This is a genomic window from Streptomyces sedi (genome assembly GCF_006335015.1).
Classification (GTDB): Bacteria; Actinomycetota; Actinomycetes; order Streptomycetales; family Streptomycetaceae; genus Streptomyces; species Streptomyces sedi.
Genome location: NZ_VDGT01000008.1, coordinates 115344 through 172381 on the forward strand (window position 1 = coordinate 115344; position 57038 = coordinate 172381).

Sequence of the window (57038 nt, forward strand, 5' to 3'; positions counted from 1 at the left end):
TGGAGCGGCGCCACCCCTGGCTCGCGGTCAGGCCCGTGGTCGCGGAGCGCTCCACCCTCGGCATGGCGGGGCAGCTCCCCGAGGCCGTGCGAGAGTTGGGCCCCTGGCGGGAGTTCGACGGCTATCTCTCGGGACCGCCGCAGATGATCCGCAAGGGGGTGGACGCCCTGGTCTCCAGCGGCATCCCCGCCGACCGCATCAGACACGACTTCGTCGGCTCGCTGGTGCGGGTCACCGAGGGGCCGGCCTCGCCCACGCGGTGAGGCCGCCCACGGCGCCACCGGCGCCGGCCTCCCACCACCGACAACTTCGGCAACCGTAGAAAGTAAGCGCCATGGCAGGGACAGCGGGAAACGGATGGCCGGCACAGCTGGCCCAGCGCGCCGATCGCCCGGGCAGCGACGGCGAACACGCGCTTCAGGAACGGCTGGGCACACAGGGACGCGCCGACCGCTTCTACCGTGACCAGGTCCTCGACCATCTCAACGAGCGGATGCTGGAGTTCGTCGCGGCGGCCGAGATGTTCTTTCTGGCCACCTCCGACCGGCACGGCGAGTGCGACAACACCTTCCGCGCCGGCCCGGCCGGGTTTCTCGTGGCCCTCGACTCGCGCACGCTCGCCTGGCCCGAGTACCGGGGCAACGGGGTGCACGCCTCGCTCGGCAACCTCGCCGAGAACCCGCACGCCGGGCTGCTGCTGCTCGACTTCGACCGCGCGCGGATAGGGCTGCACGTCAACGGGCGGGCGCGGATGGCCGACGACGGTGAACTCCGTGCGGCACACCCCTGGTTGCCCGAGGAGTCGGTACCGGGGCGGCGCACCAGGATCTGGGTGCGGCTGGAGGTGGAGGAGGCGTACATCCACTGCGCCAAGCACATACCCCACCTGGTCAAGGCGCCCAAGCGGTCGGCGCGTGACTGGGGAACGGACGACCAACGCCGCAAGGGCGGCGACTTCTTCGGGGCGGCGAAGGAGGCGAAGGACGCGAGGGAGGAACGGGAGGCGCCGGAGCGCGGTTCCGCGCCCCTGGAGCCGGTGCCGCCGCCGTCCGTGGCTCCGCCGGTGCCGGCCTCGCACGTCCCGCCGGCGCCTCAGGTTCCGCCGGTGCCTCAGGTTCCGCCGGCGGACGCCGTTCCGCGGATGCCGGCGTCGGCGCCGGTGCTGCCGGCCGTTTCGCACGCCGCGCAGGTGCCCGTGCCGGCGCACGCCCACGGCTACCAGCACGGGGACGGATACGGGTACGCCCACGAGTACGAGTACGGGTATGGGTACCCGCGGCAGCCCGCGCACGAGAGCGGCTACGGCGGTCCGGCGCCGCACCACTACCATCCCGCCCCGGCGCAGCAGGTGCCGCCGGTGCCGCCGGTGCCGCCGGCGCCGCAGTCCGTGCCGGAGTCCGTGCCGCAGTCCGCGTCGCAGGCGGCCGAGTGGCGCGCGGAGGCGCTGCGCGCGCTGGAGCGTGCGCGCCGGGCGGAACGGCCGGAGCCGCCGTCGTCGCCCCCGCCGTCGGGCGGCTGGTTCGGCTGACGGGCCGAGGAGCGGCCCTTCCGGCGGGGGCACCGCGCCCGCGTCCACGGATCAGCGGTGGGCGAAGTCAGGGGCGAGGAGGGCGTGGATGCCGGGGATGTTGCGGGCGAGGTAGGCGTTGAGGCTCGGCGGCACCACGTTGACCGAGTCCAACCCCTCACGGCTGAACGGCAGTCGGACGGTCTCGTAGGTGCCGCGCGGCTCCGTGACCTCGGGGCCGTGGCGCAGGGACGGGTCCATCGAGACCAGCCGGCAGACGAAGAAGTGCTGCACCTTCAGCCCCGCCGGCCCGTCCTCCCCCTGCTCCGGCACGTGCGGCACGGTGTCGACGAACGCCGGTACCACGTCGGTGACGCGGGCGCCCAGCTCCTCGAAGACCTCCCGGTGCAGCGCCGCGACCACGCTCGGGTCGCTCGGCTCGACGCCGCCGCCGGGGGTGATCCAGTAGGGCGGGCTGCCGGGCCGCACGCGTTTGATCACGATCAGCTCGGGGCCGTCCAGCAGGATGGCCCGTGCGGTGCGTTTGACCACGGGTTGTGCCTGGTCCATGGGGTTCATGTGGCCCGCACGCCGCGCCACGAAACCTCGCGCTGGTCGCCGCCGGGTTCAGCCGGCGGCGTCGGCGAGCGCCCGGCGCACGTCGGCCACCAGGTCCTCGGGGTCCTCGATGCCGAGTGAGAACCGCACGAACCCCTCCGGCACGGCGTCCCCGCCCCAGCGCCCGCGCCGTTCGGCCGTCGACCTGACCCCGCCGAAGCTGGTGGCGTCGTCGACCAGCCGCAGCGCCGCCAGAAAGCGTTCGGCGTGGGCGCGGTCGGGCAGCGTGAACGAGACCACGCAGCCGAAGGAGCGCATCTGCCGCGCGGCCAGCGCGTGGTCGCGGTCCTCCGGCAGCCCCGGGTGGCGCAGCCCGCTGACCTCGGGGCGCTCGGCCAGCGCGCGCGCCACGGCCAGCGCGTTCTCCGCCTGGCGCGCCACGCGCAGCTGGAGCGTGGCCAGGCCGCGGTGCGCCAGCCAGGCCTCCATGGGGCCGGGGATGGCGCCCAGCACGGTGCGCCACTGGCGGATCTCCTCGACCAACTCCGGGTCGCGGGAGGCGACATAGCCGAGCAGCACGTCGCCGTGGCCGTTGAGCGCCTTGGTGCCGCTGGCCACCGACAGGTCGGCGCCCAGCTCCAGCGGGCGCTGGCCGAGCGGGGTGGCGAGGGTGTTGTCGACGGCGACCCACGTGCCCCGCTCGTGCGCCTCGCGCGCCAGGGCGGCGATGTCGCAGACGTCGAGGCCGGGGTTGGAGGGGGTCTCCAGCCAGAGCAGCCGCACCCGTTCGCCCCGGTCCCACGCGGCGCGCAGCGCCGTCAGCTGGCCGTCGCCGCCCGTCGGCGCGGTGTGGCAGACGATGCCCCGCTCCTCGGCGCGCCGGCGCAGCTTCGGCCAGATCTGGTAGCCGTCGGACGGCAGCACCACGGACTCGCCCGCCTTGACCAGGCTGAGGAGGGTGGCGGAGATCGCCGCCATCCCCGAGGGGAAGACGAGGGCCTCGGCGCGTTCGCCCGGTGACTCCAGCTCGGCGACGGCTTCCTGGAGCGCGACCCAGGTCGGGTTGGACTCGCGGCCGTAGCCGTAGGGGGCGACGGAGGGATCGCCCGGCAGATGGAAGTGTGCGGCGAACACCGGCGGGGGAACGGGCGGTTGGTACGCCTCAGCCGCCGGCAGGCCCGCCCGCACGGCCCGCGTCCCGTCTCCCGTCATCGCCGCTCTCCCGTCGTGTGTCCGATGTGGCCGGTTATCGCCCCCTAGGCCGCCTCGGCCTGCCGCACGAGTGTACGGCGGGCCCGTCGACCACCGGCCGGGTCCGCCCCGGCACGGTCGTCGTCCGCGACCCGCCGCTCCGCTGCCGCGCCCCGGGGGGCGCGGGGTTCAGCCCACCGCCCCCGTCCGCTCCCGAACGGTCCTCAGCAGACCCGGCAGGGCGGCCTCGATGATGTCCAGGCACTCGGCGAAGCCCGCGTCGTCCCCGTAGTACGGGTCCGGTACGTCCAGCGCCTCGCCGGTGGCGGCGTCCGCGCCGTCGTCGCCGAAGGCGCGCAGCAGCCGCACCTTCTCGGCGGTGGCGGCGTCGGGCGCCAGTCGGCGCAACTCGCTCTCGTGGCCCCGGTCGAGCGCTATGACCAGGTCACACTCGTCGAACCAGGAGGCCTCGAACTGCCGCGCGGTGTGGTCCCCACTGCCCGCCGGGTATCCGGCGGCGTTCATGGCGGCCACGGCGCGCGGGTCAGCGGGCTCCCCGGCGTGCCAGCCGCCGGTTCCGGCGCTGTCCACCACGATGCCGGTGTCCAGTCCCTCGTCGACGAGCCGGGCGCGGAGCAGCGCCTCGGCTATCGGGGAGCGGCAGATGTTCCCCGAGCAGACAAAGCAGATGCGATACATGTCGGTCGTTCCTCGGTCCAGTACCGCCGGTTTCAGTCGCGATCCAGGATCAGGTTGACCGCCCACGAAACGATGGAGATGATCAAGCCGCCCAGCACCGCCGAGCCGAAGCCCTCGACCTCGAACTTGTCGCCCGAGATCCAGTCGGTGAGCAGCAGCATCAGAGCGTTGATCACCAGCGTGAACAGGCCGAGGGTCACGATCAGCAGGGGCAGGGCGAAGAACTTCACGATGGGCTTGACGACGATGTTCACCACACCGAAGATCAGCGCCACGATGAGCAGCGTCACGGCCTTGCCACCGGTGCTCTCACCGGGCTCACCGAGAGTGATGTCATTCACCAGCCAGACGGCGGCCGACAGGGCCACGGCGTTGGCGAGCAGCTTCACGAAGATGGTTGTCATACGGGAGATCGTTTCAGATGACTCCCGGTGCGCAAGGGGAACGCAAGGGGAATGAGCAGATGAAGGAGTTCCGGCTCGACAGGCTTGACCTCGAGCGCGCCGCGCACAACGGTGCCTACCTGCGCTTCCTGCGGGAGCCCCGGATGTCGGCCGGCCTGTACGCGCTGGCGGCCGGGGAGGTGGACAGCCAGCGCCCGCACGCCCAGGACGTGATCAACTTCGTGGTCAGCGGTCGCGCCTCGATCACGGTGGGTGAGGAGACGGTCATGGTGGCGCGCGGCAGCGTCGTCTACGTGCCGGCGGGGCAGCCGGCACGCTTCCACCACATCACCGAGGACCTGCGGGTACTGGTGGTCTTCTCGCCGCCGGAGGGCTGAACCCGGGCCCGGCCCTCGCCGCCCGCGGACGCCTTCTCTCAGGGTTCACCTCAGGGGACGGTCAGGGGAGGACGAGGGCCGACGCGACTCCCGGGAGGACGGGGTGCGCGCTTAGCATCGAGTCATCGAGTTATCACGCTGCCGGGCTCAGGCTCGGCCAACGACACGCGCGAACAGGAGCCCGGGCCATGAAGGAAGTCTTTATGACACTGCCGTGGTGGGTGCGGTGGATCGCGATCCCCGCCATCGCGCTGGTGGTCTTCGGCGGCCTGCTGCTCACCGTCCTCACCTGGGTGATCGGCCTGATCTTCCGGATACTGCTCTTCGTCGCCGTGGTGGCCGTACTGATCTTCGTGGTGCGGAAGTTCACCTCTTCCTCCTCCGGCGGGGGTTGGTAGCCCGTCGCCGTCCCGGCGGAGCGCCCCAGCGGCGGCCTGACGGCGTGGGCACCGTTGCCCCGGCCGAAGCGCCGTCGCCCCAGGGGCCGTTGCCGCCGGTCGACCCGACGACCTCGTCCCCGGCCGGCCCGGCCGGCGGCCGGTCGGCGCTCGCCACGAGCGCCGCGAGCAGCGTCGTCACCGGCACCGAGGCCACCAGGCCGATCGACCCCACCAGGGTCCGCACGATCTCCTCGGCGACCAGCTCGCTGAACGCCACCGTGGACACCCCGCTGCGGGCGATGCTGAAGAGCAGCAGCAGCGGGAGCGCCGCGCCCGCGTACGCCAGCACCAGGGTGTTGACCACCGAGGCGATGTGGTCCCTGCCGATCCGCATCGCCGCCGAGTAGAGCCGCCGCCAACCCGCCGTCGGCGCCGCCTGCTTCAGCTCCCACACCGCCGAGGTCTGGGTCACCGTCACGTCGTCCAGCACGCCGAGCGAGCCGATCAGGATGCTCGCCAGCAGCAGCCCCTCGATCTGGATGCCCGGGTAGAGGCTGTGCACCAGGCCGGTCTGGTCGTCGGTGTTCCCGGTCAGATGCGCCAGCTCGATGAAGAGCGAGCCGAGCAGCCCGATCAGCAGCAGCGAGACCAGCGTCCCCAGCACGGCGACCGACGTCCGCGCGTTGACCCCGTGGCACAGGTACAACGTCGCCAGCATGATGACGCTGCCGCCGATCACCGCGACCAGCAGCGGGTTCGAGCCGTGCAGCACCGCGGGCAGGATGAAGAGCGTCAGCACCAGGAAGCTGACCACCAGGCCGACCAGCGCCAGCAGCCCGCGCATCCGCCCCACCGCCACCACCACGATCGCGAAGATCGCGCCCAGCAGCAGCATCGGCACCTCGCGGTCCACGTCGACGACGCTGTAGCGCAGCTCCTCGGGGGCCTCGGGCGCGTAGGCGACGACCACCTCCTGGCCGTCGTGGAAGCGCTTGGTCGCGTCGGGCGGAACCACCTCGGTGAACGTGTGCCCCGCGTGCGGACCGCTGGTCACCTCGACGGTCGCCTGCTCACAGGCCCCGGTGACGCCCTGCTGCACCTGGACGCCCAGATCCTCGCAGGGGTGCTGGGTCAACTCGGTGACGCGGGCGTCCTCGTGCTGCTGGTCGAAGCCGACGCCCGACCGTTCCTCCTGCTCGGGCGCGCCGCCCGGCCACAGCAGCACCAGACCGGCGAGCATCACCACCCCGAACGGCACCAGCACGGCGGCTATCACCCGCCGCAGCCGGTCCGATACCGGCTCCACCGGGCCGTGCTGATGGGTGTGGCCGTGGGGATGGGCGCGCGGGTCCAGGGGGTCCGCGCCGGGTTCCTGAGGGGAGGTCACGTTCCGATCATCGCTCAAACACGCCGCCGAACGGTCCCGTCCGGGCGCGGGCCGTGCCGCCGCCGTGTCACCCGGCGCGGCCGGGGTGGAGGACCAGCACCCGCACCGCCGCGTCCTCGATCGCGTAGAGCGCGCGGTAAGGCCCCACCCGCAGCCTGCGGTAGTCGCCGAACGGGGCGCTGCTCCTGGGGCGCGGCTCGTCGGCCAGGCCGTCGATCGCGTCGAGAAGGGCCCGCAGTCCCGCCGGGTCGTCCTTGAGGAAGCGGGCGGCGGCGTTCAGTGCCGAGGGCTCGAACTCGACCTCGTGTCTCACGCGGCGTCGCCCGCGTCGAGCGTCGCCCGCACCTCGGTCAGGGACTTGCGTCCGCTGGTGTCGCCGCGCGCCTGACGCAGCTCGTACCGCAGCACGGCGATCGAGTCCTCGTAGTCCTCCAGAGCCTGGGGCGAGACGAGCACGGCGGCGACATGCCCGTGGTCGGTCAGGGCGATGGGCTCACGCGCGTGGGCGGCCCGCCGTACGAGGTCGCCGAGTTGGGAACGGGCGGCACTGATCGCGATCTCCGTCATCCCCGCAAATTAGCAGGAATCCGACCGTAGAGATGCCACAAGGTGCATCTTCCGTCATGTTGTGGACCGGGGCCTCTCCGTGGGGAGGCCCCCTGGCCGGGGGCGGCCCCCGGGGCTTAGCGTGGAGGGGAACGAATCGCATCGCGGGAGCTTCGGGCACGAGGCTGAGAGGGCGCTGGGGCCGCGCCGACCGCCGAACCTGTTACCGGGTAATGCCGGCGTAGGGAGCAAGGTCTGATGACCGAACTGTCAACGGGCACGTCCGTCGTGCCCGTCATCGGCGCGCACAAGGGATATCTCACCGGAAGCCGCCCGGACATCCGGGTGCCGGTGCGCCGGGTCCACCTCACCGACGGCGGTGCGGTGACCCTCTACGACACCTCGGGGCCCGCCACCGACCCCGGGATGACCTGCGACGTCCGCGAGGGGCTGCCCCCGCTGCGGCGGCGGTGGATCGAGGAACGGGCCGGGAACGGCACCGGGGCCGTCACCCAACTGGCCTATGCCAGAAGGGGCGTGGTCACCCCCGAGATGGAGTTCGTGGCGCTGCGGGAGAACCGTTCCCCCGAGTTCGTCCGCGACGAGATCGCCGCGGGCCGGGCGGTGCTGCCGGCCAGCGTGCGGCACCCGGAGACCGAGCCGATGATCATCGGCCGGAACTTCCTGGTCAAGGTCAACGCCAACATCGGCAACTCCGCCGTCACCTCCTCCGTCGACGAGGAGGTGGAGAAGATGACGTGGGCCACGCGCTGGGGCGCCGACACCGTGATGGACCTCTCCACCGGCCGGGAGATCCACACCACCCGCGAGTGGGTGCTGCGCAACTCGCCGGTGCCGATCGGCACCGTTCCGCTCTACCAGGCGCTGGAGAAGGTCGACGGCAAGGCCGAGGAACTCAGCTGGGAGGTCTACCGCGACACCGTCGTGGAACAGGCCGAGCAGGGCGTGGACTACATGACCGTGCACGCCGGGGTGCTGCTGCGCCATGTGCCGCTGGCCGCGCGGCGGAAGACCGGGATCGTCTCCCGCGGCGGCTCGATCATGGCCGCCTGGTGCCTGGCGCACCACCGGGAGAGCTTTCTGTACACGCACTTCGCCGAGCTGTGCGAGATCCTCGCCGCCTACGACATCACCTTCTCGCTCGGCGACGGGCTGCGCCCCGGCTGCGTCGCGGACGCCAACGACGCGGCGCAGTTCGCCGAGTTGCGCACGCTCGGCGAACTGACCCGGGTCGCGCGCGAGCACGACGTGCAGACCATGGTCGAGGGCCCGGGGCACGTCCCGATGGACCTGATCAAGGAGAACGTCGAGCTGCAGCAGGAACTCTGCGACGAGGCGCCGTTCTACACCCTCGGCCCGCTGACCACGGACATCGCGCCCGCCTACGACCACATCACCTCGGCCATCGGCGCGGCGATGATCGCCTGGTGGGGCACGGCGATGCTCTGCTACGTGACGCCCAAGGAGCATCTCGGGCTGCCCGACAGGGACGACGTGAAGGCCGGGGTGATCGCGTACAAGATCGCGGCGCACGCGGCGGACGTGGCCAAGGGGCATCCGGGGGCGCGGGACTGGGACGACGCGCTGTCGGAGGCGCGCTTCGAGTTCCGCTGGGAGGACCAGTTCAACCTCTCCCTCGACCCGGAGACGGCCCGCGCCTACCACGACGAGACGCTGCCGGCGGAGCCGGCCAAGACCGCGCAGTTCTGCTCGATGTGCGGACCGAAGTTCTGCTCGATGCGGATCAGCCAAACCGTCATGGACAAGTACGGCCCGGGAGGGGAGGACGAGTTGACCGAGGAGGAGGCCCAGCAGGCCATGCTCGTCAAGTCCCGGGAGTTCGCGGAGGCGCAGGGCCGCGGGATCCTGCCGTTGACCGAGGGGGAGTAGCCGGGGTCGGGGGAGCGGTCCGCACGGACGGCTCCCCCGACTCGGTATGCAAGTGGCTGCCCGGGAGTCGGGCGGGCCACCTGGGCCGGAGCGGGCGGGTTCATGTCGGAGAGGTGCCGTGCCGGTGGGGTGCTCGGCTGCCGCCGCCACCGCGAACGGGCCCGGAAGGCCGGCAGACCGGAGAAGCGTCCGCGACGCCGGACCGCGGAGGCGATCTCGCACGTGGGATCTCGCCCGCGGCTTGACGCGATCATGGACATTGCCCTGCCCCGGGAGGGGCAGTAAGTGCGGGGGCGCCGCTCCCCGTTCCTCCCGTCGAGCCGAAGGGAATGTCAACCCGCCGTGACCGCGCTTCCCCCTCAACCCCCCGTCCCCGGGCCCCGCGCCGTGGGCACCGAGCACATGATCGTCTGCGGCGACGACGCGTTAGCCGTGCGGCTCGCCGAGGAGTTGCACGACGTCTACCGGGAGCGCGTGACCCTGGTCATGCCGCCGGCGACCACCGTGGGCGAGCCCGTCGGCGGGGCCAGGCCGCGGGTCTCCGCGTTGATCGGCCGCATGTCGGCGGCCATCAACCGGCCGTCCCCCGCCCCCGCCGCCGACGACACCACCGGCGGTGGGATCCGCGTGCCGATAGGGGAGATGACGGCCGCCGAGCCGACCGACGAGGTGCTGCGGCGCGCGGGCGTCTCGCACGCCACCGCGCTCGCCCTCGTCTACGACGACGACGAGACCAACCTGCGCGGCGCCCTCGCCGCACGGCGGCTCAACCCGCACCTGCGGCTGGTCGTGCGGCACTACAACCGCCGCCTCGGCCAGCATCTCGCCCAACTCCTCGACCAGGCCGCCTCGGTGGCGTTGCCGGAGGTCGACCCGAGGGAGCTGGACGCCTCCACCACCGTGCTCTCCGACGCCGACACCGCCGCCCCCGCGCTGGCCGCCACGGCGGTCGCCGGCACCCGCAAGGTGGTGAGCGCCGACGGGCTGCTGCTGCGCGCCGTCGAACGCAACCCGCCGGCCAGCGGCGAGATCGCCGACCCCGGACTGTGCACCCTGGCGCTGCTGTCGGCGACGGTCAACGACCCGGCGGGCGAGGAGGGTTCGGACAACAGCGGCGGCGAGGGCCCCCAACTGCTCCCCGACGACCGCGAGGTGGGCCAGGCCACCGGGCGCGGCACGGTGGTGCTGGAGACGGTCACCCACGCCGGCCCCCCGCTGCCGCCGCGCCGGTTGGCACGCCGGGTGGCGCCGCTGGCGGAGATCTTCTCCCGGCGGCTGCGGCTGTCGCTGCTGGGCATCGCGCTGGCCGTCCTCGCGCTGGCGCTGACGCTGTGGCGCACCACCGGCGGCGACGCGCTCAACGCGGCCTATCTGACCCTGCTCGACATCTTCTCCATCGGCGACCCGGCCGTCGACGAGCCGGTGGCCCGGCAGTCCATCCAACTGGTCTCCGGGCTGGTCGGGCTGGCGCTGCTGCCGATCCTGATCGCGGCGGCGCTCCAGGCGCTGGGCGCGTTCCGCGGCACGGCGAACCTGCCGCGTCCCCCGCGCGGACTCTCCGGCCACGTGGTGCTGCTCGGGCTCGGCAAGGTCGGCACCCGGGTGCTGGCGCAGCTGCGGGAGATGGACATCCCGGTGGTCTGCGTGGAGGAGGACCCGGAGGCCAGGGGCATCCCGCTGGCCCGCAGGCTGGGCGTGCCGGTGGTGCTCGGCGACGTCACCCAGGAGGACGTGCTGGAGTCGGCCAAGATCCACCGGGCGCGCGCCCTGCTCGCGTTGACCAGCGTCGACGCCACCAACCTGGAGGCGGCGCTGCACGCCAGGACCGTCAAGCCGGAGCTGCGGGTGGCGCTGCGGCTGTACGACGACGACTTCGCCACCGTCGTCTACCGCACGCTGAAGGCGGCGCATCCGGAGGCGTTGACCCGTAGCCGCAGCGTCTCCACGCTCGCCGCGCCCGCGTTCGCCAGCGCGATGATGGGGCGGCAGATCCTGGGCGCGATACCGGTGGAGCGGAAGGTGCTGCTCTTCGCGGCGCTTGAGGTGGGGGACTTCCCCCATCTGCGGGGCCGGACGGTCGCCGAGGCCTCCCGGCCCGGCGCCTGGCGGGTGCTGGCGCTCGACCTGACGGCGCCCGGCGAGCGGGAGCCCGACCTGGCGGCCGTCCGCGCCTCGGGCGAGGGCGCCTCCGGCGGGCTGCTGTGGGACGTGCACCCGGGGTATGTGCTGCGGGGCCGGGACCGGGTGGTGGTGGCGGCGACCCGGCGGGGGCTGGCCGAGCTGCTGGGACGCGGAACGGGCGGGGCGGGGGGCCGCCGCTGAACGGGGCCGCGGGACCGGCGCGACGTGGCGCTTGACCCTGACGTCGCGGCAAGCCCTTCACTGGGGTCATGCGAATCGGAGAGCTGGCCGCGTTGACCGGGGTCACCCCCAGGACGGTGCGGCACTACCACCACATCGGGCTGCTGCCCGAGCCCCACCGCACCCCCGCCGGGTACCGGGTCTACGGCCTGCGCGACGCCTACCGGGTGGTGCGGGTGCGGCGGCTGACCGCGCTGGGGCTGAGCCTCGACGAGGCGCGCGACGTGCTGGACGACGACAGCGGCGTCGAGCTGCGCGAGGTGCTGGGCGAGCTCGACGCCGAGCTGGCCCGGCAGGAGGAGGCCGTCAGGCTGCGCCGCGCGCGGGTCGCCGAGCTGCTGGCCGAGGCCGAGGGGCATCCGGGGCTGCCGACGGAGGGACCGGTCTCGCCGGAGCTGACCGCGCTCTTCCGCCGGATGCGGGAGACGGCGGACACGCTGGGCGGGCCGGAGCCGGACGCGGCGGTCAAGGAACGCGAGCTGATGTCGCTGCTGGAGGGCGCGGCGCCGCAGGGGGGCGACCAGGGGGCGTGGCTGTCGTCGCTGGTCTCGGCGTTCGGGGACGACCCGGAGGCGATGGCGGCGGCCTATGGGATCTACGCGGAGATGGACGCGCTGGCGGACGCCGACGCCGACGACCCCCGGGTGGAGCCGCTGGCGGCGCGCATCGTGGCCAGCCTGCCGGAGGAGGTGGCGCGGATGGCCGCCGGGGTCGGGCCGGGGGACCTGACCGGCGGGTTCGCCGACGCGTTCTTCGACGACCACGGGCCGGCGCAGCTGGCGGTGGTGCGCCGGGTCGTGGAGCTGCTCGGGGAGGGGGCCCGATGAGCACCGTGGCGAGGGTCGTCCGGCGGCTGGTGGTCCACGAGTTCGTCCTGGTCGGCTGCCTGCCGCGGTGGCTGGCGCGGCGCGGCCCGCACGGTCTTGAGCCGGGCGACCGGGCGTTCGGCTACACCGGCGCGCAGTCGGCGATGTTCTGGATCATGCTGACCGTCTCGATCGTGGAGACGGTGGCGCTGGCGCTGATCATCCCCTGGCCGCTGGTCCATCTGGTGCTGCTGGTGCTGGGGATCTGGGGCACGCTCTTCGCGGTCGAGTTCCAGCTCTCCTGCGTGACGCGGCCCCATCTGGTCGGCGCCGACGGCTCGTTGCGGCTGCGCTACGGCGCGCTGGTCGACATCCCGCTGCCGGCGCCGCTGGTCCGCGAGGTGCGGGTCAACCGGCGCTTCCGCGAGGGCGGGCTGCTGAGGCTGGACGCCGGGAGCGGCACGGCCGACCTGGCCGTGGCCGGCCAGACCAGCCTCACCGTGGAGCTCTCCGCCCCCGTCACCTTCCGCCGCCCGCTGGGCCGCGAGGCGACGGCCCGCGTCATCCACTGCCACGCGGACGACGCGGCGGCGTTCGCCGCGCACTGGCGCGCGGCCAGGGGGGAGGCGTGAGGGTCAGCGTGCCCAGGGCAACGGGCGGGGTTCGGGGGCTGGCGGCGTGGCGACGTCGGCTGGTGGTCCTCACCGACAGCGCCGAACAACATCTGCGCGTCGCCGGCCGGATCGTCGCCGAGCTGGAGGCGGAGCTGGCCCGCCGCACCGGGCAGGACGACCTCGGCGTGCTGCGCGGCGAGTTGACCGCCCTGGTCCACGCGATGAGCGACGGCTCGCCGCCCCCGCTGCGCCCCGTCTGGTAGCGCCGCGCGCGCCCACGCGCGCCGGTGAACACCGTGGACTCCGGGCCTTCGGTGCGCCACCATGGAGGGGACCCGGCCGGCGGCGGGCGAACGAGATCGACGACGAGATCGACCGAAACCGACCGAGACACCCCGCCGCGGGGAACTTTCGCGACGACTCAGGCGTCTCCCCTGAGGGGAACGGCTGGCTCCCGGCCCGTGGAGCACCGCCGATGCGCGCCGTCGCCGGGGCGACGCGGTGCCAGCGAGGTCGGGCGTGACGTGGGGAGGGTGCACGATGACGACGCAGCACTGGGAGGCCGGGGGCCACATCCCTCCGGCCCAGATGCGCGCCTCGGACAGCGACCGGGAGCGCGCGGCCGACGTGCTCAAGGCCGGCTTCGCCGAGGGCCGGCTGTCCAAGGACGAGCTGGACGACCGGGTCAGGCGTCTCCACGAGACGACGACCTACGCGCAGATCCAGCCACTGATCGCCGATCTCCCCCAGGGCCCGGTGCCCGCCCCCGCCACCTCCCCCTACGCGCCCGGCACGCCCGGCACCTTCGGCCCGCCGCCCGTGGTGATCCAGCGCCCGCCGACGTTCGGCCCGCTCTACGGCCCGCCGCCGCGCACGCTCCACCCCCGGCCCATGCCGTTCCCGCCGCCGCCCCAGACCAACGGCGCCGCCGTCGCCGCCATGGTCTGCGGCATCGCCTGCTTCTTCACCTACGGGCTGACGGCCATCCCCGCCGTCATCCTCGGCCACCGCGCCAAGGCCGCGATCCGCCGCACCGGGGAGTCGGGCGACGGCATGGCCACCGGCGGCCTGGTCATGGGCTATCTCTCGCTCGCGCTGCTGGCCGTCGGCGCCATGCTGCTGGTCATGCTCGTCTGAGCCGACGCCCCGCCTTCCCGGGCCGGGCGCCGGCCCGTCGCGCATGATGGAGGGGTGCCCGAGGGAGACACGGTCTGGCTGACCGCCAGCCGGCTGGACGCCGCGCTGGCCGGCCACCGCCTGACCCGTTCCGACCTGCGCGTGCCCCGGCTGGCCACGGTCGACCTGCGGGAGCGGACCGTGCTCGGGGTGGTGCCCAGGGGCAAGCACCTGCTCACCCGCGTCGAGGGCGGCCTCACGCTGCACTCACACCTCGGGATGGAGGGCGCCTGGCGGCTCTTCGCGCCCGGCGAGCGCTGGCGCGGCGGCCCGGGACACCAGATCAGGGCCGTCCTCGCGACGGACGGCGTCTCCGCCGTCGGATACCGGCTCCCCAGGCTGGAACTGCTGCGCACCGACCGGGAGTCCACGGTCGTCGGCCATCTCGGCCCCGACCTGCTCGGGCCCGACTGGGACCCGGCCGAGGCCCTGGCCCGGCTGTCCGCCGCCCCCGAACGGCCCCTCGGCGACGCGCTCCTCGACCAGCGCAACCTGGCCGGAATCGGCAACGTCTACATGGCCGAGCTGTGCTTCCTGGCGGGAGTCTCCCCCTGGACGCCGGTCGGCGAGCTGGCCGAGGGCGAGACGCTGCCCCGGCTCCTGGACCTGGCCGCCCGCCTGCTGGAGCGGAACCGCGAGCGCCACGACCGGACCACCACCGCGCCCGGGGACCGGCGCGCGCGGCTCCACGTCTACGGCCGGGCCCGGCGGCCGTGCCTGACCTGCGGCACGGCGGTCCGCGTCACCGCGGACGACCACGGCGAGCCGGGCCGCGAACGCCCCACCTACTGGTGCCCACACTGCCAGCCCCGGCCCCGCTGAGAGGGCGTACAGGGACGCGGCAACCGCGCGGGCGACCGGCCGCCGGGGTGAAGGCGGTGGGTGGTCGCCGTTCCCCCGGTGGTGGGTTGCTCGCGCAGTTCCCCGCGCCCCTTTTCGGCCGGCGGGCGGCTGGGGGCGCGGGGAACTGCGCGGTGCATTCGTGGCGGGCCGCAGACGACCACGGTGAGGCACCACGACGGTGGGCGGTCGCCCGCGAAACCCCCGCGTCAGCACACCGTTGACCAGCGGAAACGCCGGGGCTCATCGAGCGTACACACATGGTTCACCACCGGGTCATCTCCCCTTACCCTGGACCGCTGATCAGGTGTTTACCGTCGCATGGACTCTGCCTACGGCTTCTGGAAACCTGGTGCCAAAACTCTCTGTCATCGTCGCCTGCCACAACGTGCAGGACTTCTTGCCCACCACCCTGCGCGGACTGGCCAGGAACGCCGGCCCGGAGACGGAGTTCATCCTGGTGGATGACCGTTCCGTCGATGCGACGGGGGAGATCCTCGGCCGGGCGGAGGGGGAGTTGGCACGTTCCCGAGTGATCAGGCACGAGACCAACAGGGGCATCTCCCAGGCCCGCAACACCGGCATCGACGCCGCCAACGGTGAGTACCTCACCTTCCTGGACGGCGACGACTGGTACGCGCCCGGCTATCTCGACGAACTGGTCGACGCCATCGAGGAGTTGGACTGCGACGTGGTGCGCACCGACCATGTGCAGTCCACCGCCCGCCGGCGCACCGTCGTGCGCGCGCCCTCGCCCACCCGCGACCGGGCGTTCGACCCGAGGGACGCGATCGGCCCGGCCGACCGCAAGACCATGGTCGACTACCCGTTCGTCTGGGCCGGGATCTACCGCCGTTCACTGCTGGAGGAGCGCGGGCTGCGCTTCGAGACGGGGCTGCGCACCGCCGAGGACCGGCTCTTCACCTGGCAGTTGCACCTGCGTGCCCGCACCATGGCCACCGTCGGCCTGCTCGGCGTCTTCTACCGGCGCGGTGTCACCACCTCGCTCACGCAGATCAAGGACGAGCGGCAGCTGGACTTCCTGCCGGCCCACGACCGGATACTCGCCGAGGTGGTGGACGACCCGGACGCCGACCGCTTCCTGCCGAAGATCGTCCGCACCTACTGCGCGATGATCGCCTTCCACGCCGCCAACGCCGACGGCTACGAGCCGGCGGCGGCCAGGCGGCTCAAGCGGGAGGCGTCCGCCGCCCTCCAGAGCTTCCCGCCCGAGCTGCTGGAACGCACCCTGACGGCCATGGGCGACGAACGCGGACGGGTGCTGCGGCGTCTGGCCGGCCGGAACCGGAAGGCGGTCGTGGCATGAGCGCCACCACGGGACGACGCACCCAGATCTTCGAGGTCTCCACCCTCTACGGCGCCGCCACCCTGGCCGCCGCCCTCGACGCCGGTCTCTTCGGCGCGCGCGGCGAGACCACCCGCGTCCTGCTGGTCTCCAACAACGCGGCCATCCCCGAGACCGCGACCGGCCTGCCGGAGATGGCCGGTTGGGACGCGGTCTCCGCCCGCTTCGACCGGGTGCTGGACTGGAACGAGGCGATCCGCCCGTTCCACCCCGGCGACTGGCGCCCGCTGGACCGCGACGCCCCGCTCTGGGACCGGCTGCTGCGCCGCTACTGGAACCTGGGCGAGGGCCCGGTCGAGCTGGTCGTGGAGTCGGTGCACGCGACGCCGGCCGCCGCCCTCGCGACGATCTTCGCCGACGCCGACATCCACGTCTACGCCGACGGGCTGATGAGCTACGGGCCCACCCGCGACCGGCTGCCGGTCAACACCGCCTGCCGCGTGCGGCGGTTGCTCCACCTCGACCTGGTGCCCGGGCTGCGCCCGCTGCTGCTCTCCGAGTACGGCGTGCCGTCCGAGAGCGTGCCCAACGACGCCTTCCGCGCGGTGCTCGACGAGGTCACGGCCGCCGCGCCGAAGCCCCCGCACGAGCTGGGCGTGGAGCGTCCGGCCGTGCTCCTCGGGCAGTACCTGGCGGCGCTCGACATCCTCACGCAGGCCGAGGAGGAGGCGCTGCACGTGCGGATGCTGCGGGGGGCGGCCGTCGCCGGCTTCCGCGCCGTCGTCTTCAAGCCACACCCGACGGCGCCCGCGCAGTACTCGAAGGCCCTGGAGAAGGCGGCGGCCGAGGCCGGTGTCCGGCTGACCGTGCTGGACGCGCCGGTGCTGGCCGAGTCGGTCTTCGCCGGCCAGAAGCCGGGCCTGGTCGTCGGCTGCTTCTCGACGGCGCTGCTCACCGCGTCCGTCTACTACGAGCTGCCGGTCGCCCGCGTCGGCACCGAGCCGCTGCTGGAGCGGATCACGCCTTACCAGAACAGCAACCGCATCCCGTTGACCCTGGTCGACGCGCTGCTGCCCGACCTTGAGGTGGCGCGGAAGGGCGAAGTGGTCACCGACCGGACGGGGTTGGCCGAGAGCGTGGAGCCGCTGATGCGGACCGTCGGCTTCTGTATGCAGGCCAAGGCCAACCCGGACTTGCGGGAGCACGCGGAGCGTTGGCTCGCGGCCGAGCTGGGGCCCGACACCCAGCGGTACTTCAAGCGCGCGCGGCTGACGGCGCTCGCGCTGCCCGGCGGCTTCGGCTCGCACCTCGCCCGCCAACTGCCCGGCAGCGCCGCCGCGATCCGGGTGGCCAGGCGCGTGCGCAAGGCCACCCGCGCGAAGCGGTGAGGCGCGGCGCGCGAAGCGTTGAGGCGTCGGCGTCGCGCGCTTGGGAGCATAAGAGAACGCGCCGGGCGCGTGCGGGCCGCTTCGAGGAGAGAGCGCGCGCCCGCGTACACGCTCCCGAGCGGGGAGGTGCACGCGGGCGCGCGCTCCGTTGTCGCGTGCGCTGGGTGGTCAGCCGAGGTAGCGGCGCAGCCCGAGGCGGCCCCAGAGGAGGCTCGCCGCGTAGGAGAGGGCAAGCGTCATCAGCAGCACGCCCGGCAGGAAGAACGCGACCTGGACGGCGGTGAAGTCCGGCTCCACGAAGCGGTCGACCAGCTCCTCGACGAAGATCACGTGTATCAGATAGGCGCCGAGCGCGGCGTTGGCCAGCCGGCCTACCAGGGCGCGGCGCCGCTCCGGGACCCGGACGCGGACCAGCAGCAGGATCACGCAGACGCTCAACACCCCCACGAATGGGTGGGCGTTGGGGATCACGTAGTGGATGTCGGTGTTGTACCAGACGATGCCGAGCACCGAGACGAGCGCGAGACCGACCAGCGGCCAGCGCCAACGCGCCGGCACCGGGCGGGTCGCGGCCAGCAGGAAGGCGCCGCCGATCGCGTAGACCACCGAGTAGGTGCCGAAGCCCCAGCCGACGCGGGGCGTCTCCCAGCCGGTGACCTCGTGGAGCGTGGACAGCGCGGGGGCGAGCCCGGCCAGGCCCAGCAGCAGCAGCCCGAGCCCCCAGGGGCGCTGCCCGGCGCGCAGCAGCACCACGAAGCCCAGCATCACGACGATGGGCAGGTAGGCGTACATGAACCACAGGTGGTACGCGGGCTGGACCGAGTCGAAGAGCGAGTCGACGGCGAGGTCGGCGATCGGGTCCTCGTTGCGGTCCCGGGTGAAGGCCCAGACCAGGTAGATCGCGGTCCAGACGAACATCGGCACGGTGTTGCGGACGATCCGCTGCCAGAGCCGGCCGCTGTCCCTGGGCGGCGCGCCGACGACGACCGCCCAGCCGGCTATCGCGAAGAACACCGGCACGGCGAACGACGTGGACGAGTCGCCCACGAAGCCCGCCCAGTAGACGGCCTCGCCGTTCGCGCGCCGCTGGTCGACGGCGTGGATCAGGGCGGCCGAGACATGGGTGATGATCACCGCGCAGGAGGCGACCAACCTCAGCAGGTCCACGTCGAAACGGTGCTCCCGCTCCTTGGGCCTGGGCGCGGCGTCGCCGCTCGTGGCGGCGCCGGCGGGCGGCTCCTGCTCGCCGGCGGGCGCGGGCGCCGGGTCGGGTGCGGGCGGTGGCCCGTCTCTCCCTTCGTCCCGCGCGGTGGTGGATGCGGTCTCGGTGGACGTGTTGGTCGGCATGTCGCTCGGGTGGTTCCCATTCGTCGGTTCTCGGGGCTTGCCTGGGGGGACGCCTGCCGGTGCCGGCGGTGGGCCACCGGTCCGGGGTCCCGGCGGATGGGCCGAGAGAGCGCGAAAGGCCGGAAACCGCCCGTGGTCGGCGGGGCTGGGGCTTGAGGGACACGCCCCAGGGCGGAGGCGAACGTAGCTCCGGCGCGCCAACTCCCCGTCGCGACAGGGGATACGCGAAGTGAACTCCGGGCCAAGGCGCGACAACCGTCCGTTCGTGCGGCGTTTACGGCGCCGTGGGGCGCGTGCCCGGGGGACGGACGGGAGAGGCCGCCCGGCGGGGGCTTTGCGAGGATGGTCCGATGGTCATGGAACTCGGCGGTGCGGAGCTGGCGGCGTTGGCGGTGGCCGCCGTGCTGGTCGGGGTGGCGAAGACGGCGATCGGCGGTGTCGCCTCGCTCACCGTGGCGCTCTTCGCCATGGCGCTGCCGGCCAGGGAGTCCAGCGGCGCGCTGCTGCCGCTGCTGATCGTCGGCGACCTGCTGGCCGTCGCCGCCTACCGGCGCCACGCGGACTGGAACGCGCTGCTGCGGCTCTTCCCCTCGGTGGCCGTCGGCATCCTGATCGGGACGTGGTTCGTCTCCCAGGTCGACGACGCGGTGATGCGCCGCACCATCGGCGGGGTGCTGCTGGCCGTCGTCGTCGTCCACCTCTGGCAGCGCCGCAGGGGCGAGGGCGCGGCGAAGCCGCCCGCGCTGCTCTTCGGCCTGCTCGCCGGCTTCGCCACGATGGTCGCGAACGCGGGCGGCGCGGTCATGGCCGTCTATCTGCTGGCCGCCGGCTTCCCGATGCTGACCTTCCTGGGGACGGCGGCCTGGTTCTTCCTGATCGTCAACCTCTTCAAGGTCCCGTTCAGCGCCGGGCTCGGCCTGATCACGGTCGACTCGCTCTCGCTCAACGCCCTGCTCGTGCCTGGCGTCCTGCTCGGCGCGCTGCTGGGACGCCTGCTGATCCGCTGGCTGCAACGCGGCGACCGGCAGCGGCTCTTCCAACGTCTGATCATCGGCTTCACGACGTTCTCCGCGGTGAATCTGCTGCGGTAGCGGGAGGTTCCCTGGGTGCGGACGACGGCGGTGTGGGTTGGTTCGGGTGGGTGGTCGTCTGGCGGGCCGGTGGCGGGTTGTCCGCGCCCCTGGTTTCGCGTGGGTTGCGTGGTGGGTCAGGTGGACCGCGGGGCGCGCGTGTGGCGGGTCCAGGCCAGGGCGGCGGCCCCCACCGCCAGGGACCAGGCCACGGCCGGCGCGGTGGAGACACCGGACAGCGACGTGGGCGCCAGCGCCGGCAGGACCAGCAGCGGAGCCCGGCCCAGCCAGAGCAGCGCCTGCAGCGGACCCGTGTCGCCCATCGGCGTCTGCGTGCCGAGCAGCACGGAAGCCGGCATCGCGCCCCGCCGCGCGGAGACCGAGGCCGCGCCCACCAACGCCGGCACCCACGCCGGAGCCAGGGGCGCGAACGCCACGAGGGGGGCGCTCGACAAGAGCAGCAGCGCCCCGGGAAGCAGCGCGTGGCGCAACGCGAGCGCCCCGCGCGACCAGGGAAGCGCCGCGCCGCGTTCGTGGTTCTCGCTCTCCCACCGCGCGGGCTCGACCAGTTGGGCCGCCGCGAGATAGCCGGTGACCAGGGCCGCCACCCCCGCCACCGGGTGCCCGACGGCGAGCAGCGCCAGCGTGGCTCCCCACAGCGCGACCCCGCTCCCGGCGCGCAGCGGCGCCCGCAGCAGCGCGAGCAGGTCCCGCCAGGGCAGCAGCAGCCAACGGGCGCGCGGCACCCTGAGCGCGCGCCCCGTCGCGCGACGCGCACGCCGTGGAGCGCTCAGCGCGGCCCGCGCCACACGCGGGTCGGCCCCGTAGAACGCCGCCGTGAACATCCCCGCGACCCGCGTCTGTTGGCGCAGCACCCTGGCCGGCAGCGCCAGCGCCGCCCGCCGCGCGACCAGGAGCGCGCCCACCACGGCGAGCGCGGCCAACGCCCCGCCGCACGCCCCCTCGACGGCCGACACCCGGCCCGTCGCCGCCGCCCACGGCAGCGCGGCCCAGCCCCAGGGGCCTGACCAGAGCGCCGCACGCCCCCACCCGGCGCCCTGCGACGCCCACGCGCCGCAGGCGTGCGCCAGCAGCGCCGCCGCGAGCAGCGCCAGCACCGGACGCAGCCGCGCCCGCCCGAACCACGGATGGTGCCGTTGCGTCCACACGGCCGCCGCGGCCCCGAGCAGTCCCACGGCGGCGCCGCCGCCGGCCCCGGCCAGCGTCGCCGCCCAGGCGGCGCCGCGCCCGCCGGCCGCGTGTGCCGCCAACGCCACCACGGCGCCGGGCAGCGCGCCGCCGACCCCGTTGACCAGCCAGGCCAGCCGCAGCCTCGGCAGCAGCAGCGCCGCGCGCGGCACCGGGTGCGGCAGCAGCCAGTGCACCGCCGCCGCCGGCAGCCGCACCGGGCCGCGCCAGACGGCGAGTTGCGCCGCGCCCGCCAGCGCGAGCGCCGCCAGGGCCGGCAGCGCCGCCGGCGCCGCTTCGAGCGCCCGCTCGGCCGTGGGTCCGCGCCACCGCCGTTCGGCCGCCGCGTCGACCAGCGCCGCCAGATAGGGAACGGCGTAGATCGCGGTCAGCAGCAGCACGCAGTACGCCACGTAGGACGCCTGGCGCCGGCGCGCCGCGCGCCCCCTGGTGCGGAACGCGGCCAGCCTGACCAGCGCTTCGGGCGTGGCGCGACGCCCCGGGACCAGCCTCACGCCGCCGCCCGCAGCCGGCCGTCCACCAGTTCCAGCCGGCGGGCGCCGGACCGTTCCGCCAGCGCCGGGTCGTGGGTGGCCAGCAGCACGGCGCCGCCCTCCGCCGCCGTCGCCGCCAGCCGCAGCGCCAGCGCGGCGCGCGCCTCGGCGTCCAGGTGGGCCTCCGGCTCGTCCAGGATCAGCAGCGTGTGCGGCCGGACCCGGGTGGCGGCCAGTGAGAGCAGCTGGCCGAGGCCGGCGGAGAGGGCGGCGGGGAACTGCTCGGCGTGGTCGGCCAGTCGGTGTTCGGCGAGCGCCTCCGCCACGCGGTCCTCCGCCTCGGGCACCCGGTGCGCGAGCGCGACCAGCAGGAGGTGTTCGCGCACGGTCAGGTCGGGGTAGTGCGCCCCGGGCGCGAGGGCGCAGGCCACGTCGGCGCGGAACGCCGCGTCGTCCTCGTCGGCCGGTCGCCCGCGCAGGGTGGCCGTTCCGGCGTCCGGCTCCTCCCGGCCCGCGGCGATCCGTAACAGGGTCGACTTGCCCGCCCCGTTGGCCCCCAGGACGGCCACCGCCTCGCCGGCGCACAGGGCCAGTGAGACGTCCCCGAGCACCGGACGTTCGCCGTAGCCGTGCCGCACTCCGGCGAGGCGGAGCAGTTCCGTTTCCATGCGGTCATCCGACCACGCGACTCGTCGGGGCCGCCGCGCGGGTGGCCCCCGGCGTGACGCCCATTCTCATACCGGTAAAGTAAGACCGGTATTGTTATTGGCTGCGTGAGAAGGGCGCCGCATGATCGAGATCCTCAACCCGCCACTCCTGGCCCGCGCGAGGGTGACGGGTGCCCTGGTCGCCGACATCCTGAGCGCGATGCGCGCCCGCAGCACCGTCGGCACCAACCTGCTGGACATCGACCGCTGGACGCGGGAGATGATCGTCGAGGCGGGCGCGCTGTCCTGCTACGTCGACTACGCGCCGTCCTTCGGGCGCGGCCCGTTCGGCCACTACATCTGCACGGCCGTCAACGACGCGGTGCTGCACGGCCGCCCCCACGACTACCGGCTCGCCGACGGCGACCTGCTCACGCTCGACCTCGCGGTCGTGAAGGACGGCGTCGCCGCCGACGCCGCGATCAGCTTCCTGGTCGGGGAGGCGCGGCCGGCGGCGGACGTGGCGATGATCGAGACCACGGAACGCGCGCTGGCCGCCGGCATCGCCGCCGCGGGGCCCGGCGCCCGCGTCGGCGACATCTCGCACGCCATCGGCACGGTGCTCGGCGAGGCCGGCTACCCGATCAACACGGAGTTCGGCGGCCACGGCATCGGCTCGACGATGCACCAGGACCCGCACGTCTCCAACAGCGGTCGCCCGGGCCGGGGTTACCCGCTGCGGCCGGGGCTGCTGCTGGCGCTGGAGCCGTGGGTGATGGCGGACACCGCCGAACTGCGCGTCGACGCGGACGGCTGGACGCTGCGCAGCGCGACCGGGTGCCGCACGGCGCACAGCGAGCACACGATCGCCATCACGGACGACGGCGCGGAGATCCTCACCCTCCCCACCACGTGAGGCCCTCGCCGCGCCGCGGCCGGCCGGCGCCCCCGTTCCCGCCGTGACCACCCGGTCGGCCCCTCACCAGGCGCCGCCGGCGCCCCGGGCCGGCAGCATGGGCACCATGCTGCTGGCAGAGGTGGCGGGCACCTGGCGGAGGGTCGCGGCCACCGCCGGGCGTTCCGCGAAGGTGGCCGCGCTGGCGGCGGCGCTGCGCGCGACCGCGCCGCCCCTGGCCCCCGTCGTCGCGACCTGGCTGTCCGGCCGGCTGCCGCAGCGCCGACTCGGCGTCGGCTGGCGCGCGTTGGCCGACGCGCCGCCGCCGGCGGCCACCGCCACCCTGACGGTCGAGGCGACCGACGCCACCCTCGGCGCCGTCGCCCGCGAGGCCGGCACGGGCGCCGGCGCACGCCGGCGCGCGCTGGTGCGGGGCCTGCTGGCCAGCGCCACCGAGGAGGAGCAGGGCTTCCTCACCGCGCTGATCAGCGGCGAACTGCGGCAGGGCGCGCTGGACGCGCTCGTCGTCGAGGGCCTGGCGTCGGCCGTCGCCACCCCGCCCGAAGCGGTCCGGCGGGCGGTCATGCTGGGCGGCTCCCTCGGCGCGGTCGCCGAGGCCGTGCTGGCGCGCGGCCCGGCCGCGCTGGGCGAGTTCCGGTTGCGCGTCGGGAGCCCGGTGCTGCCGATGCTGGCGAGCGGCGCCCGCACGCTGGCCGAGGCGCTGGAGAAGCTCGGGCCCTGCGCCGTCGAGGAGAAGCTGGACGGCATCCGGGTCCAGGTCCACCGGGACGGCGAACGGGTCCGGATCTACACCAGGACGCTGGAGGAGATCACCGAACGGCTGCCCGAGGTGCGCCGCGCCGCACGGGAGTTGGCGGTGGAGAGCGCCGTGCTGGACGGCGAGGTGATCGCGCTGGACGCGGACGGCCGGCCGCGCCCGTTCCAGGAGACGGCCGGCCGGGTCGGCTCCCGGCTGGACGTGGCCGGCGCGCACGCGGCGCTGCCGCTCTCGCCGGTCTTTTTCGACCTGCTGGCGGTGGACGGCCGGGAGCTGCTCGACCGGCCCACCGAGGAGCGCCACGCCGAGCTGGTGCGGGTCGCGCCCGACGAACGCCGGGTGCGCCGCCGGCTGGTCGAGGACCCGGGCGACCCGGAACAGCGGGCGGCCGCCGAGGCGTTCACCCGCGAGACGCTGGCGCGCGGCCACGAGGGCGTGCTGGTCAAGGCGTTGGACGCGCCCTACAGCGCGGGCCGCAGGGGCGCCGCCTGGGTGAAGGTGAAGCCCGTGTACACCCTGGACCTGCTGGTGCTGGCCGCGGAGTGGGGCCACGGCCGGCGCGCCGGGCTGCTCTCCAACCTGCATCTGGGGGCGCGCGGCGAGGACGGCGAGCCGGTGATGGTGGGCAAGACGTTCAAGGGGCTGACCGACGCGCTGCTGGCCTGGGGGACCGAACGGCTGCGCGCCCTCGCGGTGGCCGAGGAGCCGTGGGGGGTGCGGGTGCGGCCCGAGCTGGTGGTGGAGGTCGCCGTCGACGGGGTGCAGCGTTCGACGCGGTACCCGGCCGGGGTCACGCTGCGGTTCGCCAGGGTGGTGCGCTATCGGGAGGACAAGCCCGCGGCGGCGGCCGACCCGGTGGCGGCGGTGCGTGCGCTTCTGCGGTAGTTTCCTCCCTGTTGGCGCCGCCGCGTCCCCTCGGCGGTGACAGAACCGCGACACACGTGGCCGCATTGTTATGGCCTCGCACGCAACAAAGCGCCCGGTTTCGCGCATCTTTACCTGTGAGGTCCGATGAGGTCCCGTACGTTCAGGGGGAATTCTGATGCGCTCCGCGCTCGTTCGCACGTCCGCCCGCCGAGGCCCGCGTGGCGTGCTGCTCTCCGCCGCCGCCGCGTTGACGGCCGGCGGACTGCTGTTGACCGGCTGCGCCGCCCAGGCCGACGAGACCTCGGACGAGCCGTCCGCCTCGCAGGAGGAGCCCGCGCCCGAGGAGTCCGACGACGGCTCGGGCGGTGAGTCCGAGGAGCCGGCCGAGGAGATCCTCATGGCCTTCGGCGACGAGACCGAGCAGGTCCGGGAGCTCCAGGCCAGGCTGGCCCAGCTGGGCCACTTCACCGCCCAGCCCACCGGGTACTACGGCGACGTGACCGTCGGCGCGGTCTCGGAGTACCAGCGGGCGGCCGACCTTGAGGTCTCCGGCGAGGTGGGCGAGTCCACGTGGGCCGCGCTGACCGAGGCCACCACCGACCCGACCGAGGACGAGCTCTTCCCGCCCCAGCAGATCATGGGGTACGGGGACAACACGGACCAGGTGCGGGAGTTGCAGGCCAGGCTCGCGCAGCTGGGCCACTTCGAGGAGAACCCGACGGGTTACTACGGCGACGTCACCGGCACCGCCGTCAGCGCGTTCCAGACGTCGGCCGGCCTTGAGGCCAGCGGCACGGTCTTCGACGACACCTGGGACGCGCTCACCGCCGCGACCACCCAGCCCACCGAGGAGGAGATGTACCCGCCGCTTGAGGTGCCGGACGCCGAGCCGGAGACGGACCTCGACGAGCGGTGCCTGGAGGGCCGGGTGCTCTGCGTCTCCAAGACGAGCAACACGCTCTCCTGGGTCGTCGAGGGCGACGTCCAGCTGACCCTCGACGTGCGCTTCGGCGCCGAGGAGACCCCCACCCGCGAGGGCGAGTTCGAGGTCTACTGGAAGTCCCGCAACCACCACTCGACGCTCTACGACTCCCCGATGCCGTACGCGATGTTCTTCGACGGCGGCCAGGCGGTCCACTACTCGGAGGACTTCGCCGCCAACGGGTACAACGGCGCCTCCCACGGCTGTGTCAACGTCCGCGACGAGGACGCCATCGCCGGCCTGTTCGACGAGGTGAACGAGGGCGACAAGGTCGTCGTCTACTGGTGACCTCGCCCCCTGACGCCGGTCCCCTGACGCCGGTCCCCTGACGCCGGGTACCTCCGCCGGTCGTTCGTCCCGCCGGCCAACCCTCAAGGGTTGGTCGGCGGGCCCCGGGGCGAGAATGCGCCCATGAGGTACATCGTGATCGGAGCGGGCGCCGTCGGCGGCGCCATCGGCGGACGGCTGGCGCAGAGCGGAAACCAGGTGGTGCTGGTCGCCCGGGGGGCGCACGCGCAGGCGTTGCGCGCCGACGGCCTGCGCCTCGACACCCCCGACGAGTCCCTTCGGCTGTCGGTGCCGGTGGCCGAGACCCCCGAGGAGGTCGAACTCACCCCGGACGACGTGCTGTTGCTGGCCGTCAAGGTCCAGGACAGCGTCGCCGCGCTCGACGCCTGGGCCGGACGCCCGGTCGCCGGCGGCTCCACGGCGGGCGAAAGCCTCCCGCTGCTCTGCGTGCAGAACGGCGTGGCCGGCGACGAGCTGGCGCTGCGCCGCTTCCGCCGCGTGTACGCGGTCTGTCTCTGGCTGCCCGCCCAGTACCTCACCCCCGGACGGGTGGTCGCGCCCTGCGCCCCGCTCACCGGGATGCTCCACCTCGGCGACCACCCCGCGCGCGCCGACGGCACGCTGGACGAGGCGACGCTGCGGCCCATCGCCGACGACCTCGAACGTGCCCGCTTTCTCGCGCCGCTGGTGCCGGACGTCGCCCGCTGGAAGTACGCCAAGCTGCTGGGCAACCTCGCCAACGCGCTGGAGGCGCTGTGCGGCCCGATGGCCGACGACCCCCGGGTGGCCGAGGTCTACGGCCGGGTCCGCGCGGAGGGCGAGGCGGTGCTGCGCGCGGCCGGCATCGCCTGGACGAGCCCCGAGGAGGAAGAGGCGCTGCGCGCCGACCGGATGACGATGCGCCCGGTCGCGGACGCGGAGACCGGCGGCAACTCCTCCTGGCAGAGCCTGCGTCGAGGCACCGGATCCATCGAGGCGGACTATCTCAACGGCGAGATCGTGCTCCTCGGACGGCGCCACGGGGTGGCCACGCCGTGGAACGAGACACTCCAGCGCCTCGCCAACCACGCGGCGGCCGAGGGCCACGCCCCCGGCTCCCTCCCCGTCGACTCCCTGACCCGCGCGGTCCACGACGGCTGACCCCAACACACCCCGCGGTTCCCCGCGCGAGCAACCGCCCACCGACCCGCGGACGATGACCCCGCCAGGACGAAAGGGGGCGCGGGGAACCGCACGAGCAACCCCCCACCGACCCGCGGACGACCACCCACCCAAACCCCCCAGGACGGTGGTCGCCCCCGCCCCGCCACCCCGCCCCCGCCACCCCTACTCCGCCTCCCTGAAAGCATGCGGCGCCACCCCCGTCAGCCGGCGGAAGACCCGGCTGAAGTAGGCCCGGTCGTGGAAGCCCACCGCCCGTGCCACCGTCTGCACGCTGTCGTCGCTCCCGGCCAACCGCTCCTTCGCGCGTTGGATGCGCAGCCGCGTCAGGTACTCCCAGAGCGTCAGCCCCAGTTCGCGGTGGAAGAGCCGCCCCAGGTGGTCCTCGCTGACCCCCGCCGCCTGGGCGACCTGCCAGCGGGAGAAGCGGTGCCGGTAGTGCTGTTCCAGATAGGCCAGCGCGTACCGCACGGGCGCCACCGCCCGTTGCGCCGCCGGGTCCTCGCGTTCCAGCATCAGCGCGAGCAGCCGCGCGGTCTCCTCCTCGGTGAGGATGTCCCGGCCGAGCAGCAGCAGCGCGGGGTGCGGCTCGGCCCGCCGGGCGTCGGCGACCGTGAAGCCGCGGTCGCTCAGCAGCAACGCCGGCACGCCGGGCAGCCGTTCGACCAGGTCGAGGCCGGCCATGTCGGGCAGCGCGCGTTCGACCACCACCAGCCCCGGCGCCTCGTCGGCGAGCAGCGCCAACGCGCCGGCGCCGTCCGCGGCGGCCCGCACCGGCCGCCCGGGCAGGGCGTCCGTCAGCGCAGTCCTGGCGCGTTCCCTGCGCTCCGCCGAACCGTCCACGATCAGCACCGACTTGGCAAGCTCCGTGGGCCGCAGCGCGTGCAGCGCCTGGTGCAGGTCGTCGCCGCCGAGCCGGCCGTAGAGCAGGAACGGCGTGTGCCGCAGCGCCGGGTGGTCGTGTAAGCGGCGCGCGGTCGCCCACAGCCGTGCGGCGCCCGGCGCCTCGGCGTCCCAGACCACGGCGGCGGGGGCCGGCGGGCCGAGGAGCGAGGCCAGTTCCTCGTCCGGGTCGGGCACCCGTGGCACCAGCCGGTGGCGGCGGGCCAACGCGACGCCCTCCGGCGGGAGTTGCTCCCGGTCGACGGCGAGCAGCAGCAGTTCGTTCCCCGCCGCCGGCTGTCCGGGCTGCCCGGACGCGTCGGCCGGGGTCGGCAACGGGAGCGTGAGCCGGAACCCCGCGCGCCCGCGCACGCGGTCCACGCTCACCGAGCCGCCGTGCAGCACCGCGAGCCGGCGCGCGATCGCCAGCCCGAGCCGGGTGCCGCGCGCCCCGCTGGCGAACGGTTGGAAGAGACGCTCCTCCTCGCCCTCAGCGACGGTCAGCCCGGGTCGGCCCACCCGCACGTCCAGTTGGCGCGGCCCGGTGCGCGCGGTCAGTCCGAGCCCGGGGCCCGCCGCCGCGACCAGCAGGTTCAGCACGATCTGGGTGAGCCGCCCCTCGTCGGCCCGCACCACGGGCAGCCGGGGCGGCAGCCGAAGGTCCTCGGGGCGCCCACCGGCTATTCGAAACGTTTCACTGAGAATCCGCAGCGGGTCCACCAGTTGGCGCGAGAGGTCCAGCGCGTCGATCTCGGAACGCGACAGGTCCAACAGGTCGTCGATCAGCCGCAGCAGCCGATGGGCGTGCTCGTGCGCCGGCGCGCCCGCCGGCGTGTGCCGCAGGACCGCCTCGACGGGGGAACGCAGCTCGTCCGTCGCGTTGTCCAGCAGCCGGGTCTTGAAGCGGCTGGCGCGCTCCGCCGCGTCCCGCGCGCCCCGCACCTCGGTGAAGAGCCGCACGCCCTTCAACGCCGCGCTGACATGGTCGCCCAACGCCCGGTACAGCGCGCCGGAACCCTCGCCGTGGCGCCGGCCGGCCGCGCTCTCGAAGACCGCGTAGCCCAGCTGCTCCTCGCCGATGTGCAGCGGCTCCAACACCGCCGTGAAGCCCCCGCGTTCCGGCAGCATCTCCGCCAGCGGCGGGGCCGCCGGCGCCGCCGGCTCGCGCAGCGCCAGCCGGAAACCCGGCACGCCAAGCCCCGGCAGATGCCGCTCCAACGCCCGCCGCAGCCCGGCGGTGTCGGTCACCGTCGTCAACGTCGTCGCCAACTCCCGGAGCCGCGTCGCCTGTTGCTCGTCCGTCCAGCGCTCGTACTCCAGCAGCCGCCGCGACTTCTCCGCCACCAGCAGCCGCGCCTGGCCCACCAGCCGCTCCAGCCGCGCCGGGTCCTCGTCCGGCAGGGAACGCAGACCCAGCAGCGCCCGGTCCCAGGCCGCCGCGTCCTCGTGGCCGCGCATCCCGGTGGCGAGCCGCCGCTCCAGCCGCCGGAGGAAGTCGCCCCCGTTCCCGCCCACCCCCGCCAGCAACTCCGCGTCCAGCGGCGCCCGTTCCGCCGCGTCCCCCGGCGCGCCGGCCGCCGGCGCGTCGTCGAACTGGGTGGTCAGCGGCGAGTGGCAGCCGCACGAACGGCGGACGATCAACGTGCCGGAGACCACCCGCCGCGCCGGCGGCGCCGTGCCGCGCAGCCGCGCCAGCAGCGTCTCGACGGCCAACCCGCCCAACTCGCCGAACGGCAGCGCCACCGACGTCAGCGGCGGGTCGCTCACCCGCGCCTCCACCGAGTCGTTGAAGCTGATCAACGCCACGTCGTCCGGCACCCGCACCCCGTGCTCCGTGAGGAACCGCAGCGCGTCGGCCGCCAGCGCGTCGCTGCACGCCACCACGGCGTCGAAGTCCCGACCCGGCCGCAGCCCCCGCACTTCGATCAGCACCCGCATCGCCGCCGCCCCGGCGCCCGCCGCGTAGTCCAACGAGGCCGCCGTCAGCGCACGGTCCAGCGGCAGCCGGTGGCGGCGCAGCGCCTCGGTGTAGGCGCGCGCCCGGTCCAACGCCACCGGGTTGGTCAACGGCCCCCGGATGCAGGCCAGTCGGCGCCGCCCGTGGTCGGTCACCAGATGGCCGACGGCCTTCCGCATCCCCGCGTGGCTGTCGAGCAGCAGCGTCTCGTGCTCGCCCAGCGCCCGGTTGAGGCTCACCACCGGCAACCCGGCCAGCTGCCGCACCAGCCGCGAGGCCCGGTCCCCGGCCGTCGGCAGGCCGAGCGTCGAGGTCCAGCAGATCACCCCGTCCAGCCCCGCGGTGCCGACGAGTTCGTAGAGCGCGTTGCGCGGGGCGCCCTCGGCGCGTACCGCGTCGCCGGGTAACGCCACCAGGCTCGCGCCGTGGCGCTCGGCCGCGCGCCGCACGCCGGCCCAGAGCGTGGCCCCGACCCCCAGATGGATGTTGGCCGTCACCAGGCCGATCACCGGCCCCTGGGTCCTGGGCGGCCCGGCCGGCCGGGCCACCCCGAGTCCGCGTACCACCATGGCGACCGCCTCGTTCCTCGGCAACGCTGGCAACGTTGGCGACGCAAGGCGCTGGCAACGCGTGGCGCGCGCCGCGCGGCGCGCCGCGGTGCCCTCGGCGGCGCCGCCGAGGTGCGAGGACGATAGCGCCGCCCGAGCACGCCGACAAGGCCGGCGTCACGGCCCGCCTCCACGGCGGAACGCGCGACACCGGCCCGTCGGCGAGACCCGGGGACCGCCCGGTTACAGCTGGCCCACCCCGGCGCCGCCCGTCACGATCGACTTGACGTCGGCGGCCGGGTCGGGCGTGTAGCTGTAGGGGATGCCGGACACCGAACCGCCGGCCTCCCCCTCACCCGAGTCGACGAAGTGGTTGTCCCTGGCCTCGATGGAGCCGGGACCCGAGTCGGCCTCTCCCAGGTGGAAGGGGTCGTCGGTGTTCTCGAAGTAGTTCGCCTCCACCAGCACCCCGGCGTCCTCGGTCGAGGCGACGCCGTAGCTGCCGATGTCGTTGTAGTAGTTGTTGTACACGTGCACCGGGTCGCCGAAGCGGACGCGCGGGTTGCGCTGGTTGACGCCGTCGAACCAGTTGTGGTGGTACGTGACGTTCAACTTCCCGATGTCCTCGCCGCCGTTGCCGTCGTCGTGGCCCAGCAGCATGTTCTTGTCGGAGTCGTAGGTGTGGTTCCACGACACCGTGATGTCGGTCGACGCGCGCTTGATGTCCAGCGCGCCGTCGCTCGGGTTGGTGAAGTCGTTGTGGTCGATCCAGACGTTGGTGCTGTACTGGACGTTGATGCCGTCGTCGTTGGAGTCGGCGAAGACCAGGTTCTGCACGATGACGTTGTCGGCGTCGGCGATGTTCAGACCGCCGCCCTGGATCGTGGCGCCAGAACCGGCGCCCACGATCGACTTGTCGGAGGAGACCCGGACCATCTCGTCCACCGAGATGGTGCCGTTGACCTCGATCTCCAGCGGGCCGTCGCTGTCGGCGGCCTCGATCAGCTCGTCGGCCGAGGAGACCGAGACGGTCTCACCGCCGGCGCCGCCGGTGGCCCCGGCGCCGAAGCCGGTGGGGGAGCCGACCGCCAGTGGGGCGGCGTCGGCGGGCTCCGAGGCGGAGCCGGTGGCCGCGGTCAGACCCGCGACGGTGGTGACGGCGGCCGTCACCGCGACAGCACTGGCCAGCTTGAATCGTGCGCTCGTCCTGCGCATGAGACTCTCCGTCCGTGTGGGGGGTTCACAAGGGAGAAACCGTGCCGCGCGGCTGGCAACGCCACGATGCTAGGACGGGCGCTGTGGACGATGACGGGGGACGTGTGGACTATCGCGATCGCCGCCGGTTGCCGGCGGTTGCCGGCGGTCGCCGGCGGTGGGCCGTCGAGGGGCGATTGTCAGTGGTGGGGTCCACACTGGTCGCATGTGCCGCAGTATCAAGACGCTCCGTCCCCCGGCCACGCCCGAGGTCACCGACGACGACATGCGCGCAGCAGCGCTTCAGTACGTGCGGAAGGTCAGCGGTTTCCGCGCGCCCGCCGCGCACAACCGTGAGGTCTTCGACCAGGCGGTCGACGACATCACGGCCGCGACCGCGCACCTCCTCGCGCACCTGGAGGTCCGCGGCCGGAAGTAGGGGCGTGCGTGGCGGGTCGCAGTCGACTACGCACGTGCGTGGCTTGGGTGGGTGGTCGTCCTCGCCTCGGTGGTGGGTTGCTCGCGCAGTTCCCCGCGCCCCTTCACCGGCGGTGGGCGGCTTGGGGGCGCGGTGCGTTCCGCGGGGGGTCGCGGTCGACTACGCATGTGCGTGGCTTGGGTGGGTGGTCGTCCTCGCCTCGGTGGTGGGTTGCTCGCGCAGTTCCCCGCGCCCCTTCACCGGCGGTGGGCGGCTTGGGGGCGCGGGGAACTGCGCGAATGCTGGGTGGCGGGGGTCGGACGACCACGGTCCTGATCGGTCGCGGTGGGTGGTCGTCCTCGCCCCGGTGGACGGTTCCCGTCAAGGATCACAGCGCTGCCAGTTCCCGTTCCAGGTCGTCCAGGCCCAGGGAGCCCAGCGACAGCGCCGCCATGTGCCAGCGGCGCGCGTCGAACGTGGCGCCGGCGCGGCGCCTCGCCGCCTCGCGGCCGGCGAGCCAGGCGCGTTCGCCGAGCTTGTAGGTGATGGCCTGCCCCGGCATCCCCAGGTAGCGGACGATCTCCGACTCGGTGAACGCCGCGTCGTAGCCCGTGTGTCCCTGGAGGAACTCCGCGGCCAGCTCGGGGGTCCACCGTTCGCCTGGGTGGAAGCTCTCGCCGTCGGGGATGCGCAGCCCCAGGTGCATCCCGATGTCGATGATCACCCGGACCGAGCGCATCATCTGGGCCGAGAGATAGCCGAGTCGGTGGGCCGGGTCGGCGAGGTATCCCAGCTCGTCCATGAGGCGCTCCGCGTACAGGGCCCAGCCCTCGGTCGTGGCGCTGACGGAGCCCAACGTCGCCTGGAACATGGAGAGTTGGTCGGCGACGTGCACCCACTGGGCCAGTTGCAGATGGTGTCCCGGCACGCCCTCGTGGTACCAGGTCGAGACCAGTTGCCAGGTGGGGAAGCGGGTGGCGCCCCTGGTCGGCAGCCAGGTGCGGCCGGGGCGGCTGAAGTCCAGCGTGGGGCGCGTGTAGTAGGGCGCGGCGGCGCTGCCGGGCGGGGCGATCATGGACTCGACCCGTCGCACGGGCTCGGCCAGGTCGAAGTGGACGCCGTCGAGTTCGGTGATCGCCCGGTCCATCAGCCTCTGGAGCCAGTCGCGTATCGCCTCCACGCCGTCGACGGTCTCGCCGTGTTCCTCCAGGTGGCGCGTGGCGGCCAGCGTCGACCCGCCCGGCAGCACCCGTTCGGCGACCGCGCGCATCTCCGCGCCGACGCGGTGGAACTCCGACCAGCCGTACGCGTAGGCGTCGTCCACGTCGAGCACGGCGCCGGTCCAGGTGCGGGCGCCCAGCAGATAGCGTGCGCGGCCCACCGCGTCGGGGGTGCCGTCGACGGCGGGGAGGTAGGTGTCGGTGAGGTAGCGGCGCAGCCGCTCCAGCGCCTCGGAGGCCGTGTCGGCGGCGCGCGTCAGCTCCTCGCGCAGCGGCTCGGGCCCTTCGGCGACCAGCGTCCGGTACCAGTCGGCGGCCAGCAGTTCGCCCTGCTGCTCGGCCATGACCCGGACCTGCCGGGGCGCGGCCGGCAGCCCGCGCGCGAGGCCGGCGTCCAGGCTCTCGGTGTAACCGGACAGCGACAACGGGACCTCGCGCAGCCGGGCGGCGAGGGCGGCCCAGTCGTCGGGGGTCTCCTTCGGGGACTGGATCAGCGTCGAACGCAGTTGGGTCACGGGGGAGAAGAGGTTGCTCACCTGGCGCAGGTGCTCGCCCGCCTCGTGGGTGTCCAGCTCGGCGGTGAGGCGTTCGCGCAGCAGTTGGGCCGCCCGTCGTTCGACGGCGGGCAGTGGTGTGCCCGCCGCCGCGTGGGCCTTCTCGGCCTCGGTCTCGGCCTCGGTCAGCCGCCCGAGGGTGGCTCGGCGGGCGTCGGCGATCGCTTCGAGCCCGTCGGGCGAGTAGTCGGGGAGCGAGGTGTCGCCGGGGCGGATGCCGAGCGCGGAGCCGACCGCCGGGTTGAGGTCGGCCATCGTCTCGACATGGGCGTCGGCGACAGACCGAGGAGAGGGAGTCCGCATTGTGTCATCCTCATACAACGCGGGACGCAACGGAAGGCACAAGTGTTCGATCAGCTGATCGGTCGGGAGCACGCTTCCGGGTTGCTCGGGGCCGAGGTGGCCAGGACGGCGGCCAGCCACGGCGGGCTGGTGCTGGTCGCGGGGGAGCCGGGCATCGGCAAGACCGCGCTGGTCACGGACGTGGCGCGGGAGGCGGGCGGGCACGGGTTCCTGGTGTTGGGCGGTTCCTGCTGGGACGCGGAGAACGCCCCGGGCTACTGGCCGTGGACGCAGGTGCTGCGTGCGTTGCGTCGGCTGGTGGACGGGGAGGAGTGGGCGGAGTTGGAACGCGCCTCGGCGCACGCCCTGGGCGCGCTTCTCGCCGACCCGCGCCCCGACGACGCCGCCGACCGCGACGACTTCGCGCTCTTCGACGCGGTGACCACCGCGCTGGTCACCGCGTCCCAGCGGCGCCCGCTGATGGTGGTCGTCGACGACCTGCACTGGGCGGATGCCGCCTCGTTGCGGCTGCTCCGGTTCGCTGCCCAACACACCTGGTTTGAACGGGTGTTGCTCGTCGGCACCTACCGTGACGCCGAGGTGGAGCCGGGTTCGGAGGGCGACGCGGGCCATCCGCTGCGGGAGGCGATGCTGCCGCTGCTGGCCAGGGCCACCACCGTGGCGCTTGAGGGGCTCGACGAGGCGGGGGTCGGCGACCTGATCGCCCGCACGGTGGGCCGGCGGGCCGAGCCGGCGCTGGTCGCCGAGGCGCACCGACGCACCGGCGGCAACCCGTTCTTCGTCGAGCAGACCGCCAGGCTCTGGCAGGGCGGCGGCGCGGTCGACACGGTCCCGCCCGGCGTGCGCGACGTGGTGCGCCGGCGGGTGGCGCTGCTGTCGCCCGAGGTGGCGGAGCTGTTGCGGCAGGCGGCCGTGCTGGGGCGGGAGTTCCACCGGCAGGTGCTGGCCGCCGCGTTGGGCACCCCGCCGGCCCGCGCGGAGCGGCTGCTGGGGCAGGCGGTGGCGGCCAGGCTGGTGGTTCCGCGCGCGGACGGCGGGTTCGCGTTCGGGCACGACCTGGTGCGCGAGACGCTGTACGCCGCGCTGGACGAGCCGGGGGCGCGTCGGCGGCACGCCGCCGTGGTCCGCGCGCTCGACCGGCGCCCGGCGCTCGCCGACCGGGTGCCGCCGGCCGACCTGGCGCGCCACGCGCACCTCGCCGGCGACGAGGTCGCGCCGGCGCGCGCCCTCGCGCTGCTGCGCGCCGCCGCGGCCGACGCCAGCAGGAGGCTGGCGTTCGACGAGGCCGAGGGCCATCTGCGGCGCGCCCACGAGCTGGCGGCCGGCGTCGATCCGCACCGGCGGGTGCTGCTCGGCCTCGAACTGGCCGAGGAGTTGGCCGGCCGCGCGGAGTGGGAGGGCGCCCGGCCCTATGTGGAGCGGGCGTTGGCCGAGGCGGCGGAGCTGGCCGATCCGATGCTCTCGGCGCGGGTGGCGCTGACCCTGCACCAGTCGCGGGTCGCGCGGCACGGACTGGCCAGGGCCGCGTTGCCGGGGCTGTTGGCCGAGGCGCACCGGGGGCTGCTGCCGGTCGCGCCCGAGGGCCCGCCCGAACCGCCGGCCGACCCGGCGGCCGTGGACCGTCTCGCCGGGGAGCTGGCCGTGCGGGTCTCCGTCCTGGGCCGGCGCGGCCAGGACGACGACGCGTTGGCCTTCGGGCTCTCCGCCCGCCACGCCGCGATCTGGGGTCCCGGCTCGGCGGCCGAACGCGCCGTGCTGAACGAGGAGTTGATCGTGCTGTCCCGCCGCACCGGGGACGCCGACGCGGAGCACTTCGCGATGGCGCTGCGCTGGGTGGCGCTGGTCGAGCTGGGGGACCCGGGGTATCTCGGGCAGCTGCGGGAGTTCACGATGCTGGCGGAACGGCACGACCGGCCGCGGTTCGCGCTCTCCGCACTCGTGGACCGCGCGGTGATCGCCTTGTTGCACGGCGCGTTCGAGGAATCGGCGCGTCTTCAGGCCGAGGCGACGGCGTCGCTGCGGGAGCGCCAGGACCGCTGGTACCACCGGTACGCGCTCCAGCTGACCTGGTCGCGGCTGCTGCTCCAGGGCCGGCTGGACGAGGTGGACACGGTGCTGGCGGGGATGGCGGAGGTCGGCTACCGCTATCCGGAGCTGCTGGAGGGGATCACCGCGGTGCACCGGGGCGATCTCGACACGGTGCGCCGGTCGTTGGCCACCGCCGGCGAGGGGGAGCGCTATCCCCGGCACGTCTGGGCGCTGTGGCTGCGGATGCGCGCCCAGTGCGCCGCCGCGCTGGGCGATCCGGAGCGGTGCCGGGCGGCGGTCGCCGCGTTGACGCCGCTGGCCGACCAGTGGGGCGTCTCGTTCTACGGCTTCGACGTGAGCGGGCCGTTCGCGCTGTGGCTGGGGGAGTTGGCGGCGGCGCTGGGCGACTGGCCGGAGGCCGTGGAGTGGTGCGCCGCCGCCGCTTCGTCCGCCGACCGGATGCGGGCGGAGCCCTGGGCCGTCGAGGCGAGGCTGCGGCAGGCCGAGGCGGTGCTGGCCGTCGGCGGGCCCGAGGCGCCGGAGGAGGCCGAGGCGCTGCTGCGCCGGGTGGGCGAGGCCGCGGGGCGGCTGGGGATGCGGGGGATCGACGCTCGGGTGGCGGCCGTGCGGGAGGGCCGCGCGCGGCGGGTGGCGCGGGTGGAGGCCGAGTTCCGCAGGGAGGGCGCGGACGGCGCGGTGTGGACGCTGCGGTTCGCGGGGCGCACCGTGCGGATGCCGGACGCCAAGGGGCTGCGTGACCTGCGGGAGCTGCTGACCAGCCCGGGCGCCGACGTGCCGGCGACGCGGCTGCTGGACCCGGCGGGCTGCGCCGAGTTGGTGGCGGCCCGCTCCTTCGGCGGCGACCCGGTGCTGGACGACACGGCCAGGGCGGCGTACCGCCGTCGGCTGACGCAGCTGGACGCGGAGATCGACCGTGCCGACGCCGCGGACGACGACCTGGCTGCCGCCCGGCTGGACGCCGAACGGACCGCGCTGGTCGAGGAGCTGCGCGCCGCCGCCGGCCTCGGCGGGCGCGCCAGGCGGCTGGGCGACGAGGCGGAACGGGCCCGGAAGACCGTCACCGCGCGGATCAGAGACACGCTGCGCCGGCTGGACGAGCGCCACCCCGAGCTGGCCGCGCATCTGCGGGCTTCCGTCACCACCGGCGCCACCTGCGGCTACCACCCGGCGGACGGGGGCGGGCCGGTGGCCTGGCGGCTGTGACCGCCCGCGGCCCGCGCCCCCCGCGCGGGCCGCACGCGGCGCCGGAACTTCCCTCCGCGCGGGGCTACTTGCGGTTGTAGAGCCGCATGGTGAGGGTGCCGAAGACCGCTATCAGCACGCCGGCGGCGACGAAGACCCACAGGAGCTGGCCGGCCTCCACGTTCCCGTTCATCAGCCCGCGCACGGCCGCGACCAGCCGGGCCACCGGGTTGACGTCGACGAATCCCTGGAGCCAGCCGGGCATGGTGTCGGGGGAGACCATGATGTTGCTCAGGAAGGTCGCCGGGAAGATCACCATCATGCTGATGCCCATCACGGACTTCTCCGAGCGCAGCAGCAGTCCGAACATGGTCCAGATCCAGGAGAAGGCGAACGAGAAGCCCACCAGCAGCAGGATCGCCAGCGTCACACCGACCGGTCCGCCGTCGGGGCGGTAGCCGAGGACCAGCCCCAGGGTGAGGATCACGACCGAGGCGAGGGCGTAGCGGAGCATGTCGCCCAGCAGGTAACCGACCATCGCCGAGGGGCGCCACACCGGCAGGGTGCGGAAGCGGTCGAAGACGCCCTTGGCGATGTCCGTGTTGACCGCGACGCCGGTGTACATGGTGGTCATCACCACGCTCATCACCATGATCCCCGGCAGCAGGAACTGGAGGTACTCGCTGGTCGAGCCGGCCAGCGCCCCGCCGAAGAGGTAGGTGAACATCAGCGTCATCATGACGGGGAAGACCGTGACGTCGAACAGCTGCTCGGGCACGTGCTTGATCTTCAGCATGGCTCGCCAGCCGAAGACCGTCGACGCGGTCAACGGGCTCGGCCTCGGGGGGCGTTCGGCCGGGGCGAGCACGGCGGCCAGGGTCGCGCGGTCCGGCTCGAAGCCGTCCGCGGCCTCCGCCGTGCCCGCCGCCCGCTCGGCGTCGGTCGTGGTGGTCTCCGCGGCGGTGCTCATGCCACGGTCTCCTTCCGGTCTGCGGACCGCTCGCGGTCGCTGGTCTCGGTGGCCCCGGCCGGGTCGTCGGCCGAGCGTGCTGGCTGGGTGGGCTTGCCGGTGAGGGCGAGGAAGACCTCGTCCAGGCTGGGCTGGCCGAGCGAGAAGTCGTCGACGACGATCCCCGCCGCCGCCAGCTCGCCCAGCGCGGCGGCGGCCCGCTCGGCGGGCCCGCCTCCCGCGTCCGCCGGCACCCGCGCCGACAGCGAGACCGGGTCGGCGTCCAGCGCCACCTCGGTCCCCAGGCGGGTGGCCAGCACCTGGCGTGCCTTCTCCCTGTGGTCGGCCTCGCGCAGCCGGACCCGCACGGAGCCCGAGCCGACCGAGGACTTCAGCTGCCCCGGGGTGCCCTCGGCGATGACCCGCCCGGTGTCGATCACCGCGATCCGGCCGGCCAACTGGTCGGCCTCGTCCAGGTACTGCGTGGTCAGCAGCACCGTGGTGCCCTGCGCGACGACGGCCCGCACGATGTCCCACACCTGGTTGCGCGAACGGGGGTCGAGGCCCGTCGTCGGCTCGTCCAGGAAGAGCAGGTCCGGCGTGTTCAGGATGCTGGCCGCGATGTCCACCCGGCGGCGCATCCCGCCCGAGTAGTTCTTCACCTGCTTGTCAGCGGCGGCCGTCAGCCCGAACGCCTCCAGCAGCGCCGCCGCCCGCTCCCTGGCCGCCGGCTTCCGGTGGCCCAGCAGCCTGGCGAGGAGTATCAGGTTCTCCGCGCCGGTCAGGTCCTCGTCGACCGAGGCGTACTGCCCGGTCAGGCTCACCAGCGAACGCACCCGGTCCGCCTCGGTGAGCACGTCGTGGCCGAAGACCCTGGCCTCGCCGCCGTCCGGGCGCAGCAGCGTGGCCAGCATCCGCACGGTGGTGGTCTTGCCCGCGCCGTTCGGCCCGAGCACGCCGTAGACCGTGCCCGTGGGAACGGCCAGGTCCACGCCGTCGACGGCGCGCAGCTCTCCGAAGGTCTTGACGAGTCCCGATGTCTCGATCGCCAACTCGCCCCTGCGCTCACTCATTCCAGTCCTCTCACGGATCGGGGGCGTGGAGCCCCGTGTCTCGGTGTCATCGCTGCGGTAGACCGCCGGGGTGAGCGGAACTCATCGCTCCCCCACGCATCGATTCGCATAAGTTTTCGATCGGGTGGCCCAGGGTAGGGGGCACCACTGACAACGGCCCCTCTCAGCTCACATAGGGGCGCCGCGCCTTCGCCTCCCGCAGGGCCAGCCCCCACCAGACCAGCTCCGCCAGCAGCCCGTCCGCCGCGCACTCCTGCTCGGGCCCGCCCAACGGGCCGTCCAGGTCGACGCTGACGGCGTTGCGGACCGTGACCGAGCGCAGCTCGTTGAAGACCAGCCGCAGCCCGGCCGCCGCGAGCAGGCCGCAGCCGCCGTGCCCGTAGGAGACGAACCCCACCGGCTTGGCGTGCCACTCGTCGTAGGCGTAGTCGACGGCCTGCTTCAGCGAGGCCGGATAGCCCCAGTTGTACTCCGGAGTGACCACGACGAACGCCTCCGCGCGGTCGATCGCCCCGGCGAACCTGCACATCTCCGCCGTCGGCTCCTCGGGAAACCGCGCGGGGAAGGCGTAGTCGACGAGGTCCACCGTCTCCACCCGCAGCCCCGCACGGCCGGCGGCCCGGGCGCGGAACCACTCACCCACGACCCCGCCCACCCGGCCCTCGCGGGTGCTGCCCAGCAGCACCGCGAGCCGCAGCGGCTCCGCCGTACCCTCCGTCGAGACCGCCACCGCCGTCCGCCTCCCCTCGTCCCGCTCGTTCTCCTCCACCCGCACCCACCAGGCGCGAGACGGCCCGCCAGATCGGATCTGGCGGGCCGTCCCCCTGCCCTGGCGGGCGGCGTCCGAACGGCGTCGGGCCGCCCCGCCCCGCGGCGGAACGGCCCGACGGCTCCTCCTCCCGGCCTACCCCTCCCCGTCGCCCCCTTCGCCGCCGGCGCCCTCCGCCCCGTGCCCGTCCCCGCCCCGCGTCGCGCGGAAGTCCAGCCGTCCGTCCGCGACGTCCACGGTCAGCGCGGTGTGCGGAATCAGCTCCCCGCGCAGCAGCCGGCGGGACAGCTCGTTGGTGACCTCGCGCTGGATGGTGCGCCGCAGCGGCCTGGCGCCGTACTCCGGCTGGTAGCCGCGCTCCGCCAGCCAGTCGACCGCGGCCGGGGTGAACGTGACCGCGACGTCCTGCGCGTGCAGCCGGTGCCGGGTCTCGTTCAACATCAGGTCGGTCACCTCGCGCAGCTGGGCGCCGCTCAGCTGGCGGAAGATCACGATCTCGTCGATCCGGTTCAGAAACTCCGGCCTGAAGTGCTCACGCAACGGCTTCAGCACCCGTTCCCTGCGCTCCTCGTCGCCCCCCTCCGCGTCACCGCGACCGAAACCGGCCCTCGGGCCTCGCGAACTGATCGCTTCGGAACCGAGATTGCTCGTCATCACGATCACCGTGTTGGTGAAGTTGATCCGCCGCCCCTGCGCGTCGGTCAGCCGGCCGTCGTCCAGCACCTGGAGCAGGATGTTGAACACGTCCGGGTGCGCCTTCTCCACCTCGTCGAGCAGCAGCAGCGAGTACGGGTCGCGGCGCACCGTCTCGGTCAGCTGGCCCGCCTCCTCGTGCCCGACATAGCCGGGCGGCGCCCCCACCAGCCGGCTGACCGTGTGCCGCTCCTGGTACTCGCTCATGTCCAGCCGCACCATCCGCTCGTCGCTGCCGAAGAGCGCCTCCGCCAGCGCCCTGGCCAGCTCCGTCTTGCCGACCCCGGTCGGCCCGAGAAAGAGGAAGCTGCCGATCGGGCGGTCCCCGCTGGCCAGCCCCGCGCGGGAGCGCAGCACCGCGTCCGCCACCGCCGAGACCGCCTCGTCCTGACCGATCACCCGCGCCTTCAGCCGGCCCTCCAGGCCCAGCAGCCGGTCCCGCTCCTCCTGGGTGAGGCTGCTCACCGGGATGCCGGTCCCCCGCGAGACCACGTCGGCGATGTCGTCCACCGTGACCTCGGCGATCCGGTCCCTGTCCTGCTGCCCGCGCCGGCCGCGCTCCTCGACGCGCCGCTCCAACTCCGCCAGCCGATCACGTAGTTCGCTGGCCCGTTCATAGTCCTCCGCGGCCACCGCCTGGTCCTTGTCGCGGCCCACCTGCTCCTGCTCCCGCTGGAGCGCCCGCACGTCGCCACTCGCCGTCGAGGCACGCATCCGCACCCGGGCGCCCGCCTGGTCGATCAGGTCGATCGCCTTGTCCGGTAGGAAACGGTCGGTGAGATAACGGTCGGAGAGCTGGACCGCCGCCAGCAGCGCCTCGTCGCTGTACCGCACCTGGTGGTGCGCCTCGTAGCGGTCCCGCAGCCCGCGCAGGATCGTCACCGCGTCCTCGGTCGTCGGCTCGGGCACCAGAATGGGCTGGAAACGGCGGGCCAGCGCCGCGTCCTTCTCGATGTACCGCCGGTGCTCCTCCAGCGTGGTGGCGCCGATGACATGCACCTCGCCCCTGGCCAGCGCCGGTTTGAGGATGTTGGCGGCGTCCATCGAGCCGCCCTCGCCGCCCCCGCCGCCGGCGCCCACCACCGTGTGCAGCTCGTCGATGAAGACGATCACCCGGTCCGACTGGGCGCGGATCTCGTCGATCAGCCCCGTCAGCCGCTCCTCGAAGTCACCCCGGTAACGGGTGCCGGCGACCAGCGCGGAGAAGTTCAGCTGCACCACGCGCCGCCCCAGCAGCACGTCCGGCACGTCGCCCTCCGCCATCCGCTGCGCCAGCCCCTCCACGACCGCCGTCTTGCCGACGCCCGCCTCGCCGATCAGCACCGGGTTGTTCTTCCCGCGCCTGGCCAGCACCTCGACGGTCTGCTCGATCTCGGCCTCCCGGCCGATCACCGGGTCGATCTCGCCATCCCGAGCGAGTTCGGTCAGATCCCGTCCGTAACGGTCCAGGTTGGGCGTGCGCCCGCCCCCGGCGCCACCGTCGCGCCCGGCCGCACGCGCCCCGGCGCCCCGTTCGGCGTTCGCGCCGCCCTGCGCGCCGGGCGGCGGGCCCGCGGCCGAGGCCCCCGGATCGAACCTGACCGCGTCCAACGCGCGCCCCGCCGACGAGTCCTTGTTGGCCGCCAGCGCCAGCAGCAGATGCTCGGGCCCGATGTAACGCGCGCCCGAGGCCAGCGCCACCCGGTGCGCGTCCAACAGCGCCCGCTTGGCCGCCGGGCTCACCGAGATCGACGTGCGCGTCGGCCCCTCGCCCGCGTGGCTGTCGATCTCCTCGGCCAACGCGTCGGGGTCGGCGCCCGAACGCGCCACCATCGAACGCGTCGGCTCGGCGGCCAGCGCGGCCCGCAGCAGATGCTCGGTGTCCAGGTCGTCGCTGCCGTGCTCGGCCGCGTAGGAGGCCGCGCCGGACACCAGCTGCCACGCCGGCTCGCTCATCAACCGCAGAAAGTCGCGGTGCCCGCCGTCGCGGCGCGGGCCGGCCCCGCCGCCCCCGCCCCCGCCGGGCGGGACACCGCCGCCGCCGAAGAGACGCGCCAGATACTCCCCCAGCGGATCGCGGCCGAAGTCGTCAGGACCCAAGGGACTCGTCATCGCTGCCACCCGTAGGCCGGCGCACCGGCCGAATCGCTCGCTGGAACAGTGCCAGCGCCGAGTTCCCCCAACCCGCCCGCCCCACACCCAGGGCCTCCCGGCGGGCCGTGGACGACGACGGTGCCGTAGCGGTCGCGGTGGGTGGTCGGCGTGAGCCCGGTCGGTGGGTTGCTCGACAGCGGTGCCGGGTGGCCTGGGAGGGGTGTCGTCCTCGCCCCGGTGTGTGGTTGCTCGCGCAGTTCCCCGCGCCCCTGGTCGGGGCTGGCGTGTGCGGATAGCCGCAGGTCAACGCTCGCCGGCGACGGGCTGAGGGGCGCGGGGAACTGCGCGGTGCATGGGTGGCGGGCCGCAGACGACCACGGCGAGGTACCACGACGGTGGGCGGTCGCCCGCAAAACCCCCGGAGGGCTACGCGTGGGGCGGCGAGCAGGCGCTGCTCGACTGGCAGGAGTAGCCCCTGCCCTTGCAGTGCCAGCAACGGTGGGGGGCCACGACACCCTCCGCGTCACCGTTGTTCGAGAGGTAGAACGTCTCCTTGACGTCCATCCGCTGACCGCCGCAGCCACGGCACTGCGGATGGGGGCCAGGGCATCTGAACTGCCATCTTCTGGTCACGACGGGGTGGCCTTCCGTATCGGTGGGGGCGATTCGGTGGGGCGATGCGGCGACGCGGGCCCGTGGGGGGCACCGCTCGCGTCGCTCCTACCCGCTCCCAAGGCGACGGATTCCTGTCCGTACTTCGTACGCTTGTGCAGATGTTGTCGACGTCCCTCACACCGCGCTCCCCCACACCGCCCTCCCCCGTGCAGCCCGTCGTGGAGCCGCTGCTGGAACGGGCGGGGGTCACGTTGCGCCTGAAGCGGGACGACCTGATCCACCCGTTGGTCTCCGGCAACCCCCACGTCTCCGGCAACAAGTGGCGCAAACTGCGCCCCAACCTCCGCGCCGCCCGGGCCGCCGGCCACCACCGGCTGCTGACGTTCGGCGGCGCCTACTCCCACCACCTGACCGCCACCGCGTCCGCCGCCCGCGACGCCGGCTTCGCCAGCGTCGGCCTGGTGCGCGGCGACGAACTCGCCGACCGCCCCCGCAACCCGGCCCTCGCCGCCGCCGAACGCGACGGCATGGAACTGTTCTTCCTCACCCGCGCCGAGTACCGCGCCACGCTCCGCGCGCTCCGCGACCCCGACACCGCCCGGGCCACCACCGACCGCCTCACCGCCCGCTTCGGCCCCGCCCATGTGCTGCCGGAGGGCGGCTCCAACGCGCTCGCCGCGCACGGCGCCGCCGAGATCGTCACCGAACTCGCCGACCTCGGCCCGCGGGACGTCGTCTGCTGCCCCGTCGGCAGCGGCGGCACGCTGGCCGGCATCGCCGCCGCCCTCCCGCCCGGCGCCCGCGCCCTCGGCGTCGCCGTGCTCAAGGGCGGCGAGGGCTATCTGGAGTCCGAGGTCACCGCGCTCCACCGGGCCGGCTGGAACGGGCGCACGTTCCCCCGCTGGGAGATCGACCACGCCCACCACGGCGGTGGATACGGCCGGATAACGCCCGAACTCGCCGCGTTCACCGACCGGTTCGAGAACGACCACGGGCTGCGCCTGGAACGCCGCTACGTCGCCAAGGCCCTCAGCTGCCTGTACCACCGCGCCGCCGGCGGCGGCTTCCCGCGCGGCACCCGCCTCACCCTCGTCGTCACCGGCGCGCCGGGCCCCTGCGACTGAACGCGCACCGGCGGATGCCAGGATCGGGGGCGACCTACCCCACCGAGCAGCGAAGAGAGCACCACCGATGACCCAGGGCTGGGAACTGTCCGAAACCTACGAGAGCACCTCGGGCCAGGTGCGGTGGCAACGCCTCGGCCCCGCGACCGCCCCGCCCGTCGTCCTGCTCCACGGCACGCCGTTCTCCTCCTACGTCTGGCGCGGCATCGCCCGCGCGCTCGCCGTCGACCACCGGGTGTACGTCTGGGACATGCCGGGCTACGGCAGCTCCGCGAAGTTCGACGGGCAGGACGTCTCCCTCGCCGCCCAGGGCCGGGTCTTCCGCGAGCTGCTCGACCACTGGGAGCTGGCCGAACCCCTCGTCGCCGCCCACGACTTCGGCGGCGCGGTCGCGCTCCGCGCGCACCTCCTGCACGGCGCGCGCTACCGCCGCCTCGCGCTGGTCGACCCGGTCGCGCTGGCGCCCTGGGGGTCGCCGTTCTTCCGCCTGGTCGGCGACAACACCTTGGTCTTCGAGCAGCTGCCGCCCAACCTCCACGGCGCGCTGGTCCGCGAGTACATCACCACCGCCAGCAGCCCGGGACTCCACCCGGCCGTCCTCGAACGCCTCGCCACGCCCTGGCTCGGCGACGAGGGCCAGCCGGCCTTCTACCGCCAGATCGCCCAGGCCGAGCAGCGCTTCACCGACGAGATCCAGGAGCGCTACCCGACCCTCGACCTGCCCGTCCACATCTGCTGGGGCGAGGACGACACCTGGATCCCCGTGGCCCGCGCCCACCAACTCGCCTCCCTGATCCCCGCAGCCACCCTCACCCTCATCCCCGGCGCCGGCCACCTCGTCCAGGAGGACACCCCAGCCGAACTCACCGCCGCCCTCCGCACCTTCCTCACGGCGGCGGAGGACACCGACTGAGGGCGCGGCACGACGGCATCCTCGGCGGTACGGTGCGAGAGCGCCCCAACGTCCCCTGAAGTGCCTTGAACAGCTCCTTGCGTACTGCTATGGCTGACGCCGGGCTCTCGCCGCGTCAGCCGGCGTTGCGGGTGGGAGGCCGACGACGGCTTGGTCCCGGACGCGCGAGACCGCGAGGACGCCGCAGCGGCGGCATGGGGAGTTGAGGCAGAGATGTGGCGGCCCAGGAGCCTGAGCGACGTCGTGAGGAACAGCGTCAAGACCGGGTCGGACCGGGAGATCGTCCGCAGCTACCCCTACCGTTCGGCCTGCCCTTCGTCCGTCTGGGGGGAGTTGACCGAGGGCGCCTCGCAGGACATCACCCTGGCCGGGTTCACCAACTACTTCCTCTGGCTGGACCAGCCCGCCTACGTGGACACCCTGCGCCGCAAGGCCGAGGGCGGCTGCCGCGTGCGGTTTCTGCTGGGGGACCCCGAGGGTGAGGTGACGCGCCAGCGGGAGGCCGTCGAGGACGTGGCGCTCACCGTCTCGACCCGTATCCGGATCACGCTGGAGCACCTGGCCAAACTCGGCGAATCCCCGGGTGTCGAGGCCCGCTTCTCGGCCGCTTCGGACGCCACCAACCACGTCTCGCTCTCCGTCTTCCGCTTCGACCGCGACGCGTTGGTCACCCCGCACCTGGCGCGCGTCGTCGGCCACGACTCACCGATGCTGCACCTGCGCCGCCAGGCGGAGCGCGGCCTGTTCGACCGGTTCGCGGACCACGTCGAGGAGTTGTGGGAACGCGGGAGGGAAGTCTGAACGGCAACCGTGACGCCCCACGGCAGCGACGCGACCGCCACGAGCGTCATCGGTCACCCGAAGTGCTTCACGACCGTCGCGGGAGGAGAGCCGTCCCGGACCCACCCGGTCAGGACATGCGCCGCGACGCGTGAGAACTCCTCCCGGCTGTAGCCGTGGGTCTCGCGGTCGAAGTAGTCGTCGTTCTCGCCCGGGGCGATCTCCATGTTCCCGGTCTCAAGGGACATCTCGCAGAAGTCATCGGGGATCCCTTCGGGCGTGGCCGAAAGCGTCCGCTGTCCAGCCGTGTCGAGAACGAGGTGGAACTCTCGCTCTCCACCGTCGAGGCGGACGTGATACAGGTGGGCGTCGCCCGCACCGCTGATCAGCCTGGCGCCGAAAGACATCACGGTGAGGACCTCCCCTCGCCGGGCGTCGGGCCACGGTTCCTGTCCACCGGTGACCAGTCAGACGCCCTCGCCGCGTTCCCGCAGGATCCCACCCCCGCATCCCGCCACCCCCGCGCCCACCGGAGGTGGGCCGTGGCCGCTCGGCGGATGGACTACCGGGGGGTAGCCGGAATAATCGCTTCAGCGGGGGAGTCGACCGTGAGGTCCGGGGCCGGGTGGCGGCCCGACGGTGCGAGGGGGTTGGGTGATCGAGGAGTGAGCAACGAGATCCATGACTGGCTGGCCCAGCGGAAGGCCGCGTTCCGTGGCGCGCCCTACCGGGACGCGAGCATGGCGATGTGCGCGTTGGTGGCCACGGCCGACGGTTCGGTGCATCCGGCGGAGCGCAAGCGCGTCGAGTCGCTGATCGAGGGGCACGAACGGCTGAAGCACTTCCCGCCGGACCAGCTGCTGAGGCTCTTCAACCGGCACATCGACCGGCTGAGCGGCGACTTCCGGCGGGCGAGGGGCGGGGTGCTGCGGGAGATCGCGAAGGTCAGGGACCAGCCGGCGCTGGCCAGGGCCGTGATCCGCACGGGGGTGGTGATCGCGGGCGCGGACGGGCACTACGCGCACGCGGAACGCCAGGTGATCCACGAGGTCTGCCAGCTGCTCAACGTCTCCCCCACCGAGTTCGGCCCCTGACCCGCGCCGGGGCGGCGCCCGACCGGAGCGCCACCCGCCCCGACGCGAATCAGGACCCGAAGTCATACGAGCGCGGGGGCCCCGGCGCGCGCACGCGCGCCGGGGCCCTCCCGCCGTACAGCAACCGCGTGCTCAGCCCTGCTTCGGGGGCTTGCGGACGCTGAGGTGCAGCTCCTTCAGCCGGGCCTCGTCGACCTCGTTGGGGGCGCCCATCAGCAGGTCCTGCGCGTTGCCGTTGAGGGGGAAGGCGATGGTCTCGCGGATGTTGGGCTCGTCGGCCAGCACCATCACGATGCGGTCCACGCCGGGCGCGATGCCGCCGTGCGGCGGCGCGCCGAAGTGGAACGCGCGGAGCATCCCGCCGAACTCCGCCTCCACCTCCTCGCGCGAGTAGCCCGCGATCTCGAACGCGCGGTACATGATCGCCGGCTCGTGGTTCCTGATCGCGCCGGAGGACAGCTCGATGCCGTTGCAGACGATGTCGTACTGCCAGGCCAGGACGTCCAACGGGTCCTGCTTCTCCAGCCCTTCGAGCCCGCCCTGCGGCATCGAGAACGGGTTGTGCGAGAACTCGATCGCGCCGGTGTCCTCGTTCCGCTCGTACATCGGGAAGTCGACGATCCAGCAGAAGCGGAAGACGTTCTCCTCGAAGTGGCCGGCGCGCTTGGCGGCCTCGACGCGGACCGCGCCCATGATCTTCGAGACCTCGTCGAAGGCGCCGGCGCCGAAGAAGACGGCCGTGCCGGGGCCGGCGGAGAGCCGCTCGGTGAGGGCTGCGACGTTCTCCTCGGTGAGGAACTTCGCGATCGGGCCCGTCAGTTGGCCGTCCTCGCCGACCCGCACCCAGGCCAGGCCCTGCGCGCCCTGCGCGACCGCGAACTCGCCGAGCTGGTCGAAGAACTTGCGCGGCTGCCCCGCCGTGTCCGGCACCGCGAGGGCCCGCACGTGCTTGTCGGCGAACGCCTTGAAGCCGGAGCCGGCGAAGACGTCGGAGACGTCGACCAGTTCGAGCCGGGCCCGCAGGTCGGGCTTGTCGGAGCCGTACTTCAGCATCGCCTCGCGGAACGGGATGCGCGGGAACGGCGAGGTGACGTGGCGGCCCTCGCCGAACTCCTCGAACAGCTCGGTCATCAACCGCTCGATGACCCGGAAGACGTCCTCCTGCTCGACGAAGCTCATCTCGACGTCGAGCTGGTAGAACTCGCCGGGCGAACGGTCGGCGCGGGCGTCCTCGTCGCGGAAGCACGGCGCGATCTGGAAGTAGCGGTCGAAGCCGGCGACCATCAGCAGCTGCTTGAACATCTGCGGCGCCTGCGGCAGCGCGTAGAAGGTGCCGGGGTGCAGCCGGGAGGGCACCAGGAAGTCGCGCGCGCCCTCGGGCGAGGTCGCCGATAGGATCGGCGTGGACATCTCGGTGAAGCCCTGCTCGGTCATCTTGGTGCGGATCGCGGAGATCACCCGCGAGCGCAGCATGATGTTGCGGTGCATCCGCTCGCGGCGCAGGTCGAGGAAGCGGTACTCCAGCCGCCGCTCCTCGTTGACCCCGTCGTCCGCGTTGATGGTGAACGGGATCTGGTCGGCGGCGCCCAGCACCTCGACGTCGGCGACCTCGACCTCGATCTCGCCCGTGGCCAGCTCCGCGTTGACGTTCTCCGCGCCTCGGGCGACGACCCGGCCGTCGATCCGCAGCACGGACTCCTTGCTCAGCGAGCTGAGCCGCTCCTGCACCTCGCCGGCGCCGGGCGCGTCCGGGTGGACCACCAGCTGGGTGATGCCGTAGTGGTCCCGCAGGTCGACGAAGAGGATGCCGCCCAGATTCCGGCGATTGTGCAGCCAGCCGGCCAGCCGGACGTCCTTGTCGATGTCCGCCGAACGCAGTTCGCCGCAGGTGTGGGACCGGTACCGATGCATCGTGAGTCCAAGTCGTCAACGAGATTCCGGGGAACCGCCTCAGACTACCGTTGCCCGCCCCGGTACCGCCCCGGCGTATCCCGCCCGGGGAAAGGCGGCGAAAGTGGCGGAAACGGCATAGATTCACAGATATGCGCACCGAGGACGTGCTGGCCGCCACCCGCGTCGGCACCTGGGCCTGGGACGACGCCAGGGGCGTGGTGACGGTCGACGCGGTCGCCGCAGAGTTGTACGGGTGGCCGCCGGAGCCCGCGAAGCTGACCGAGGCCGCGGTGCGGGCGCGCATCCATGTCGAGGACTTCGCCAAGATCGAGCGCGTGCTGGCGCTGGCGGCCAGCGAGGGCGGCGGGCGCGTGGTCAGGGAGGTCGAGTACCGGCTGGTCGACGCCCACAACGAGGTCACCTGCCGGTTGCGCAGCAGGATGCGGATCATCGAGCCGGGCGAGGGGCCGGGGAGAAGCGGCGAGGGCGGGGAGCGGGCGGACGGGGCCGGTTCGCCCGCCGTGGTCGGCACGGTGACCCCGGTGCGCTCCTCGGACCGGCGTGAGCCGGGCGGCGACTGGGAGACGGCCAGGGCCAGGGAGACCTTCGTGCTCCGCACCGGGCAGGCGCTCTCCGAGGCCAACAGCGTGCGCGAGGTGCTGCGGGTCGTCGCCACCCTCTCCATGCCGGGCTTCACCCCCGACGGGGTCGCCGTCTTCGACCGCGAGGGCGACCGGCTGCGGCTGCTCGACTACCAGGGGCGGCCGATGGACTTCTACCACCTCGGTTTCCCGATGCCGATGGAGACCCCCTACCCGGGTACCGAGGTAATGCGCACGGGTCGCGCGGTCTATGTCTCCTCGCCCGAGGAGTACGCCAGGCGCTACCCGGGGATCTGGCCGGTGATCGCGCCGCTCCAGCGCCATGCCTGGGCGTTTCTGCCGCTGGTGGTGGCGGGCCGCACCATCGGGGTCTGGCTGGCGGCGTTCGACTACGCGCTGGACTTCGACTGGGAGGAACGTTCCACGTTCTCCAGCATCGCCCGGATGGTGGCGCAGGCGCTCTCCCGCGCGACGCTCAACGACACCGAGCGCGAGCTGTCCGCCGACCTCCAGCACGCGATGGGGCCGAGCCCGATGCCCCGGGTCCCGGGGCTGGCGATCGCCGCCCGCTACGTGCCGACCGGCGCCGGGCTCCAGGTGGGCGGCGACTGGTACGACGTGATCCCGCTGCCCTCCGGCCGGGTCGCGCTGGTCATCGGGGACGTGCAGGGGCACGACGTGCGGGCGGCGGCGGTGATGGCGCAGCTGCGGATCGCGCTGCGCGCCTACGCGTCCGAGGGGCACCACCCGGACGCGGTGCTCAGCCGGGCCTCGCGGTTCCTCGCCTCGCTCGGCGAGAGCTCGGGAGGGCCGGGCCCGAGGGGGGACGGCGGCGCGGCCGGTGGGGGACGGGCGGAGCCGGGCGAGGAGCCGTTCGGTGAGGCGCGGTTCGCCACCTGCCTGTACGCGGAGGCCGACCCCGCCTCCGGAACGTTCGACATCGCGCGGGCCGGGCACCCCGAGCCCGCGGTGCTCTTCGACGACGGCGCGACGCAGCCGCACCCGACGGACGGCGGGCCGCCGCTGGGTGTGGAGCCTTCCCTCGACTACCCGGTGACCCGGCTCAGCCTCCAGCCGGGCGAGACGTTGCTGCTGTGCACGGACGGGCTGCTGGAGACGGGCGGGCGCGACCTGGACGCCGGCTGGGAACGCGTAGGCAGGGCCGTCGCCGGGGTGCCGGGCACGGGGCTTGAGCAGTTGGCCGACACGCTGCTGGAGTCCGTCGACCAGGTCGGGGCCGGGGGCGGGAGCGGGGCGGACGAGGACGCGAGCGCCCGCCCGCCGGGGGCGCACGGCAACGAGGACGACATCGCGCTGCTGCTGCTCCGCCGCGAGACACCGGGCGGCCAGGTGCCGCGCGGCGGGGTCCCGGCGCGCCGTTTCGTGCTGAACGTGGGCCAGTCCGAGCCGGCCCGCATCGCGCAGGCGCGCCGCCAGCTGGGGACGCTGCTCCACGACTGGACCGACTCGGACGTGGTGGACGGCGCGGTGCTGCTGCTCTCCGAGGTGCTGACCAACGTGCTCACCCACACGGACGGCGACGCGATGACGGTCGCGGAGACCGGCGGGCTGGTGGGTGACCGGACGCTGCGGGTCGAGGTGACGGACGCGTCCGACGCGCTTCCGCAGCGTCGGGAGCCGGGCGAACTGGCCTCTTCGGGGCGGGGGTTGCTGCTGCTGGAGGAGCTGGCCGACGCGTGGGGCGCGCAGCCGAGGGGGGCGGGCAAGACGATCTGGTTCGAACTGGGCGAACGCTCCGGCGCGTCCTGAGGCCGGGCCCGGACCCGCGCCCCCGGCGCCGCCTCAACGCGCCGGCGGCGCGAGCAGGTGGTGGCCGCGGCTGGTCAGGCGGTGGATCACGTGGGCGCCGTCGCGTCGGCTGTGGACCAGGCCCGCGTCGCGGAGCACCTTCAGATGGCCGCTGACCGACGGCGCCGGCATCCCGAGGCGCGCGGCGATCGAGCCGGTCGTCGAGGCGGCGGCGAGCGCGCCGAGTACCCGGGCCCGGCTGGCGCCGAGCAGCGCGGCGAGGGCCCGCGCCTGCCGGTCGGGCCGCGGCGGCGTCCCTGGCGGGCGGGAGACCGGGTAGACCACGACCGGCGGCAGCGCGGGGTCGGCGACGGCGATCGGCGTGGTGTGGCAGAAGAACGAGGGGATCAGCCGCAGGCCCCGCCCCCGCAGCCGCAGGTCGAGGTCCACGGGATAGGGCGCGGTGAGCACCGGGTCCCGCCAGGTGAACGGCTCCAGTTGGCCCAGCAGCGCCACCAGACCGCCCTCCAGCGCCGCCGCGCGCCGCTCCGCGTCGGCGGCGACGGTGGAGGCGACCCGGCTCCAGTCGGGCGCGATCAGCCGGGTGTGGATCTGGAGCACGGCGTCGGCGACCCGGTCGAGCAACCCGCGGTCGCCGGAGGCGAGTTGACCGGTCCACGGGGGCAGGTCCCGGTGCCTGGCCGCCTCGCGCAGCTCGCGGGCGAGCCGGGCGGCTGAGGTGGCGCGCAGGGTGTCGAGCCCGGCGGACATGCCCTCCTCCGACTCGGTGGGGGTCAGGAAGTCGGGGAAGTAGGGGGCGTCGGCCGGCGCCAGGTCGTTCAACAGCCGGCAGGCCGCGCGGAGTTCACCGCCCTCGCGGAGTCGTTCCGCCGCTCTCCGCCGCCACGGCCGGAGCGGGGGCGGGAGCCGGCCCGGGGGAGTGGACAGCACATGGAGCCCGAGGATCGCCTCCCACATCGGGTCCGCTGACTTCGCCAACTGGACGTAGCGGAAGTCGCGGTCCTGGAAGTGGATGCGCAGCACGCCGGGCATGGGCCGATGGTGGCGCTCTCCACCCGCGTCCACAAGGGGTGTTCGGCGGGGATCGAAAAGCGCGACCCCTCGTTCGGTTGTCGTGTACCTACCATTCCGGTGGCGTTTCCGCCCCGCACCTTCCCTTCCCCTTCCTTCCCGGAATCCGCTCCCCCGGATTCCCCCTTCCCCACGGAGGTCGCGTTGCAGAAGTCATCCCCGTCAGGGCCCTCCCGCAGACGGCTGTTCGGGCTCGCGGGCGGAGCCACCGCCGCGACCCTTCTCGGCGGCGCCGGCGTGCTCGCCTCGGCGACGGGGGCCCACGCGGCGAGCGACGGTTTCGGGCTGCGGATCGTGGAGCGCGGCGAGAACGATCCCCGGATGAAGTACTACCGCTTCGCCACCGACGAGATCGGCTGGGACCCCGCGGTCAACGTCCTCCTCCCCGACGACTACGCCAGCGGACGGCGCTACCCGGTGCTCTACCTCTTCCACGGGGGCGGCGTCGGGCAGGACTTCATGTCGTTCGACAGGGCCGGCATCCGCGAGCTGACCGCCGGCCGGCCGCTCATCGTGGTGATGCCCGACGGCGGGCCCGCCGGCTGGTACAGCAACCCGGTCCACTCCAACGCCGGCCCGCGCAACTGGGAGACCTTCCACATCGCGCAGCTGCTGCCCTGGATCGACGCCAACTTCCGCACCTACGCCGAGTTCGACGGGCGGGCGGTGGCCGGGTTCTCCATGGGCGGCTTCGGCGCGCTCAAGTACGCGGCCAAGTACTACGGCCACTTCGCCTCCGTCAGCTCGCACTCGGGCCCGGCCAGCCTCCGCCGCGACGCGGGGCTGGTCACCCACTGGGCCAACGTCTCCTCCGCGGCTGCCGAGTTGGCCGGCGGCAGCGTCTACGGCGTGCCGCTGTGGGACGAGCGCCGGGTCAGCGCCGACAACCCCGTGGAGCAGGTCGCCAGGTACGGCGGCAAGCGGGTCTTCCTGGTCGCCGGCACCAGCCCCGAGCCCGTGAACTGGGCGGACTGGGTCACCGAGACCCAGGTGCTCGCCGGCCAGCGGGAGTTCCGCGACCGCCTGAACGACGCCGGCATCGCCCACGAGCAGTACGAGGAGCCGGGCGGGCACCTGTTCCGCGCCCACATGTTCAGCCGCGACCTGGACGGCGTCGTCGCCCGGCTCCGCAAGGCGTGACCGACGCCAACGCCCCAGTCACCCCACAGGACTTCGACGGGAGAGCCCCATGAGAAGGAGAAACCTCGCGACCGCGCTGGCGACCGCCCTGGTCACCGGCGCCACCCTGGCCGCCATGGCCACCCCGGGCGTCGCGCAGGGCGCCCCGGCGCCGGCGACCGCCTCGGCCGCGGAGGCCGTCTCGCCGGAGACGTTCGCCACCACCGACGGCACCGCCCTGGTGAGCGGCCGGAACGAGCCGGGCACCCGCTTCCACGTGGAGGCCAGCGAGACCCGCGCCTCCAGGACGCTGGAGATCGACTACCAGGTCCAGGAGACCGGCTACTGGTGCGGCCCCGCCGCCACCCGCATCGCGCTCTCCGCCCGGATCGCCCCGCCCAGCCAGTCCGCCCTGGCCGTCCAGCTCGGCACCCACGTCGGCGGCACCGACCACATCGGCCAGGTCACGGGCGTGCTCAACGCCAACCTCGGCACCGGCTGGTACGAGACCAAGGAAATGCCCAACGACCCGCCGACGCAGGCCCAGAAGGACCTGCTGTGGCGCGACATCGTGCTGGACATCGACAACAACTACCCGCTGGTCACCAACATCGTCGCCCCGCCGGGCAACCAGCCCCCCGGCTACCCGCCGGGCCAGACGATCTACCACTACTTCACGGTGATCGGCTACGACGACGCCAACGGGACCGTGCTGATCGCCGACCCGGCCAGCTTCGGCGGCAACCAGATCTACTGGCTCTCCTTCGACCAACTGGCCTCCCTCGTCCCCCCGAAGGGCTACGCGGCCTGAACCCCCGGAACGCGTGAACGCGCCGACGGCCCCCGACCCTCCCGCGGTCCGGGGCCGTCGCGCGGCAACGAGACTGACGTGACGTCACACGACGGCACGCGACGTCACGCGACGTTCAGTGATCCTGCTCCCCGCCCGCGCTCCCGTCGCGCCCACGGTCGCCCAACAGCACGGCGAACCCGTCGAGATGGCGCGCGAGACCGTACTCGAACAGGGCGTCCAGGTCGGGCGCCGCGTCGTCCGAGAAGGTGGCGAGAAGCGGGAAGCGACCGCTGGTCAGCAACGCCCGGCGACGCGAACGCTGCGCCTCGGACCAGCGGTTCAACGACATGCCGCTGTTCCGTTCGGCCTGGGCCTCGTCGGCCTTGGACACCGCGATGGTGACGACGAACGCGTGCAGGGTGAGCGCCTCCTGGAGCCGGACGTCCATCGACAGGTCCAGCCCGTCGAGCGCGCGCAGCGTCCACTCGGTGTGCACCAGCATGTGGGGCACCAGGGCGGGGCGGGTGAAGGAGATGACCGGCGGCAGCCACAGATGCCGTCGGCACAGCCGCCACTGCTCGCGGGCCACGAGTTCGAGCTTGGCGCGCCAGCCGCGCGGGCCCGGCTCCGGCAGCGTGAGATCGCCGAAGACCAGGTCCGCCATCTGGGTCAACAGCTCCTCCTTGCCCGTGACATACCGGTAGAGGGTCATCGGGCCGAGGTCCAGCTCGGCGGCGAGCCGGCGCATCGTCAGCGCCTGGAGCCCCTCGGCGTCGGCGAGGTCGACGGCGGCCCGCAGGATCCGCACCCGCTCCCGTTCCGGCGCCTCGCTCTGCCGGGCGGGCGCGGCGGCGGAACGGCGGGCGGGGGCCGCCCGTTCACCGCCGGCGCCCGGGCTGACCACCGTGCCGGAGCCGACGCGCGCCTCGACCAGCCCCTCCTCCCGCAGCACGGCCGTGACCTTGGTGGCGGTCGCGATCGCCACGCCCCACCGCCGCGCGATGGCGCGAATGGACGGCACCCGCTCCCCGGGCGCGAGATCGCCGCTGGCGATCCGGGACCGGATCTCGGCCGCGATCACGCGGTAGGGCGGCTCGCCGCGCTGCGCTGACGACACGTTCCTCCTCCGTCGACATGGAACCCGCGCCCCACACTGCCACAGCCGGTGGACTAGTGCACTACCCCGTGAGTACTAGTCCACTATCCCCTTGCAACCCCTGGTTTTCCGGGTGTTCTGCTCCGTACGTTGTATCCAGAGCGCGCCGGAGAACGGCGTATCGACGTAGCCGCACGGAGGAAGGACGCATGAAGAATCGGGACATCCTCATCTCGGGGGGAGGCATCGCCGGGGCGACCCTGGCGCACTGGCTGCACCGTTACGGCTTCCGTCCGACGGTCGTCGAACGGGCCCCCGCCCCCCGCACGGGCGGCCACTCGATCGACATCCGCGGCACCGCCCGCCAGGTCATCGAACGCATGGGGCTCGTCGCGCCGGTCAAGGCCGTGCGCATCCCCAGCCGCGGCATGGTCTTCGTCAACGAGGCGGGGAAGCCGGCGGCGCGCATGAGCTCCGAGTCGTTCGGTCCCTCCGGCGGCCCCGTCGCCGAGTGGGCGCTCCTCCGCACCGACCTGGCCCGCATCCTGTACGACACGATCAGTGACGACGTCGAGTACATCTTCGGCGACTCGATCACCGAGGTGGAGCAGGACCGGGACGGCGTCACCGTCGCCTTCGAGAAGGGCGAGCCCCGACGGTTCGACCTGCTCGTCGGCGCCGACGGCGTGCACTCGACGGTGCGCCGACTGACGTTCGGCCCCGAGCACCGCTACGTGTGCGACCTCAACTCCTACCTGGCGCTGTACTCGATGCCCTCGCACATCACGCTGGACGGCTGGCAGTTGATGTACACCGTGCCCGGCGGCTCGGGCCGCTCCGGCAGAACGGTGGCCATGCGCCCGGTGGCCGACCCGAACAGGGCCATCGCCGGGTACTTCTTCCGCTCGCCGGGACTGCGGTTCGACCGGAGCGACGTCGCCGCGCAGAAACGGCTGGTCGCCGACCGTTTCGCGGACGTCGGATGGCACACCCCGCGGCTGCTCGAACAGCTCTGGGACGCCTCCGACTTCTACTTCGACCGGGTGGAACAGGTGCGGATCGACACCTGGTCGAAGGGCCGGACCGTGCTGCTGGGGGACTCCGCCTACTGCGCCTCCCCCATGTCGGGGATCGGC

At 73.7% G+C, this 57038-nt stretch carries 49 protein-coding genes (2 of these 49 cut by a window edge); 28 read left to right on the plus strand and 21 right to left on the minus strand.

Annotated elements, in window-relative coordinates; translation table 11 throughout:
- Positions 1–263, plus strand: the final stretch of a protein-coding gene (locus FH715_RS12795; RefSeq protein WP_139644594.1) for a globin domain-containing protein. Its footprint begins 949 nt before the window's first position; only the last 263 of its 1212 coding nucleotides appear in the window; the start codon falls outside the window, past its left edge; it ends in the stop codon at positions 261–263.
- Positions 264–334: 71 nt separating this feature from the next.
- Positions 335–1528, plus strand: a complete 1194-nt coding sequence (locus FH715_RS28890; RefSeq protein ID WP_139644596.1) for a pyridoxamine 5'-phosphate oxidase family protein — start codon at positions 335–337, stop codon at positions 1526–1528.
- A 51-nt stretch (positions 1529–1579) separates the two neighbouring features.
- Here the strand turns inward: FH715_RS28890 and FH715_RS12805 are convergent, their stop codons facing one another.
- The 4 genes from FH715_RS12805 to FH715_RS12820 all read right to left on the minus strand — a co-directional run bounded on the left by FH715_RS12805 (position 1580) and on the right by FH715_RS12820 (position 4359).
- On the minus strand, positions 1580–2077 hold the full coding sequence (locus tag FH715_RS12805; protein ID WP_139644598.1) for an NUDIX domain-containing protein: 498 nt from the start codon (positions 2075–2077) through the stop codon (positions 1580–1582).
- Between the two features lie 57 nt (positions 2078–2134).
- The gene (locus FH715_RS12810) at positions 2135–3277 is read right to left on the minus strand and encodes a cystathionine gamma-lyase (protein WP_139644600.1); all 1143 of its coding nucleotides are present in this window, start codon (positions 3275–3277) and stop codon (positions 2135–2137) included.
- A gap of 168 nt (positions 3278–3445) precedes the next feature.
- Entirely contained in the window at positions 3446–3955 is a 510-nt protein-coding gene (locus tag FH715_RS12815; protein ID WP_139644602.1) for a low molecular weight protein-tyrosine-phosphatase, read from the minus strand.
- A gap of 32 nt (positions 3956–3987) precedes the next feature.
- Positions 3988–4359: a phage holin family protein gene (locus tag FH715_RS12820; protein WP_139644604.1), complete on the minus strand. Its 372-nt coding sequence runs from the start codon at positions 4357–4359 to the stop codon at positions 3988–3990.
- Positions 4360–4418: 59 nt separating this feature from the next.
- On the opposite strand from FH715_RS12820, the gene FH715_RS12825 reads away from it, so the two are divergent.
- Both FH715_RS12825 and FH715_RS12830 read left to right on the plus strand, forming a co-directional pair.
- Positions 4419–4736, plus strand: coding sequence for a cupin domain-containing protein (locus FH715_RS12825; protein ID WP_139644607.1), 318 nt, complete (start codon positions 4419–4421; stop codon positions 4734–4736).
- 188 nt (positions 4737–4924) lie between these two features.
- Entirely contained in the window at positions 4925–5134 is a 210-nt protein-coding gene (locus tag FH715_RS12830; RefSeq protein ID WP_139644608.1) for a DUF5326 family protein, read from the plus strand.
- On the opposite strand, the gene FH715_RS12835 is transcribed toward FH715_RS12830, so the two are convergent.
- The 3 genes from FH715_RS12835 to FH715_RS12845 all read right to left on the minus strand — a co-directional run bounded on the left by FH715_RS12835 (position 5103) and on the right by FH715_RS12845 (position 7070).
- On the minus strand, positions 5103–6503 hold the full coding sequence (locus tag FH715_RS12835) for a YibE/F family protein (protein ID WP_139644610.1): 1401 nt from the start codon (positions 6501–6503) through the stop codon (positions 5103–5105). The two genes, FH715_RS12830 and FH715_RS12835, sit on opposite strands and share 32 nt — an antisense overlap.
- 67 nt (positions 6504–6570) lie before the next feature.
- Positions 6571–6816 carry a type II toxin-antitoxin system RelE family toxin gene (locus tag FH715_RS12840; RefSeq protein ID WP_139644612.1) on the minus strand — a complete coding sequence of 82 codons (246 nt, stop codon included), beginning with the start codon at positions 6814–6816 and terminating at the stop codon, positions 6571–6573.
- Positions 6813–7070: a type II toxin-antitoxin system Phd/YefM family antitoxin gene (locus FH715_RS12845; protein WP_139644614.1), complete on the minus strand. Its 258-nt coding sequence runs from the start codon at positions 7068–7070 to the stop codon at positions 6813–6815. The genes FH715_RS12840 and FH715_RS12845 overlap by 4 nt, the downstream gene beginning before the upstream one ends.
- A 237-nt stretch (positions 7071–7307) precedes the next feature.
- On the opposite strand from FH715_RS12845, the gene thiC reads away from it, so the two are divergent.
- From thiC to FH715_RS12890, 9 genes are all read left to right on the plus strand, one after another.
- Positions 7308–8960: a phosphomethylpyrimidine synthase ThiC gene (gene thiC, locus FH715_RS12850; protein WP_139644615.1), complete on the plus strand. Its 1653-nt coding sequence runs from the start codon at positions 7308–7310 to the stop codon at positions 8958–8960.
- A 402-nt stretch (positions 8961–9362) separates the two neighbouring features.
- Entirely contained in the window at positions 9363–11282 is a 1920-nt protein-coding gene (locus tag FH715_RS12855; protein ID WP_139644815.1) for an NAD(P)-binding protein, read from the plus strand.
- 68 nt (positions 11283–11350) lie between these two features.
- Positions 11351–12148 carry a helix-turn-helix domain-containing protein gene (locus FH715_RS12860; protein WP_139644617.1) on the plus strand — a complete coding sequence of 266 codons (798 nt, stop codon included), beginning with the start codon at positions 11351–11353 and terminating at the stop codon, positions 12146–12148.
- Positions 12145–12759, plus strand: a complete 615-nt coding sequence (locus FH715_RS12865) for a hypothetical protein (protein WP_139644619.1) — start codon at positions 12145–12147, stop codon at positions 12757–12759. Before FH715_RS12860 ends, FH715_RS12865 begins: the two co-directional genes overlap by 4 nt.
- Before the next feature lie 8 nt (positions 12760–12767).
- Positions 12768–13004, plus strand: coding sequence for a hypothetical protein (locus FH715_RS12870; RefSeq protein ID WP_139644620.1), 237 nt, complete (start codon positions 12768–12770; stop codon positions 13002–13004).
- A gap of 277 nt (positions 13005–13281) precedes the next feature.
- Complete coding sequence (locus tag FH715_RS12875; RefSeq protein ID WP_246108715.1) at positions 13282–13878, plus strand: DUF1707 and DUF4190 domain-containing protein; 597 nt, start codon at positions 13282–13284, stop codon at positions 13876–13878.
- 54 nt (positions 13879–13932) lie between these two features.
- Positions 13933–14739: a DNA-formamidopyrimidine glycosylase family protein gene (locus tag FH715_RS12880; RefSeq protein WP_139644622.1), complete on the plus strand. Its 807-nt coding sequence runs from the start codon at positions 13933–13935 to the stop codon at positions 14737–14739.
- 370 nt (positions 14740–15109) lie between these two features.
- Positions 15110–16084: a glycosyltransferase family 2 protein gene (locus tag FH715_RS12885; protein WP_139644624.1), complete on the plus strand. Its 975-nt coding sequence runs from the start codon at positions 15110–15112 to the stop codon at positions 16082–16084.
- Positions 16081–17451, plus strand: a complete 1371-nt coding sequence (locus tag FH715_RS12890; RefSeq protein WP_139644626.1) for a polysialyltransferase family glycosyltransferase — start codon at positions 16081–16083, stop codon at positions 17449–17451. Before FH715_RS12885 ends, FH715_RS12890 begins: the two co-directional genes overlap by 4 nt.
- 168 nt (positions 17452–17619) lie before the next feature.
- Here the strand turns inward: FH715_RS12890 and FH715_RS12895 are convergent, their stop codons facing one another.
- Positions 17620–18798 carry an acyltransferase gene (locus FH715_RS12895; RefSeq protein ID WP_139644628.1) on the minus strand — a complete coding sequence of 393 codons (1179 nt, stop codon included), beginning with the start codon at positions 18796–18798 and terminating at the stop codon, positions 17620–17622.
- A gap of 350 nt (positions 18799–19148) precedes the next feature.
- Between FH715_RS12895 and FH715_RS12900 the strand changes: the two genes are divergently transcribed.
- Positions 19149–19889, plus strand: coding sequence for a sulfite exporter TauE/SafE family protein (locus FH715_RS12900; RefSeq protein WP_211367596.1), 741 nt, complete (start codon positions 19149–19151; stop codon positions 19887–19889).
- Positions 19890–20005: 116 nt separating this feature from the next.
- Here FH715_RS12900 and FH715_RS12905 read toward each other — a convergent pair whose 3' ends face one another.
- Both FH715_RS12905 and FH715_RS12910 read right to left on the minus strand, forming a co-directional pair.
- Positions 20006–21571: a DUF6297 family protein gene (locus FH715_RS12905; RefSeq protein ID WP_139644630.1), complete on the minus strand. Its 1566-nt coding sequence runs from the start codon at positions 21569–21571 to the stop codon at positions 20006–20008.
- Positions 21568–22218, minus strand: a complete 651-nt coding sequence (locus tag FH715_RS12910; protein ID WP_139644632.1) for an ABC transporter ATP-binding protein — start codon at positions 22216–22218, stop codon at positions 21568–21570. Before FH715_RS12910 ends, FH715_RS12905 begins: the two co-directional genes overlap by 4 nt.
- 121 nt (positions 22219–22339) lie before the next feature.
- On the opposite strand from FH715_RS12910, the gene map reads away from it, so the two are divergent.
- From map to FH715_RS12935, 4 genes are all read left to right on the plus strand, one after another.
- Entirely contained in the window at positions 22340–23113 is a 774-nt protein-coding gene (map, locus tag FH715_RS12915) for a type I methionyl aminopeptidase (RefSeq protein WP_139644634.1), read from the plus strand.
- Positions 23114–23219: 106 nt separating this feature from the next.
- Positions 23220–24755: an ATP-dependent DNA ligase gene (locus FH715_RS12920; RefSeq protein ID WP_139644636.1), complete on the plus strand. Its 1536-nt coding sequence runs from the start codon at positions 23220–23222 to the stop codon at positions 24753–24755.
- 157 nt (positions 24756–24912) lie between these two features.
- Positions 24913–26007 (plus strand): L,D-transpeptidase family protein, encoded by a 1095-nt coding sequence (locus tag FH715_RS29445; RefSeq protein WP_342782174.1) that lies wholly within the window; start codon positions 24913–24915, stop codon positions 26005–26007.
- 123 nt (positions 26008–26130) lie between these two features.
- Positions 26131–27147: a ketopantoate reductase family protein gene (locus tag FH715_RS12935; RefSeq protein WP_139644638.1), complete on the plus strand. Its 1017-nt coding sequence runs from the start codon at positions 26131–26133 to the stop codon at positions 27145–27147.
- Positions 27148–27333: 186 nt separating this feature from the next.
- Here the strand turns inward: FH715_RS12935 and FH715_RS12940 are convergent, their stop codons facing one another.
- On the minus strand, positions 27334–30600 hold the full coding sequence (locus tag FH715_RS12940; RefSeq protein ID WP_139644640.1) for a substrate-binding domain-containing protein: 3267 nt from the start codon (positions 30598–30600) through the stop codon (positions 27334–27336).
- A 198-nt stretch (positions 30601–30798) separates the two neighbouring features.
- Positions 30799–31770, minus strand: a complete 972-nt coding sequence (locus FH715_RS12945) for a pectate lyase family protein (protein ID WP_139644642.1) — start codon at positions 31768–31770, stop codon at positions 30799–30801.
- 205 nt (positions 31771–31975) lie between these two features.
- On the opposite strand from FH715_RS12945, the gene FH715_RS12950 reads away from it, so the two are divergent.
- Positions 31976–32188: a DUF2277 domain-containing protein gene (locus FH715_RS12950; protein ID WP_139644644.1), complete on the plus strand. Its 213-nt coding sequence runs from the start codon at positions 31976–31978 to the stop codon at positions 32186–32188.
- A 367-nt stretch (positions 32189–32555) separates the two neighbouring features.
- On the opposite strand, the gene FH715_RS12955 is transcribed toward FH715_RS12950, so the two are convergent.
- A complete protein-coding gene (locus FH715_RS12955) occupies positions 32556–34244 on the minus strand; it encodes a DUF885 domain-containing protein (protein ID WP_139644648.1) in 1689 nt (562 codons plus the stop codon).
- 42 nt (positions 34245–34286) lie between these two features.
- Here FH715_RS12955 and FH715_RS12960 point away from each other — a divergent pair, with 42 nt between their 5' ends.
- Positions 34287–37496: an ATP-binding protein gene (locus FH715_RS12960; protein WP_246108716.1), complete on the plus strand. Its 3210-nt coding sequence runs from the start codon at positions 34287–34289 to the stop codon at positions 37494–37496.
- Between the two features lie 64 nt (positions 37497–37560).
- On the opposite strand, the gene FH715_RS12965 is transcribed toward FH715_RS12960, so the two are convergent.
- From FH715_RS12965 to FH715_RS12980, 4 genes are all read right to left on the minus strand, one after another.
- On the minus strand, positions 37561–38445 hold the full coding sequence (locus tag FH715_RS12965; protein ID WP_139644653.1) for an ABC transporter permease: 885 nt from the start codon (positions 38443–38445) through the stop codon (positions 37561–37563).
- Entirely contained in the window at positions 38442–39497 is a 1056-nt protein-coding gene (locus FH715_RS12970; RefSeq protein ID WP_139644655.1) for an ATP-binding cassette domain-containing protein, read from the minus strand. Before FH715_RS12970 ends, FH715_RS12965 begins: the two co-directional genes overlap by 4 nt.
- 163 nt (positions 39498–39660) lie before the next feature.
- Positions 39661–40266 carry an NADPH-dependent FMN reductase gene (locus FH715_RS12975; protein ID WP_246108717.1) on the minus strand — a complete coding sequence of 202 codons (606 nt, stop codon included), beginning with the start codon at positions 40264–40266 and terminating at the stop codon, positions 39661–39663.
- 135 nt (positions 40267–40401) lie between these two features.
- The gene (locus FH715_RS12980) at positions 40402–43050 is read right to left on the minus strand and encodes an ATP-dependent Clp protease ATP-binding subunit (protein ID WP_211367598.1); all 2649 of its coding nucleotides are present in this window, start codon (positions 43048–43050) and stop codon (positions 40402–40404) included.
- Between the two features lie 755 nt (positions 43051–43805).
- Between FH715_RS12980 and FH715_RS12985 the strand changes: the two genes are divergently transcribed.
- From FH715_RS12985 to FH715_RS12995, 3 genes are all read left to right on the plus strand, one after another.
- On the plus strand, positions 43806–44771 hold the full coding sequence (locus FH715_RS12985) for a 1-aminocyclopropane-1-carboxylate deaminase/D-cysteine desulfhydrase (protein ID WP_139644657.1): 966 nt from the start codon (positions 43806–43808) through the stop codon (positions 44769–44771).
- A gap of 67 nt (positions 44772–44838) precedes the next feature.
- Entirely contained in the window at positions 44839–45684 is an 846-nt protein-coding gene (locus FH715_RS12990; RefSeq protein ID WP_139644659.1) for an alpha/beta fold hydrolase, read from the plus strand.
- A 213-nt stretch (positions 45685–45897) separates the two neighbouring features.
- Complete coding sequence (locus FH715_RS12995; RefSeq protein WP_170184717.1) at positions 45898–46485, plus strand: DUF5919 domain-containing protein; 588 nt, start codon at positions 45898–45900, stop codon at positions 46483–46485.
- A 53-nt stretch (positions 46486–46538) separates the two neighbouring features.
- Here the strand turns inward: FH715_RS12995 and FH715_RS13000 are convergent, their stop codons facing one another.
- Positions 46539–46871, minus strand: coding sequence for a hypothetical protein (locus FH715_RS13000; RefSeq protein ID WP_139644661.1), 333 nt, complete (start codon positions 46869–46871; stop codon positions 46539–46541).
- Between the two features lie 258 nt (positions 46872–47129).
- On the opposite strand from FH715_RS13000, the gene FH715_RS13005 reads away from it, so the two are divergent.
- Positions 47130–47558, plus strand: a complete 429-nt coding sequence (locus FH715_RS13005) for a tellurite resistance TerB family protein (RefSeq protein WP_246108718.1) — start codon at positions 47130–47132, stop codon at positions 47556–47558.
- A 132-nt stretch (positions 47559–47690) separates the two neighbouring features.
- On the opposite strand, the gene aspS is transcribed toward FH715_RS13005, so the two are convergent.
- Positions 47691–49469: an aspartate--tRNA ligase gene (gene aspS / locus FH715_RS13010; protein WP_139644663.1), complete on the minus strand. Its 1779-nt coding sequence runs from the start codon at positions 49467–49469 to the stop codon at positions 47691–47693.
- 131 nt (positions 49470–49600) lie between these two features.
- Here aspS and FH715_RS13015 point away from each other — a divergent pair, with 131 nt between their 5' ends.
- The gene (locus FH715_RS13015) at positions 49601–51823 is read left to right on the plus strand and encodes an ATP-binding SpoIIE family protein phosphatase (protein ID WP_139644664.1); all 2223 of its coding nucleotides are present in this window, start codon (positions 49601–49603) and stop codon (positions 51821–51823) included.
- Between the two features lie 33 nt (positions 51824–51856).
- On the opposite strand, the gene FH715_RS13020 is transcribed toward FH715_RS13015, so the two are convergent.
- On the minus strand, positions 51857–52855 hold the full coding sequence (locus tag FH715_RS13020) for an ArsR/SmtB family transcription factor (protein ID WP_139644666.1): 999 nt from the start codon (positions 52853–52855) through the stop codon (positions 51857–51859).
- A gap of 183 nt (positions 52856–53038) precedes the next feature.
- On the opposite strand from FH715_RS13020, the gene FH715_RS13025 reads away from it, so the two are divergent.
- Entirely contained in the window at positions 53039–54034 is a 996-nt protein-coding gene (locus FH715_RS13025; RefSeq protein WP_246108719.1) for an alpha/beta hydrolase, read from the plus strand.
- Between the two features lie 49 nt (positions 54035–54083).
- Positions 54084–54824, plus strand: a complete 741-nt coding sequence (locus FH715_RS13030) for a C39 family peptidase (protein WP_139644670.1) — start codon at positions 54084–54086, stop codon at positions 54822–54824.
- Between the two features lie 115 nt (positions 54825–54939).
- On the opposite strand, the gene FH715_RS13035 is transcribed toward FH715_RS13030, so the two are convergent.
- Entirely contained in the window at positions 54940–55923 is a 984-nt protein-coding gene (locus tag FH715_RS13035; RefSeq protein WP_139644671.1) for a TetR/AcrR family transcriptional regulator C-terminal domain-containing protein, read from the minus strand.
- A 188-nt stretch (positions 55924–56111) separates the two neighbouring features.
- On the opposite strand from FH715_RS13035, the gene FH715_RS13040 reads away from it, so the two are divergent.
- Positions 56112–57038, plus strand: partial view of an FAD-dependent monooxygenase gene (locus tag FH715_RS13040; RefSeq protein WP_139644674.1) — the 5' portion only. Its footprint extends 318 nt past the window's final position; the window shows 927 of its 1245 coding nt (coding positions 1–927); it begins with the start codon at positions 56112–56114; its stop codon lies off the right edge, out of view.

Coding starts and splice junctions, on each gene's coding strand:
- FH715_RS28890 (WP_139644596.1), top strand. CDS start 335: ATGGCAGGGACAGCGGGAAACGGATGGCCGGCACAGCTGGCCCAGCGC.
- FH715_RS12805 (WP_139644598.1), bottom strand. CDS start 2,077: ATGGACCAGGCACAACCCGTGGTCAAACGCACCGCACGGGCCATCCTG.
- FH715_RS12810 (WP_139644600.1), bottom strand. CDS start 3,277: ATGACGGGAGACGGGACGCGGGCCGTGCGGGCGGGCCTGCCGGCGGCT.
- FH715_RS12815 (WP_139644602.1), bottom strand. CDS start 3,955: ATGTATCGCATCTGCTTTGTCTGCTCGGGGAACATCTGCCGCTCCCCG.
- FH715_RS12820 (WP_139644604.1), bottom strand. CDS start 4,359: ATGACAACCATCTTCGTGAAGCTGCTCGCCAACGCCGTGGCCCTGTCG.
- FH715_RS12825 (WP_139644607.1), top strand. CDS start 4,419: ATGAAGGAGTTCCGGCTCGACAGGCTTGACCTCGAGCGCGCCGCGCAC.
- FH715_RS12830 (WP_139644608.1), top strand. CDS start 4,925: ATGAAGGAAGTCTTTATGACACTGCCGTGGTGGGTGCGGTGGATCGCG.
- FH715_RS12845 (WP_139644614.1), bottom strand. CDS start 7,070: ATGACGGAGATCGCGATCAGTGCCGCCCGTTCCCAACTCGGCGACCTC.
- thiC (WP_139644615.1), top strand. CDS start 7,308: ATGACCGAACTGTCAACGGGCACGTCCGTCGTGCCCGTCATCGGCGCG.
- FH715_RS12855 (WP_139644815.1), top strand. CDS start 9,363: ATGATCGTCTGCGGCGACGACGCGTTAGCCGTGCGGCTCGCCGAGGAG.
- FH715_RS12860 (WP_139644617.1), top strand. CDS start 11,351: ATGCGAATCGGAGAGCTGGCCGCGTTGACCGGGGTCACCCCCAGGACG.
- FH715_RS12865 (WP_139644619.1), top strand. CDS start 12,145: ATGAGCACCGTGGCGAGGGTCGTCCGGCGGCTGGTGGTCCACGAGTTC.
- FH715_RS12875 (WP_246108715.1), top strand. CDS start 13,282: ATGACGACGCAGCACTGGGAGGCCGGGGGCCACATCCCTCCGGCCCAG.
- FH715_RS12890 (WP_139644626.1), top strand. CDS start 16,081: ATGAGCGCCACCACGGGACGACGCACCCAGATCTTCGAGGTCTCCACC.
- FH715_RS12895 (WP_139644628.1), bottom strand. CDS start 18,798: ATGCCGACCAACACGTCCACCGAGACCGCATCCACCACCGCGCGGGAC.
- FH715_RS12900 (WP_211367596.1), top strand. CDS start 19,149: ATGGTCATGGAACTCGGCGGTGCGGAGCTGGCGGCGTTGGCGGTGGCC.
- FH715_RS12910 (WP_139644632.1), bottom strand. CDS start 22,218: ATGGAAACGGAACTGCTCCGCCTCGCCGGAGTGCGGCACGGCTACGGC.
- map (WP_139644634.1), top strand. CDS start 22,340: ATGATCGAGATCCTCAACCCGCCACTCCTGGCCCGCGCGAGGGTGACG.
- FH715_RS12920 (WP_139644636.1), top strand. CDS start 23,220: ATGCTGCTGGCAGAGGTGGCGGGCACCTGGCGGAGGGTCGCGGCCACC.
- FH715_RS29445 (WP_342782174.1), top strand. CDS start 24,913: ATGCGCTCCGCGCTCGTTCGCACGTCCGCCCGCCGAGGCCCGCGTGGC.
- FH715_RS12935 (WP_139644638.1), top strand. CDS start 26,131: ATGAGGTACATCGTGATCGGAGCGGGCGCCGTCGGCGGCGCCATCGGC.
- FH715_RS12945 (WP_139644642.1), bottom strand. CDS start 31,770: ATGCGCAGGACGAGCGCACGATTCAAGCTGGCCAGTGCTGTCGCGGTG.
- FH715_RS12950 (WP_139644644.1), top strand. CDS start 31,976: ATGTGCCGCAGTATCAAGACGCTCCGTCCCCCGGCCACGCCCGAGGTC.
- FH715_RS12955 (WP_139644648.1), bottom strand. CDS start 34,244: ATGCGGACTCCCTCTCCTCGGTCTGTCGCCGACGCCCATGTCGAGACG.
- FH715_RS12965 (WP_139644653.1), bottom strand. CDS start 38,445: ATGAGCACCGCCGCGGAGACCACCACGACCGACGCCGAGCGGGCGGCG.
- FH715_RS12970 (WP_139644655.1), bottom strand. CDS start 39,497: ATGAGTGAGCGCAGGGGCGAGTTGGCGATCGAGACATCGGGACTCGTC.
- FH715_RS12980 (WP_211367598.1), bottom strand. CDS start 43,050: ATGACGAGTCCCTTGGGTCCTGACGACTTCGGCCGCGATCCGCTGGGG.
- FH715_RS12985 (WP_139644657.1), top strand. CDS start 43,806: ATGTTGTCGACGTCCCTCACACCGCGCTCCCCCACACCGCCCTCCCCC.
- FH715_RS12990 (WP_139644659.1), top strand. CDS start 44,839: ATGACCCAGGGCTGGGAACTGTCCGAAACCTACGAGAGCACCTCGGGC.
- FH715_RS12995 (WP_170184717.1), top strand. CDS start 45,898: ATGTGGCGGCCCAGGAGCCTGAGCGACGTCGTGAGGAACAGCGTCAAG.
- FH715_RS13000 (WP_139644661.1), bottom strand. CDS start 46,871: ATGTCTTTCGGCGCCAGGCTGATCAGCGGTGCGGGCGACGCCCACCTG.
- aspS (WP_139644663.1), bottom strand. CDS start 49,469: ATGCATCGGTACCGGTCCCACACCTGCGGCGAACTGCGTTCGGCGGAC.
- FH715_RS13015 (WP_139644664.1), top strand. CDS start 49,601: ATGCGCACCGAGGACGTGCTGGCCGCCACCCGCGTCGGCACCTGGGCC.
- FH715_RS13020 (WP_139644666.1), bottom strand. CDS start 52,855: ATGCCCGGCGTGCTGCGCATCCACTTCCAGGACCGCGACTTCCGCTAC.
- FH715_RS13030 (WP_139644670.1), top strand. CDS start 54,084: ATGAGAAGGAGAAACCTCGCGACCGCGCTGGCGACCGCCCTGGTCACC.